This is a genomic window from Vibrio comitans (genome assembly GCA_024346835.1).
GTDB classification, from domain to species: Bacteria; Pseudomonadota; Gammaproteobacteria; order Enterobacterales; family Vibrionaceae; genus Vibrio; species Vibrio comitans.
This window is the reverse complement of the sequence record AP024866.1, coordinates 807401-865071: the sequence shown is the minus strand read 5'-3', so window position 1 is coordinate 865071 and position 57671 is coordinate 807401. Positions and strand designations below refer to the sequence as shown.

The following is a 57671-nucleotide window of genomic DNA, read 5'->3' as shown; positions in this document are numbered from 1 at the left end:
GTCTTCGGCAAGGTCCTCACATTCACCAAGATCGCCACTTTTCGTCGATGAGGACCAAGAGCGAACCTTAACTAATTGCGTCAGCAGTTGTGGGTCAGAATGATGACCATGACTCTCTACAATCTGGCGGCTCAAGCGGTCAAGACACAAGTAATTGGCCCGCCCTTTTAAAAGGGCAATGCGCCCAGTAAAACCCAGCGCCTCTTTCATTAACGGTAGATCACGGTGAAATAGCTGTTCTTGTAGGTTTTTCGAACCCGTTGAGACTATGGTTTTCTTGCCACTTAACAATGCAGGTGCAAGGTAGGCAAAGGTTTTCCCAGTACCTGTTCCCGCTTCAACTACTAATTGAGTTTGCTCTTGAATAGCTTGATAGACACTTTCTGCCATCATAGTTTGCTCATCACGCGGCTGAAAGCCAGAGATCGCTTTACCTAATGCGCCATCGGCAGAAAAAACGGTACTGATATTCACAAAAGGTGCCTTGTTGATTGAGAGTGAAAATAATTATGTCAGCTTTTTCCTGCTGGTGCGACTGTGACCGGAGAAAGCTTAGCTATTTAACCCATCGTTGAATTTGCAAGCAGGTAAAAAATTGGATAATGTCGAAGCAGACCTATTTTCAACATTTTTACTAAAGAGTCATCATGGAAAGAAAGACCCTCCTCACCCATTGTTCTGACGAGCCTGGACTGATCGCGAAGATCACCAATATCTGTTACAAGCATCAGCTGAATATCATCCACAATAACGAATTTGTAGACAACACCAGTGGTCACTTCTTCATGCGTACTGAGCTTGAGGGTAACTTCAACGATTCTGTATTTGTGGAAGACTTAGAATTTGCATTGCCTAAAAACGCTAGCAAGAAACTGGTGGATTCAAGCAAGAAAAAGGTTGTGGTCTTAGTCACCAAAGAATCGCACTGTTTGGGCGATATTTTGATGAAAACCTTTGATGGCAGCCTAAATGTTGAGATCACTGCAGTGGTTAGCAACTATGACATCTTGCAACCACTGGTTGAGAAATTCGATATTCCATTTCGTCACGTTAGCCATGTAGGGCTAAACCGTGAAGAGCATGAAGTGAAGGTGAAAGAAGCGATTGACGGTTTTGATGCTGATTACCTAGTGCTAGCCAAATACATGCGTATTCTGACGCCTGGCTTTGTAGAGCATTACCACAATCGCATCATCAATATCCATCACAGCTTCTTGCCTGCTTTTATTGGCGCTAAGCCATACCAGCAAGCGTATGAGCGTGGTGTAAAGATCATCGGCGCAACGGCGCACTTTGTGACTAACGATTTGGATGAAGGCCCAATCATCAAGCAAGACGTGATCCCTGTGGATCATAACTTCAGCGCTCAAGATATGGCGCAAGCGGGCCGTGATGTTGAGAAAAATGTACTGAGCAAGGCCTTAAACAAAGTGGTGAACGATCACGTGTTTGTATACGGCAATAAGACCGTTATCTTATAACTTGTTTTAACTGAGCCCCGTCTGGGGCTCAATTGTTTATCCTTGTTCTGATTCTACGATTTTCTTTAGCGGATGTGGGTGCAATTTGATGCACACACCGTCTTTCTTAAACGCTATAGTAGGATTGGCTAATCGCTCACCTTCGCCCTTCGGGCTAGATAGTTTCATCTTCATCCCTGTTTCAAGGTTAAAGCTTGGAAACCGCAGTTTGATATCTTGCAGGTAGTCTTGCGCATCAGTTTTATCCGATGGAATCACAAATTCGATATGTTCCCAATCTTGAGAAGGATAGATCTTACCTGGTGCAGGATAAGGCAATTCTAGGCAATCAATAGACCAAGCACCGGCTGTGATAGGTGTATCAAACGCAATCACAACGATAGGTCTGCCGTTAATTTGCGCCTGTGAGATAGTCGCGCCCAGTTCTGACCAAGCTTTGTGAGCGAGTTTGGCTAGGTTTGAGTCATTGATTCTAAGGGCGATATGGTCTGCTTGAAATTGGCTAAGATCTAATCCTAACGCCTGACCTAGCCCTGCTATCTTTTGAGCAAACGCATCCACCCTCTCTAGCATCTGTTTTGGGTGTAGATTTGCTTCTATCAATTGCTCCATATTCCCTGCCCTTTGGTCTTTTACTGCGGTTTGAGCAGAAGTTTACCCATACCGCAGAGTATTGCTACAGATTAATTGATTTGACTTCGTTTCGAGCGCTTTTAGATCAGCGCTTATCTTGTTATCATTACCCCCATTTTTGTGAACTACGGCACGAAAGCACTTATTATTAGCTTTCTTGACACTCCTTGAATTGAAGGAATTGCGTGTGAATATCCAAGCACTTATTAACGACAAAGTATCTCAAGCACTAGAAGCAGCAGGCGCGCCAGCAGGCAGCCCAGCAGCAGTGCGTCAATCTGCAAAACCTCAGTTTGGTGACTACCAAGCGAACGGCGTAATGGGCGTTGCAAAGCGACTAGGTACAAACCCACGCGAATTTGCTCAAAAAGTGCTTGAGCACCTAGACCTTGATGGCATCGCTAGCAAAACTGAAATCGCTGGCCCAGGTTTCATCAACATCTTCCTGAGCGAAGAGTTTCTTGCTAAATCTGCAAAAGCTGCACTAGCGGACTCTCGCCTTGGTGTTGCATCTGAAGCACCGCAAACTATCGTTGCCGATTACTCTGCGCCAAACGTGGCAAAAGAGATGCACGTTGGTCACCTTCGTTCAACCATCATTGGTGATGCTGTAGTTCGTACTCTTGAGTTCTTGGGACACAAAGTCATCCGCGCTAACCATATCGGTGACTGGGGTACTCAGTTCGGTATGCTTATCGCAAACCTTGAGCGTGTTTCAGAGCAAGATGGCGAAGTTTCTATGAAGCTGTCTGATCTTGAAGCCTTCTACCGTGAATCTAAGAAACTGTACGACGAAGACGAAGAGTTTGCGGTTAAAGCTCGTAACTACGTAGTTAAACTACAAAGTGGCGACGCGTTCTGCGTAGACATGTGGAAGAAGTTGGTGGATATCACCATGCAACAGAACCAACTTAACTACGACCGTCTAAATGTATCTCTAACTCGTGACGACGTTATGGGTGAGAGTCAATACAACCATATGCTAAAGGGCATCGTTGCTGACCTTAAAGAAAAAGGCCTAGCGAAAGAAGATGACGGCGCACAGGTTGTATTCCTAGACGAATACAAGAACAAAGATGGCGAGCCTATGGGCGTTATCGTTCAAAAGCGTGACGGCGGCTTCCTATACACCACAACCGATATTGCTTGTGCAAAATACCGTTATGAAGAACTGGGCGCTAACCGCGTACTTTACTTCATTGACTCACGTCAGCATCAGCACCTAATGCAAGCTTGGACAATCGTTCGTAAAGCAGGCTACGTGCCAGAAGATGTCTCTCTTGAGCACCACGCATTCGGCATGATGCTGGGCAAAGATGGTCGTCCATTTAAGACTCGTGCTGGCGGTACAGTTCGCCTAGTTGATCTTCTTGACGAAGCCGAAGAGCGCGCTGGTAAGCTTATCGAATCTAAAAACCCAGAGCTTGCAGAAGACGAGAAGAAAAACATCGCGTCTACTGTTGCTATGGCTGCCGTTAAGTACGCTGACCTTTCTAAGCACCGTACTACTGACTACGTGTTCGATTGGGACAACATGTTGGCATTTGAAGGCAACACAGCGCCTTACATGCAATACGCTTACACTCGTGTAGCATCGGTATTTGCAAAAGCTGGCGTGTCTATGGATGACCTTACTGGCGACATCATCGTTACTGATGAAAAAGAGAAAGCCCTTATCGCTAAGCTAATGCAGTTTGAAGAAGCAGTACAATCTGTTGCTCGCGAAGGTCAGCCTCACATCATGTGTAGCTACCTATTTGAACTTGCTGGCCAATTCTCTAGCTTCTACGAAGCATGCCCAATCCTGGTAGCGGAAGACGAAGCTGTTAAGCAAAGCCGTCTGCAGCTTGCCGCTCTTACAGCGAAGACGATCAAGCAAGGTCTGTCTCTGCTAGGCATAGAAACGTTAGAGCGTATGTAATTCATCGATTTCTAGCGCTCAAGCTTTGAGCTGTGTGAAATACTATGAAGGGTCTGAATATAATATTCAGACCCTTTTTAATACCTGGTCCTGCCAAGTATGCCTGTTTAATCACGCTTTTATTAGGGGATTAAACACCTGCAGGTACACTGCACTAAAAGTGCTAAGTTGAATAATACTCGACAGTTTATAGAGGGTAATAAGAATTGAATAAAACCGAAGAAGCTCGTGTGTTGTGGGCGGATAACTTACGTGCCTTTTCTGTTATCGCAGTCGTTTTACTGCATGTTGCGTCTGAGTTTGTCAGCGACATAGACATTCATAATCCTATCTATGGCTCTACCAGTTGGTGGGCGGGCAATATTTATGCCTCAATAACACTGTGGTGCATTCCGTTTTTTGTCATGATTAGCGGCTATTTCTTACTCAATAAATCTGAATCTAACACTCTATTCCTCAAAAAACGGCTTCGCCGAATCTTAGTCCCGATGGCCTTTTGGTCAGTATTCTATTCCCTATGGATAATGCTAAAACACTCCATAAACGGCGATATCACGACCGCGTATTTTACCGTTGCCAAAGGTTGGGTATTGGGAGAGCCCTACTACCACCTGTGGTATCTATTTATGATTCCATTTTTGTATCTAGTTACCCCAGTGCTACGAGTGATCATTCGCTCCATAACTCAAAGAGAGCTATTTGTTTTAGTCTGTCTCTGCTTTTCTCTCGCTATGCTTTCAGCACTTTCCGAGGTGGTGCTTTTATACTTCGATTTGAATGCAAAAATTAGTCTCTTTACCAACGATTTTCTAAGCTACATCGGCTACTTCTGCCTCGGTGGGTATATTGCGAAATATAATATAAAGGTGAAAATAAACGGGTGCTTGGCGATCTTCATAGCGGCTTTATTATCAACGCTTCTAGGTAGCTACTATCTCACACACCTCTATTTCTATTCCTACTTAAGCATTAACGTCGTTGCAGCCTCAATAGCACTGTTCTTTTTAATTAAGCACTACGCCAATAAAGACTTGAAACTTAGCCACGTAGCCAAACTCAGTTTTGGTATCTACCTAATCCATCCGTTATTTATCAAATCCATTTCGTCTTTTTTTGGCGATTGGCTGCTAATTTGGTTGGATACCTCTTTATATATTCCATTGGTGGCGTTAATTGCTGTTGCGTGCTCTTTTGTCATGGCTTGGGGCATGACTAAAGTGCCATATTTAAATCGATGTATTTAACGCAAAAAAGTAAGCCTCATAGGTGCTAATGAGGCTCGCTGAGGGTTCTGCATCAACTACGGTTATTGTGCAGTGTCATACTAGAGAAGTGTAATTACTTCACTTCTTTGACTAGAGGAAGAAGACGGTAGCCATCCATTACCTTCTTACTTGGAATGTAGTGACGCATTGCAAGGTTGAACTTACCTGTGTTGTTACCTTCTGTCGTCGTAATGTTGTTCGGCGCATCATCACCGCAGCCAAAGCTCAATGTCAAAGTACCATCAGCATTATATTCCGCCGTATCAGTAGATACGTTAGCGTGATCATTGAACATGAAGCCAGCACCGTTATAAACCGTAACAGAGGTAAACGCTAAGTTCTTTGGATCTTCAAAAGTAGCTTGGTAACACTTAGAGTTATCCATGTTCTTAGAGATCTCATAGATGTTATCTTTTAATTGCGCGCCACCCCAACCTACAGCAGAGCCCACCTCGTATTTGTTTTGAACAAACAACTCATCTGATGCATCGCCAGGACTGGTGAACATACCAGAAAGTGCATTTGCGCCATCGCGAGCAATGATGTCAAATACCTGACCTTTTAGGGCCATTTCAGTCGCTTTGAATTCATCATGATCGTATGCAGGGCCGTCATACACATATGGGTTAGCTGAATTCGCATCAACGCGTATCTTATTACGAATCTCCCAAGCTTCTTCAACCGAATAGCGAGCGTCTAAGCGGATAAGAACTTGAACGTGATCGCCAGTATGCGTTTGTAGTGAGTATGTACCCGCACCATATTGCATTGCTTGGATTCGGTGGTCTTCTGTGATGACTTCCATCGACATATACATGCCTTCGTCAATCTCTGGCAGTGTTACAGTCGCGCCCTTGCTCACATCAACAGTAGAAAATGAGTAGTACGTGTCACGGTTCATACGCACCACTTCTTGTTCATCTGTCGGAGTCAAATTGCGTTTGTGATTAAACTTATTTACACCTGCAATGTCTTGTTGCTTTAAGAACTGACGTGCAGTTTCAACCATTGGGTATTGCTCTTGTGAAACAGCAGCACCGCCTTTAGCCCACATTTCATTTTCAGTTGTCGCATCAGCCAGTGCAGTCATAGACATTAGCGAAGTTGAAGCAATACAAGTAGCAAGGATAAGTTTTTTCATGATTCTACCTTTTAAGTTTAAGAACATGCGAATGCATGGATGACGCATTCAGATTCGTTTAAATGGGTTTGTCTTAGCTCTTACAAAAATAATAGCGCCTTACTGATATGCTTTGAAGTTACATCTTTCTATATCAATTATAATTCACATGAATATCACTATTGATTGGTAGATTCAGAATGAAGGGTACTGTCATTGTCTGTATTTGACTTTAGCTGCTTAAAGTCAGATTCGTATATAACAGGAAACCAATAAATCAGGAATATCATATTCATACCTTTGTATTCATGTCCTAGAAAGATGGCTTCTCACATCACAGACTTCTTGGACACTGACCCTCAAATCACTGAAACAAAACAGAAATATCAACGACATATATCTGCAATAAATACAGTTTAGGTTATGAGCCTCTTACGTTAAATTAAGGGAATATTCGTGAAACTCACACCTATCGTCGCAGCTCTATTAATGTCCGTCAGCTCAGCAAGCTATGCTTTTGATCTGCAAACACCCGCTAACAACGAAACCGATAATCTGGTTTGGACTGGTCACTTGAGTCCAGATACCGATACGGTTATGTCGGCAATGCTGGCTGCGCACATCTATGGTGGTACCGCGACTGTTCCCGAGCAAATTAACCCAGAATCGGAATTTGTTCTGAATTACTGCAACGCTGAAGCGCCACGTGTTGAATCAGACTATTCCGCATATCAAGTTGGTTTGGTGGACTTTAACCAAACCACTCAGTTAGCACCCACTATCAATCAAAGCTCTATTGTGGCGGTAATTGACCACCATGCTATTGGCGGTTCACCAATCAATACTCCGCAAATCGTAGCAATGGATATTCGTGGCTGGGGCTCAGCGGCAACTATCTTGGCTGATAATGCTCAGAAGCTTAACGTTACCCTGCCTAAGCACCTTGCTTGTGCCGGCCTAGGCGCAATCTTATCTGACACAGTGGTATTCCAGTCATCAACAACAACGGATTACGATAGAGAATACGCTGAAAAACTAGCAGCTATCGCAGGCATTGAGGACATTGAAGATTTTGGCCAGCAAATGCTGATCGCTAAATCTGATCTAAGCCACCTATCCTCTGAAACCATTTTGACTATGGATTACAAAAACTTCGAGTACGGTGGCAAGAAGGTGGGTATTGGTGTTGCTGAAACGCTAACGGCTCAGCAATTAATAGACCGAAAAGAAGAACTACTATCTGAGATGAAGTCTTATAAAGAAGCGAATGGTCTTGACCATCTTTTCTTCTCCATTACGGATACCAAAGACAAGAAAGCGAATCTGCTATGGGTTGATGCCGACGACTATCAAGTCATCAAAACCGCTTTCAACGCTGAGCCAACATCAGACATGTTGACCTTAGACGGTGTCACTTCTCGTAAGCGCCAGATAGGTCCTGCAATTCAAAAAGCGCTAGAAAGCCTTTAATTAGTACCTATATTTACATTGTATAAAGAGGGGCTGAATTGATTTTCAGCCCCTCTTTTTATTTGCTCGACGAATTGTTCGCTCAACTACTCAGTGCTAATGACTAGAAATGTGATTGCATGAAGATCTCCTTAGCGAGATCCATTTTCGTTTTGGTGTAGTTAGGCTGGCCATGAATGCCGATGATGTATTGTCGTCCGTCTTTCTCAACCAGTGCCATTGTTCCTATTTTCCCGTTGGTAGAAATTGGCACTTGAGCTTGTGTTGCTCCAGCGCCAATAAATTCTTCAGCAACGGGACAAGCCCGGGCGCCAACATTAGGGCTACTCGCCACTACCGTATTTGAGGGATATTCCCATATAAATGTATTGGTTAGTGTTAGGTGAGAGATGAGGAAAGCAGTTATTGATAGTGACATAGAGAGCGACTTTTCTAAGAATACAAAATGTCACTAGACTCTATCAAGGAAATTAAGCGTCGGTATAACCATCTAGTGCCAGAGTAAATATTGTCGGCGATCTAGGTTATGTTGATACTTGCGAAAAGAGTAGTTAGAAGCGCTAGTGAACAGCTATCACCACTAGCGCTGAGCTTCTTATTTTAGAGGATCATTATCAGGCAATACGCTGTGCATCCATAACGCTAGGCGGTGCTTGATATTGGGACCATCCAATTTGTTGTCTGGGAGTGGCGTAATTTGGTTTACCCCAACTAAGAATAAATACACACCTTGAGCCTTCAAAGGGCCTGTCGAGCTTGGTAGGTCAATGCCTTGCATCTTTGCCATCTTCATACCGACGTCTATTGCCTTTTTTACAAGCTTATCTTCGTTATGAATCTTCGCGGTTTTTGACATATTGTGCCCATCCTTTGAGTTGATTTAAGAATGAGTATATCAAACGCCAAAATCCTCACACTTACCCAAATCTCAAGTTGAGAAGTGAGTCTCAGGCAGTTTGCATTAGCACTCGATTACTTGAGCGCCTAGTTTCAAAGATGAGCTGAGCCAGTAACAAGATGCCTGTCACCCCAAGGCCGATACCAATACCACCCCAGATACCAGCTAAACCATAGGCTTTCATTAATAGCCAAGCAGCCGGAAGACCAAACACCCAGTAACCCACTGCTGTCATTATGGTTGGTACCATCACGATCTTCATCCCACGCAAAAGATTGATAGCAAGCAATTGCCAAGCATCCACCACAAAACACAATGCCACAACCCAGATCATTGATGTCAGCAATGCGGTCAGTTCATGACTGCCCTCCGCATCTAATTGAAATAGACTAGCTATGGCTTCAGGCCATGCAATAAATCCAAAGGCAATGACAAAGCTCAGTGCCGTTACGGCAACAAAGCTCTTCTTAGCAATGGTTTTGATGCCATCGTAATTATTTGCGCCATATTCTTTACCCACCAAAATGGCAGAGGCCTGTGCAAAGCCAAAGTTGATGTTCCAAGTAAAAGACAAGCATTGTAGTAAGATTTGGTGCAGTGCTAGGGATGCCACACTAATCATGCCTGCCATCAAGGTGCCGCCATAGATAAGGCCATGTTCTAGCATTCCTGCGAGAGCGATTGGCATACCCATAGATAAAAGCGGTCCCATTAGTCTTACGCTGTACTCGTGCATATTTTGCCAAGGTGCAAAGCGTTGATACTTGCTTTGACGAAACACCCAAGTGCCGTACCCCACAAATACAAACCAAGCAGAGATTGCCGTGCCATAGCCAAGACCAGCAATGCCCCAATCGAGAGTAAAGGCAAGTAAGTAGCTGATAGGCACATTGATGAACACAGTCAGAATAGACATCACCATCACAGAGCGCACATCACCAAAGGTGCTGGTTAGGCCACGAAGCACAAGTAGCAGAAGCGTTGGCAACATTGCCCACTTCAGTGCGTTCAGATACAGCATCGCAATATCAATAACTTCTGGTGATTGCTTAGCTTTTGCTAATAACTGAGGTGCAAATAAAAAGCTAAAGCTCAGTACCAAGCTAAGCAAAACAGAAAGCATCACCGCCCCTTTGACGGCAAAACGGATCTGTTGCTGACCAAAATCAGGACGCGCAATGCTTTGCCCGTAAGCAATCGCAATCAGGTTGGCTACACAGCCAACAATACTGCCAGCAACAAGAAAAACAAACGAATACACAGAGGCACCCAATCCACCAGCGGCAAGATCAGCAACACTGATTTGCGACATCATCCATACATCAGTAAGTACCAATGCCATAGCGATGAGTTGTGATAATGTCAGTGGCAATGCCAGTTTAAGAATGTTTTTCATACAGCCCTCTATAATTTGGGCTCAAAGTACTGCTAATTGAGCTAGGATTCAATTAACATTTATGTCAGCTGGCATTACCTGAGATCATGTGAAATATTATGAAGCCCTATCCTGATATCCCCTACTCCCATAACAGTTTAAAAACCTTTGAGGCCGTTGCGCGTCATCTTAGTTTTACTGAAGCCGCAGATGAGTTAAGCGTCACGCAAAGTGCTGTCAGTCGTCAGGTAAAACAACTCGAAGAGGGAATCGGTGTCGAGTTAATTGTACGAGGGCATCGAAGCATAGACCTAACACCGCAGGGATCAGAGCTATTTGCTGTTCTACAACGAAATTACCAGAGCGTACAAACCTTAATACAGTCTTGGCATCCTAATCAGCAGCAAAGAATCGTGATTAAAGTGGCCTTGAGTTATGCCACTCGATCATTGCTTCCAAAAATACAGCAACTGCAAGAGCGTTATCCTGAACACGAAATCGCGGTAATTCCCACCATTGATGAGGATGAGGCGCTGAAGTCTACAGACTACGACTTACTGATTCTTAACTCGCGTGCTCCCCATCAATACAAAAACCGTACTGATGTGGTGTTTCTCAGAGATGAATATATGGCGCCAGTATGCTCTCAAGAACTGTATTCAAAAGAATCAAATCTACAATCCCTACTAACTATGCCACGACTGCATCCGACCCTTGACCATCATGACTGGAAAACTTGGCTTGCCAGTGTCGGACACAAAGATACCTCAAAGATAAGAAATACTACCTTCTTTACCCTAGATCTCGCCCTTAGTGCTTGCCTATCTGGCCAAGGGGTGACGGTGAGCGACCTTCTGCTTATCTTGCCTGAGCTTGAGCACGGCTACTTGGTTTGCCCTAGTAAGGCTCAAATCCAACCCAGTGTTTGGCAATATTTCTGCCACTGCCGAGGCACTTCTGACATTGTTAAAGAGATCCATCAATGGATTCAAAGAGAAACAGAAAGAGAATTAGAGACATTAGCGAGGTTAAGCCAAGATTTCGGTTGGAACTACGTGAAAAAGTGATAATAGATGTAGTTATATTGAATATAAATGCAATGATAATTGAGGTTTAAGCAAGCGAACAACTAGAGTAAACGAGGTGCTTCGTTCTTCTTGAATAAGAGGATTTAAGACAAGAAATGGCGCTAAAATACGTAAAGTTCTTTGAACGACTCAAGTGAAAACATTTTTCAATCGGGTATCTAAAGGGTCAAACACCTATGGATTGTGCAATAAACTAGCAATTAACTGCAATTATGCGATCAATACCCGATAAATGTACTTTTAAGGGTTTCAACTTTACTCACAAACTGGTTAACTTGCCACTCTTAGAGCGTCACTCAAAACTTATATGGTGTAAACCTTTATTTACACCCATCTTTTTAAGGCGCCGAGTAGTAAAAACACAACATTAAATTTGGAGTAATTGTGGCGACTGGAAATGCATCAGCAGCCCCTCGTGATAACTGGGGTTCAAAACTTGGATTTGTAATGGCAGCAGCTGGTTCAGCTGTTGGCCTTGGTAACATTTGGAAATTTCCGTACACCGCGGGTGAGAACGGTGGTGGTGCATTCGTACTCATCTACCTAGCATTCGTAATCGTTATTGGTTTCAGCGTAATGCTGACTGAGTTTGCAATCGGCCGTCACACTAGCCGCTCTGCTGTAGGCTCATTCAAATCAACAGACAAGCGTTGGAGCTTTGTTGGTGTTATCGGTGTACTAAGTGGTCTATTGATCATGGGCTTCTACCCTGTTGTAGGTGGTTGGGCTCTAGCGTACATCCCTAAAGTGGCTACTGGCCTACTAGACACCCCTGAAGCAATCGGCGACAGCTTTGGTGCTTTCATCTCTAACCCAATCCAGCCACTAATGTGGATGGGCGCATACCTAGTGCTTAACATTGTTATTGTTAGTAAGGGTATCTCTGGCGGTATCGAGAAAGCGGGCAAGATCCTAATGCCTTTGCTGTTCCTTATCCTTATCGTTGTGGCTGTTAAAGGTCTTTCCCTACCTGGCGCAGGTGCGGGTCTTGAATTCCTATTCAAGCCAGACTTCACTCAAGTAGATAGCCACACTGTTCTAGCAGCGTTGGGCCAAGCGTTCTTCTCTCTATCTCTTGGTATGGGTTGTATGATCACTTACGGTAGCTACCTGAAGAAGAAAGAGAACCTAGTTCAAACTACAGGTATGGTTGTAGGTATGGATACTGCGGTAGCTCTACTTGCAGGTATCGCTATGTTCCCAGCAATGTTCGCATTCAACATGGAACCAGCAGCTGGCCCAGGTCTAGTATTCGTTGTTGTTCCTCAGCTATTTGCTGAAATGGGTGGCACAGGTCTTATCTTTGCACTTATCTTCTTCGTTGGTCTAACGGTTGCCGCACTGACTTCTTCTGTATCTCTACTAGAAGTTGTTGTGTCTTACCTAATCGACGAGAAAGGCATGACTCGTGTTAAAGCGGTTCTTTCTGCAAGTGCAGTGATGGCAGTTATGTGTGTGTTTGCTTCTCTATCACTAGGTGGCATCGGTCCTAAGCTGTTCGATACAGGCGTATTCGACATCTTCGACCTACTCACTGACAAAGTATTCCTAGCGGTTGGCGGTATGTTCATCTGTATCTTCGCAGGCTGGCGTTTAAACCGTGTAGACCTTGAGAAAGAAATTACTAACGACGGTAAAGTATCTTTCCCACTATTCGGTCTATGGTACAACCTAGTTAAGTACATCATCCCTGTAGCTGTTGCTGTAGTAGCTATAGCGGGTATCGTTAGCGGCTTTGAAAGTGGTAAGGGTCCAATCATGATTCTTGCAATCGCTATCATTGGTCTAACGGCTGTAGTTTCTAAGAAACTATAACGCTACCCTGATAGCTGGCAGCTATAAACTATAAGAAAGAGATCCTTCGGGGTCTCTTTTTTTATTCCTATCCCTAAATTCAATTTGCTCAGCGTCTAAAGTTTGCTACCTTAAACGGACTTCAGGGCGGGGCGAAATTCCCCACCGGTGGTAAAAGCCTAGCTTGAGCCCACGAGCGCCTTCACTCAGTGAAGGGACAGCAGATCTGGTGTGAATCCAGAGCCGACGGTTACAGTCCGGATGAAAGAAGTGACACAATTGATAGCGTATCAACCACCAAGCGAGCCTTCGTATTGGTGTTAAGTGCGTTTGTCCAAACCACACCCAAGATCCGTCTGTCGTGGTTTGGCGAATCATATTGCCTTACCTCTTAGCTCTGTTCACGTTTTTATAAATCTAATCAGCTAGCTCATCGCTACTGGTGTGAATTTGGAGATCCTCGTGGCAGGTATAGTTTTTGTAATGATCGCGGCTGGTTTATGGGCTGCTGATACCCTATTTCGTTACCCTCTTTTAGAAACAAACAGCACCTTACAGATCGTGTTCTTTGAGCACATAGTGTTAGTGGTGATGATTGCTTTATTGCAAATTGCAGTGCCTAGATGGCGCTTCGCCTATATCAAAGGTTCACTACTGCCCTTTATTTTAATTGGTGTGCTTGGCTCAGCCATTGGCACCCTCGCCTTCACCAAGGCGTTTACCCTAATGAATCCAACCATAGTGATACTGTTGCAAAAGCTTCAGCCTATCGTGGCTATCTCACTGTCGGTTCTCTTGCTAAAAGAGAAATTACAGAAACACTTTGTATTGTGGGCAAGCGTTAGTCTTATGGGCAGTATCGTCATGATCGCGCCGGATATTGTAGAGTTATGGTCAGAAGGCTCTATTTGGCACTATGACCCAAAACTGGTAGCCATCTTGCTTGGATATGGTTCAGCATTGCTGGCCGTCGTAGCGTGGGGAGCTTCGACGGTATATGGGCGTAAGCTGACTATGATGGGTTATAACACTATGCAGATCATGTCTGGCCGCTTTAGTCTTGCCCTCGTCACTCTCACCATTGCGATGCTTTGCTATGGTGAACATTTTTCCCTATCTGAAGGCAGTTTTGATAACCTGTTTTACATGGTGCTGCTGTCTGGTCTATTGGGAATGTTCATCTACTACAAAGGTCTTGAAAGAATACCGGCGCGATACGGCACTATTGCAGAATTGTTCTTTCCGGTTTCGGCGGTTGTCATAAACTGGGTGGCGTTTGATGCTACATTAACTCCACAACAGATAGTCGGTGCCGTGATGCTAGTCGGTGGCGCTCTGATGATGAGCCGAGAACCGAAACCAACACTTGCAGCCGAGCCTGCTACCGCATAACCGCAAAAAAGGGATTATCGATGGAATTTCAACTTCATCCGCAGCTAGCAAACGATACCAGTGTTATTGGTGAGTTTCCGCTGAGCTTAGCGCTTTTGCACAAGGACAACTGTGTACCCTGGGTGATATTAGTGCCCAAGAAGCATGCACTTAAAGAGCTTCATCATCTGCCGATGCAAGAGCAGCAGCAGTTCTTAGTCGAATCACAAACGGTGATGGAGGCAATAGAGTCTTTGTTTTCGCCAGACAAAATGAATCTTGGGGCTCTGGGTAATATGGTGCCGCAACTGCATATTCATCATATCGCGCGCTTTAAAACAGATGACGCATGGCCAGGGCCAGTGTGGGGAAACACTAAGGGTGAGTTCAGGACTGAGCAGGCTCAGGAAAAGCTGCTCAAGCAGCTCAAAAAAAAGCTAGGCAACTGCGAGCAGTTTAAACCTAGCTGATTGGAAAACTTAGGATGTAATACAAGCGTTACATCTGAACGTTTAAGCTAATACCTTGATTGATGGTATAACGCACGCCCTTTTCTTGACCCTTAATAGTATCAAACATGCGGGTAACTTTACCTTTGTTCACCCACACTTGAAGCATTGCGTCTACGCCGTCTTCGGTCAGACCGAAGTGATTAGCAAGCACGGCTCTGTCAGTGGTGCCGTGCTGTTCAAGATACGACTTTAGTTCCTGTAGTATCATAATTGTCTTACGCCGCAGATTCTTGTTCTTGGAATTGCAGTTTGTTGCCTTGATGCTTCAACCCTAAGTAGGTTGCAACCGACACTATCATCACCGCGAGAATCCAAATAGCACTCTTACCAGGGTGCGCAGAGAAGTTCATTACTTGGTTGTAGAGTACAGCGCCAAAGTAACCCAGTCCCATGGTCCACACCGCAATAAAGCGTGCGTATTGGCTACCAAATTCACGAACGTATGCCCCCATCGCCGCTACACACGGAGTGTACAGCAGGATAAACAGCAAGTAAGCAAAGGCGGCATGGCCGTTGGCAAACTTACCCTGCAGGTTAGCAAACACCGATTGATCGACTTCTTGGTCATCTGCGACAGCTTGAGTATCAGTTAGATCGCCTACTTCGATACCTAGCGGGTCACTAAAGCTCAGGCCGCTCAGGTTTTCAGGAATCGACATCACTGCCTCTTCTAGACTCCCCATCAAATCAAACTCAGCTTCTTCATCTGAAGGTGAAGCGTATAGATTGTTCAGCGTACCTACGACGGCTTCTTTTGCGAAAATACCCGTTACGATACCCACCGTTGCTGGCCAGTTATCTTGCTCAATACCCATAGGCTCGAACACTGGAGTGATGACTTGCGCAGCTTTAGATAGCACAGAGTTCTCGCTATCTTCATTACCAAAACTGCCGTCAGTACCGATAGAGTTAAGGAAGCTAAGAATTGTCACTACCACAACAATGGTTTTACCTGCACCAAATACAAAGCGCTTCAGTTTTTGCCATGTCTTGATGATTACGTTACGCAGACGAGGGATTTCGTAATCCGTCATTTCCATAACAAAGCTGTCGTTGCTACCTGGGTAGATAGTGTTTTTCAAGATAAACCCAGTGAATACCGCAGCTAGAATACCAATCACATACAGAGCAAATACGACGTTTTGACCTGCACTTGGGAAGAAAGCAGCGGCAAATAGAGCGTATACCGGAAGACGAGCACCGCAAGACATAAATGGAGCCATAGATGCCGCTAGGCGACGCTCTCGTTCTTGATCAAGGGTACGGCTTGCCATTATCGCAGGTACGTTACAGCCAAAGCCCAGAACCAATGGAACAAAGGCTTTACCCGGCAAGCCCACTTTCTGCATGACTTTATCCAGTACGAACGCCGCACGAGACATGTAACCAGAGCCTTCCAGAAGAGTAAGGAATAGGTAAAGGCCTGCGATAACAGGAATGAAGGTCGCGACCGTTTGGATACCACCACCCACACCATCAGCAAGTAGCGTTACCATCCAGGCGGGCAAAATAGGATCAAGCACAGCATGCGTTCCATCCACCAACACCGCACCAAAGGCGATATCAAAGAAATCGATGAACGCACCACCAATGTTGATAGCAAACATGAACATCAGGTACATCACGCCAAAGAACAGCGGTACGCCAACCCATTTATTCAAGACAACAGCATCGATCTTCTCACTTAAACGACGTGTGATTTTGCCTTCGGTAGCTCTAAATGATTTTGACAGCTCATGCAGAAAGGTAAACTTCACATCCGCAATGTGCAGATCAATATCCATATCAAGAGAGTGGCGTGCTTGAGCGGTAGCATCTTTTACTTCCGCAGGCACTGTGTGCATTACAAGTTGGTCATTCTCTAGGGCACGAATGGCCAGAGCGCGCTTGCTCACCATGTCGTTTTCGAACTGGTCCTCAATATCAGACACAACTTCTTCAAATTGAGTGCCGTAGTCTAGCGCCAGAGGCTCAACCTCAATGCCCGTTGCCAGCATCTTATGCAGATCGGCTTTAAGCTTGTTTACCTCGTTGATTCGAGTCGCTGTTACTGCCATAACAGGACAGCCAAGCGCTTTGGAGAGACCCTTAATATTGATCTTCTGGCCAATACGGGCCAGGGCATCCATTTTATTCAGGATAACGATCATTGGACGGCCTAGTTCACGCAACTGCAGTGTTACGTATAGGCTTCGCTCTAAACACGTAGCGTCAATTACATTGATGATTACGTCAGCAGGAGTCGATAGCACAGCGCGAGAGGCAATAGTCTCATCCAAGCTGTTATTGTCATTGCCGCTGTCTAATGCGTAGATACCAGGAAGGTCGGTCAAGCTGAACTCTTCGCCAGCTAGAGAATAAAGACCGGTTTTCTTCTCGACAGTAACACCAGCCCAGTTACCCACTTTTTGGTTTGCACCAGTAAAGGCGTTAAAAAGCGTCGTTTTACCGCTGTTTGGATTACCAACGGTTAAAATTGAATAGTCCACTATGCAACCTCTACTGAAATTTGTTCTGCTGTAGATTTACGAATCGCAACGCTAACGTCTCGAACTCTCACCTGTAGTGGATCGCCCATGGGTGCTTTGCGCACTAGAGTAACTGGCGTATTAGGAAGGATTCCCATAACCATCAGTTTCTTTCGAGTCGAGCCATCTAATTGTTTCAGAGAAGAAATAGTGGCTTCTTGTCCAATCTTGAGTTCAGCGAGCTTCATAATCTAAATGCCAATCGTTATCATTTACGTAGAATGTAACACAGTTTGTTACAAAGTCATTTGTTTTAAATCAAAAAAAAGCGCCCTATGAAAAAGAGCGCCTTGTGGAAGTTTCAATATTCTTTACTTCAAGCAGGTCTCAAATTGACCAGATAGCTGCTTCAAGAAGACAAAATAAGCGCCTGGCTTTTCTTCGACATCGGTTGCTAATGGATCTAGCTCACCAGAATTCACATCGCTACCTCGCATGACCGTTTCAATCACCGCTGGTGTGTATTGTGGCTCACTGAACACACAATATACGTCGCCTTCCGCTAAGCGAGTTTTGATCTGAATAAGCGTTTTTGCACCCGGTTTTCTCTCGGGACTCACTGTAAAGTGACCTAGGTGATTCAAGCCAAAGAACTCTTCGAAGTAGCCATAGCCATCATGGAAAACAAAGTATCCGTGATCTTGTACTGGCGTCAGGCGTGCGTTGATTTCACTAGTTGTCAGTTGCAACTCATTCATAAACGCTTCGAGATTCTCTTTATAGTAAACCGCATTGTTTGGGTCTAGCTGAATCATTTTGTCGGCGATGGCTTTAGCCACAGTCCCAACCTGCTTTGGACCTAACCAAAAATGCGGGTCGGTATTACCGTGGTTGTGACCATCGTGATCGTGATGACCTTCTTCATAATGGCGCAGATCTAGACCTGGGATCTCGCTAATAGTTAGTACGTTGTCTTGGCTCTGAACAATCGATGACATAAAGCTTTCAAGCTCAGGGCCAAACCAAATCACAAGGTCGGCATCACGCACTTTTTTTACATCGGATGGACGCAACGCGTAGTCATGAGGCGACATATTGGTCCCCAATAGAGCAGACGACGAAGACCCAGTTTTGGTAATTTCTTGAGTAATCAGTTGTATTGGTTTAATGCTACTCAGAACCTCAATTGCTTGGGCGCTAGTAACAAAGCTCAATGAGAGCAGGCATAAAATTAAACGTTTCATCGATGCGATTCCGTTGCGATAGCCAAAATTAAGCGCAGATGTTACTTTATATCATTTCCAATTTGCAAACGATTAGTATGTTTGCACACTATTATTTTACTTTACTCTTTGGGTGAACAAGGGTAATAAACACCAGTTTGTTACCCAACACATATACAGGCCTGAATGCTATGACCCAACTCGTCACCCTAAAAGACGTGACTGTTCAGTTTGAACAAAGAAAGGTATTAGACAAGATTAACCTTTCAATCAATGAGTCAGAAATCACCACCTTAGTCGGTCCAAATGGGGCAGGTAAATCCACCTTAGTGAAAGTGATACTAGGGCTTCAAAAAACGGACTCTGGAAAGGTCATTAAGCACAGTAAACTGCGTATCGGCTACGTTCCGCAAAAGCTGAAACTCAATGAGACCTTGCCCCTTACGGTTGATCGCTTTTTACGTTTAGCTGGAAAATACAGCCAGCAAGAACGTCAAGATGCCCTTGCTCTAGTGGGAGCAGGTCACCTTATCAAAGCAGATATTCATAAACTGTCTGGCGGAGAATCTCAGCGAGTTCTACTTTCCCGAGCTCTACTAATTAGGCCGCAATTACTGGTGCTAGATGAACCTGCTCAAGGGGTCGATGTACAGGGTCAGGTAGATCTTTACAATTTGATCGATACCATTCGTCATCGATTTAATTGCGCCGTATTTATGATCTCTCATGATTTACATCTGGTGATGGCAAAAACTGACAATGTCATTTGCTTACAACATCATATTTGTTGCTCTGGCACACCATCGGCCATCTCCACTCATCCGAGCTACCTACAGATGTTTGGCGATATACCTGATTCTAGCCTTGCGCTTTATCAGCATCATCACAACCATCACCATCATGACCTCTCTGGCGATCCTGTAACCGGAGACGCTACCTCATGTCAGAATCACAAACACGGACATACCCATGATTGAGTTTTTACTGCCTTCACTACTTGCAGGCTTCGGTATCGCTATTATCGCAGGCCCTCTTGGCTCATTCGTGGTATGGCGAAAAATGGCTTACTTTGGTGATACCCTCGCCCACGCCTCACTAATGGGATTAGCTTTGGGCTTCCTGCTAGACATTAACCTCTATTTGGCGCTCGTGGTGTGCTGTATGGCACTAGCAATAATTTTGGTAACGCTACAAAGGCAGCAACTAGTCGCAACCGACACCTTACTTGGTATCCTTGCGCACAGTGCGCTTTCGCTAGGCCTTATTGCGGTCAGCTTTTTGGACAACGTGCGTATCGACTTAATGGGTTATCTGTTTGGCGACCTACTGTCGGTGAATAATCACGATGTTATGTTTATTTATATGGGTGCAACTGTGGTGATGCTGCTGTTAGTAGCATTTTGGCGACCACTACTTTCTAGTACCGTAAACGAAGAGCTAGCCGCCGTTGAAGGCGTGAATATCTCATTGATGCGACTCTTGATCATGCTGATGATTGGTTTGGTTATCGCCGTAGGTATGAAGTTTGTTGGCGCATTGATCATCTCTTCACTACTGATTATTCCTGCAGCAACCGCTAGGCGCTTATGTCGCAGTCCAGAGCAAATGGCAATCATTGCTTCTATTATTGGCATGATCTGCGTGTGTAGCGGATTAAGCATGTCTTGGTTCTATGATACTCCCGCCGGACCTTCGGTTGTGGTAAGTGCCACTGTGCTGTTTTTGTTGGCGCAGTTTAAGAGACAGGCGGGGTAAGAGCGGACAGTTGTTAGCGATCAGTGGTTAGCAATTCGTTATCAACGCAACAAACGGCGTCATGCTGGAAAATATGAAGTATTTATCCAGTATCTTGGTGAGTGTAATACCCAGTTGTGCACTCACTAAGTTCCTGATTTTCATCAGGATGACGGTGCCAATAACAACTTACGGTGCTGCTATCAAGCAACATTTTCTCATTACAAAACAAAAAAACCTCTGATAAATCAGAGGTTTCTGCGTATTTGCATCAAAGAAAAGCTAGATTACCAACCAGTGATCTCGCGTAGTCCTTTACCGATGTCAGCAAGGCTTTTCACTGTTTTCACTCCAGCAGCTTCTAGGGCTTGGAATTTATCTTCAGCAGTACCTTTACCACCAGAGATGATTGCACCAGCGTGACCCATGCGTTTGCCTGGAGGCGCTGTAACACCTGCGATGTAAGACACTACTGGCTTAGAGACGTTGTCTTTAATGAATGCCGCAGCTTCTTCTTCCGCTGTACCGCCGATCTCACCGATCATTACGATAGCTTCCGTTTCAGGGTCTTGTTCAAATAGCTTTAAGATATCAATGAAGTTAGAACCCGGAATTGGGTCACCACCAATACCAACACAAGTAGACTGACCAAAGCCTTCGTCTGTGGTCTGCTTAACGGCTTCATACGTCAGCGTACCAGAGCGAGAAACGATACCCACTTTACCCTTCTTGTGAATGTGTCCTGGCATGATACCAATCTTACACTCATCAGGAGTAATCACGCCTGGACAGTTAGGACCGATCATCACAACGCCAGCTTCGTCTAGACGAACCTTAACATCCAGAAGATCAAGTGTCGGGATGCCTTCAGTGATGGTCACGATAAGCTTGATGCCAGCATCAATAGCTTCAAGAATTGCGTCTTTACAGAACGGAGCGGGTACGTAGATAACGGATGCTGTTGCACCTGTTGTTTCTACAGCGTCACGTACTGTGTTGAATACAGGTAGACCAAGGTGAGTTTGACCGCCCTTGCCTGGTGAAACACCACCGACCATTTGCGTTCCGTATTCAATCGCTTGCTCTGAGTGGAACGTACCTTGACCACCAGTAAAGCCTTGGCAGATAACTTTAGTATCTTTATTAATTAGTACAGACATTATTTGCCCTCCGCTGCAGCTACTACTTTTTCCGCTGCTTCAGTCAGAGAATTTGCAGCAATAATGTTTAGACCACTTTCTGCCAGTTTCTGAGAGCCTAGAGGTGCATTGTTACCCTCCAAACGCACAACAACTGGAACCTTAACGCCGACTTCTTCAACTGCGCCGATGATGCCATCAGCAATCAGGTCACAACGTACGATACCGCCAAAGATGTTCACTAGCACCGCTTTAACATTGCTATCAGATAGAATGATCTTAAACGCTTCAGTAACACGCTCTTTAGTTGCGCCGCCACCAACGTCTAGGAAGTTAGCTGGTTGGCCACCATGTAGGTTTACGATGTCCATCGTACCCATAGCAAGGCCTGCACCGTTGACCATACAACCAATGCTGCCATCTAGCGCAACGTAGTTCAGTTCCCACTGAGCTGCATGTGCTTCACGCTCATCTTCTTGAGATGGATCGTGCATTTCACGAAGCTTAGGCTGGCGATACATAGCATTTGAATCGATGTTGATTTTGCCATCTAGGCAAAGCAGATTACCTTCGCTAGTCACAACCAGCGGGTTAATCTCTAACAGTGCTAGGTCATACTCAGCAAACATGTTGCCAAGACCCATGAAGATCTTCACGAATTGCTTGATCTGATCACCGCTCAAACCTAATTTGAACGCAAGCTCACGACCTTGAAATGCCTGTGGGCCAACCAAAGGGTCAATCGCTGCTTTGTGAATCAACTCAGGCGTCTCTTCAGCAATCTTCTCAATATCCACACCACCTTCTGTTGAAGCCATGAACACGATACGACGTGAAGCACGGTCAACAACGGCACCTAGATATAATTCGTTAGCAATGTTCGATGCTTCCTCAACCAAGATCTTAGAGACAGGCTGACCGTTAGCATCCGTTTGGAAAGTGACTAGATTTTTACCTAACCACTTTTGAGCAAATTCTTTTACACCATCTTTGGTGTCGTGCAATTCAACACCACCGGCTTTACCACGGCCACCAGCGTGCACTTGGCACTTAACCACTTTCTTTGCTGTGCTAATTCGTCCTGCAGCTTCAAACGCTTCTTGTGGCGTATCGCAGGCAAAACCTTCTGGTACAGGCAGCCCAAATTCAGCAAACAGTTGTTTAGCTTGATATTCATGCAAATTCATTAGTATCTTCCATTCCTTTTTTAAACGAGTGCTGAGCGCTCGCCTAAATAATTTCCTCTCGCTAAAGATTGCTCTTTAACAGGTGTAGGGTACTTCTTGAGCTTTGACCCGAAGGTCTAATAAGGGTGCCAAAGAGCACCCCTAATTCTTAATTAAACATCCAATAGCAGACGAGCTGGATCTTCTAGTAGTTCCTTGATGGTCACCAAGAAGCCTACTGATTCACGGCCATCGATTAGGCGGTGATCGTAAGACAGAGCCAGATACATCATTGGTAGGATTTCGACCTTGCCATCTACAGCCATTGGGCGGTCTTGGATTTTATGCATACCCAAGATAGCGGCTTGTGGCGGGTTGATAATTGGTGTCGACATTAGCGAGCCAAATACACCACCGTTAGTGATGGTGAAGTTACCGCCAATCAATTCATCAACCGTTAACTTACCGTCACGACCTTTGATTGCTAACTCTTTAATGCCCTTTTCAATCTCAGCAAAGCTTAGAGTGTCACAGTCTTTTAGAACCGGAGTTACTAGGCCACGTGGCGTCGATACGGCCATGCTGATATCGAAGTAGTTGTGATAAACAATGTCTTCGCCATCGATAGATGCATTCACTTCTGGGTAGCGTTTAAGCGCTTCCGTAACGGCTTTCACATAGAAAGACATGAAGCCAAGACGCGTATCATGACGCTTCTCAAACGAGTCTTTGTACTGTGCACGAAGGTCCATAATTGGCTTCATGTTCACTTCGTTGAACGTGGTCAGCATTGCTGTGCTGTTCTTCGCTTCTAGTAGGCGGTTTGCTACCGTCTTACGCAAGCGAGTCATAGGAACACGTTTCTGTGTGCGAGCTGCAGCAGGTAGCTCAGGCTCTACCGCAGGAGTTGCTGCAGGCGCAGCTTTAGCCGCTTTCGCTGCATTAGCAAGGTACGCATCGACGTCTTCACGAGTAATACGACCGCCAACACCAGTGCCTTTCACATCTGATGGGCTAAGGCTATGTTCAGCTAGAAGACGACGTACGGCTGGGCTCAATGCCTCGTTGCTCTCTTCTGTCAAAGACGCCTTGTGACGCTTATCTGGAGAAGCTTCTGTGTCTTCAGTGCTGTCTTTGGTTGGCTCACCAGCAACTGCGCCAAGTTTGATCTTCGCAAGAAGCTGCTTCGCAAGAACCGTTGCACCTTCTTCTTCTAAAATCTCTTCAAGAACACCGGCTTCAGGAGCGGGTACTTCTAAGACAACTTTATCAGTCTCAATATCAACCAATACGTCATCACGCTCTACTCTATCGCCTGGCTTTTTGTGCCAAGTTGCAACGGTAGCATCTGCAACTGATTCAGGTAAATCAGGAACCAGAATTTCAATTGTCATTTGTTGGGCTTCCTTATTCTTCTAGTTCTTTATCAATTGTAAGAGCGTCATTGATTAACGCTTTCTGTTGTTTCAAGTGAACCGACATGTAACCAACCGCTGGTGACGCAGAGGCAGGACGGCCTGCATAATTAAGGGTTGTATTAAATGGCGTTGCCGCTCGGAAGTTGTGCTGGCTCGAATACCAAGCACCCTGGTTTTGAGGCTCTTCCTGACACCAAACGAAGTCTTTCGCTTCAGGGTAAACAGAAATGACTTCACGAAGGTCCGTTAGCGGGAATGGATACAGCTGCTCAATACGAACAATCGCTACATCTTCAAGCTCGCGCTTGCGTCTCTCTTCTAGCAAGTCAAAGTAAACCTTGCCTGAACAGAATACGACGCGGCGTACCTTAGCGTTATCTAGCTCATCCACCTCAGGAATCACCGACTGGAAGGTTCCTTCCGCTAGGTCTTCTAAAGACGACACACATAGAGGGTGGCGCAGTAGAGACTTAGGTGACATCACAATAAGAGGACGACGCATTGGGCGTACTACCTGACGACGCAACATGTGGTACACCTGCGCAGGGGTAGATGGCACAACAACCTGCATATTCTGCTCAGCACACAACTGTAGGTAGCGCTCTAGACGCGCAGACGAGTGCTCAGGACCTTGCCCTTCATAACCATGAGGGAGTAGCAATGTGATACCACATAGACGGTTCCACTTTTGCTCACCAGAGGAGATGAACTGGTCGATAACAACCTGAGCGCCGTTGGCGAAATCACCAAACTGAGCTTCCCAAATCGTCAGACCGCCCGGCTCTGCCGTGGTATAGCCATACTCGAATGCCAATACCGCTTCTTCAGACAATACAGAATCGAATACTTGGAATGGGCCTTGCTTATCATGGATATTCGCTAGCGGCACGTAAGTGCTGGCATCTTCTTGGTTGTGCAGTACCGCATGACGATGGAAGAAGGTTCCACGCCCTGAGTCCTGACCAGAGATACGGATGCGTTTTCCGTCATCCACCAAGGTGGCATAAGCCAGTGTTTCTGCCATGCCCCAATCGATGGCTTTCTCGCCTTCAACCATTGACTTACGGTCGTTATAAAGCTTGTTTACACGGCTTTGCAGTTTGTGGCTATCTGGGTAATCACAGAGCTTATTGCCCAGCTCTTTAAGGCGAGTCAGTTCATACTTGCTGTCCCACTCCATATCCCATTCATGGCCTATGTAAGGAGACCAATCCACTGAGTGCAATGCCATAGGACGCCACTCCTTCACCACAACTTCGCCGTGGTCGAGGGCATCTCGGTATTCATTCACTAATTGCGTTGCTGTATCGATACCAATCTCATCGCGCTCCATCATCACATCAGCATATAGCTTACGTGGTGTTGGGTGCTTCTTGATTTTTTGGTACATCAACGGCTGAGTTGCATTTGGCTCATCAGCTTCGTTGTGACCATGACGACGGTAACAAACAAGGTCAATGACAACATCGCGCTTAAACGTGTTGCGGTAATCTAGGGCAATGCGCGTAACAAACGCTACTGCTTCTGGATCATCTGCATTCACGTGGAATATTGGTGCCTGTACCATCTTAGCGATATCAGTACAGTACATGGTTGAGCGCGTATCACGAGGGTTAGACGTTGTGAAACCAATTTGGTTATTCACAACAATACGAACCGTACCGCCCACTTGGAAACCACGTGCTTGAGACATATTGAATGTCTCTTGTACTACACCCTGACCTGCGATTGCCGAGTCACCGTGAATAGTAATTGGTAATACCTTTGAGCCATTCTTGTCACCAAGACGATCCTGACGAGCACGTACTGAGCCAATAACTACTGGATTAACGATTTCTAAGTGAGATGGGTTAAACGCCAATGCCAAGTGAACATTGCCACCAGGGGTCGCAAAGTCAGCTGAGAAGCCTTGGTGATACTTAACATCGCCCGTACCCCAAGTTTCATCGTGCTTACCCGCAAACTCATCAAACAGATCTTGAGGCTTTTTACCCAGAACATTGACTAGCATGTTCAAACGACCACGGTGAGCCATGCCCACAACGACTTCGCGCATACCACTGCGACCTGCATGACGAATCAGCTCTTTGGTCATTGGGATAAGTGCGTCACCGCCTTCTAGAGAGAAGCGTTTTGCGCCAGGGAATTTAGCACCAAGATAGCGCTCTAGACCTTCAGCTGCGGTAAGTTCGTCAAGATAGGTGATCTTCTCATCAAGAGTAAATTCAGGTTGAGATTGAACCGATTCAAGGCGTTGCTGAACCCAACGTTTCTGCTCTGTGTTGGTCATGTGCATGTATTCTGCACCGACTGAGCCACAGTAAGTCTTGTTGAGCGCTTTATAGAGGTCTTTCAACTGCATGGTTTCTTGCGCTACCGCAAAAGAACCGACGTTGAAAGTTTCGTTGAGGTCGTCTTCTGTAAGATTGTGGAACGCAGGGTCTAGTTCTGGTTGAACTGGGCGTTCCCATAAACCTAGTGGATCCAGATTGGCCGCTTGGTGGCCCCTAAATCGATAGGCGTTAATAAGTTGAAGTACCCTTACTTGTTTTGCATCGACATCAGGATCACTTACTTGGACATTATAATGCTTAGTCTCTTGTGCAAGTCTGCGAAAGTAGTCACGAACACGCGTATGAGATTGCTCCCCTTGCTCTGATGCCTGCACCGGCAGTTCATCAAAAACGCGTTTCCATTCCTCACTCACCAGATCTGGGTCACTTAGATAAAGTTCGTAGAGTTCTTCTACGTACGTTGCATTGGCGCCTGCCAAGTGTGAAGACTCGAGCCATGCCTTCATCACACCGTTATGCATATATTCCCTTAACCTGTAGATTAATACTTATTGTTTCGGTCTTTGCCGAACTTCTGCCCAAACCCAAATGTTTGGCTATGACGGGCTAAACAGTAAACTCTGAAAAGCCCGTAATTTCAATAATCTATACCGAACGATTGACCAACATCGTCTTAATATGTCCAATCGCTTTGGTAGGGTTCAACCCCTTAGGACATACACTGACACAGTTCATGATGCCATGACAACGGAAAACACTAAATGCGTCGTCTAGATCGCTCAGTCGTTCATCAGTTGCCGTATCTCGGCTATCAATTAACCAGCGATAAGCGGCCAATAGACCCGCAGGACCGATAAACTTGTCAGGATTCCACCAGAAGGACGGACATGATGTGGTACAACACGCACACATGATGCACTCATAAAGTCCATCAAGATGTGCACGCTCTTCTGGAGACTGTTTGTGTTCACGCGATGGTGGTAGTTCGCCGTCCGAAATCAAGAACGGCTTCACCTTAGCGTAATTGTCGTAGAACTGAGTCATATCAACAATCAAGTCACGCACAACAGGCAAGCCTGGTAGCGGACGAATGGTCAAGGTATCGCCTTTCAAGGCAGACAGTGGCGTAATACACGCCAAACCGTTCTTACCATTCATGTTGAGGCCGTCACTGCCACACACACCCTCACGACATGAGCGACGGAAAGAAAGCGATGGGTCTTGTTCTTTCAACAAGATCAACGCGTCCAACACCATCATGTCTGACCCTTCTTCCACGTCCAGCGTGTACTGTTTCATGTAGGGCTTGCTGTCTACGTCTGGGTTATAGCGATAGACAGAAAAATTCAGGTTCATATCTCGCTCCCTTAATAGGTTCTGGCTTTCGGTGGAAACGCTTCACGATGCACAGGTTCCATGTTCACGTCACGCTTAGACATACTCTCTGTTTCCGGATTGTAGATTGAGTGGCATAGCCATTGCGAATCATCACGATCTGGGAAGTCAAAACGAGCGTGGGCACCACGACTCTCTGTACGGTAGTTCGCAGCAACCGCAGTTGCTACAGCCGTTTCCATTAGGTTATCTAGCTCAAGACACTCAATACGCTGTGTATTGAACTCTGTTGACTTGTCGCTAAGGTGCGCATCTTGCAGACGCTCACGAATTGTGCGCAGTTCTTCAAGGCCCGTCGCCATCGCTTCACCTTCACGGAATACCGAGAAGCTGTTTTGCATGCAGCTTTGCATGTCTTTACGAATCTGAGCTGGATCTTCGCCGCTGGTGCTGTTTTCCCAGCGCATGGTACGAGCTAGAGAAGCCTCAATATCCGACTCTGAAACCGGACGAGCTTCTGATTGAGCTGCCAGTGTATCGCCAAGGTGTAGACCTGTAGCTCGGCCAAATACCACTAAATCAAGCAGTGAGTTGCCACCTAGACGGTTGGCACCGTGTACTGATACGGACGCAATTTCACCACAAGCAAACAAACCTTGTACTTCCACGTCTGAACCATTTTCGTCTAGCTTAATCGCCTGACCCGATACCTGTGTTGGTACGCCACCCATCATGTAGTGACAGGTTGGAATAACTGGAATAGGTTCTTTCACAGGATCTACGTGTGCAAAGGTACGTGATAGCTCACAGATACCTGGTAGACGTGACTCGAGTACGTCTTTACCTAAGTGATCCATCTTCAGCTTAATGTGAGGTCCCCAAGGGCCATCACAACCGCGACCTTCACGAATCTCGATCATCATTGAACGAGCCACAACGTCACGACCGGCTAAGTCTTTAGCATTCGGTGCATAACGTTCCATGAAGCGCTCGCCATCTTTGTTAAGAAGGTAACCACCCTCTCCACGACAACCTTCTGTCACAAGTACACCAGCACCAGCGATACCGGTTGGGTGGAATTGCCACATTTCCATGTCTTGCATAGGAACGCCAGCACGCAGTGCCATACCAACACCGTCACCAGTGTTGATGTGAGCGTTAGTGGTAGAAGAGTAAATACGACCTGCACCGCCGGTTGCTAAGATAGTGGCCTTCGACTTGAAGTAGCACATCTCGCCGGTTTCCATGCAGATAGCCGTACAGCCCATGACTACGCCGTCTTGGTTTTTCACCAAATCAAGGGCATACCACTCACTGAAAATAGTGGTTTTGTATTTGATGTTCTGTTGGTACAGGGTATGCAGTAGTGCGTGACCGGTACGGTCAGCTGCCGCAGCAGTACGCGCAGCTTGCTCGCCACCGAACTGTTTTGACTGTCCGCCGAACGGGCGCTGATAAATAGAGCCGTCTTCAAAACGAGAAAATGGCAGACCCATTTTTTCTAATTCTATGACAGATTCAGGACCGTTCTTACACATGTATTCGATAGCGTCTTGGTCACCAATGTAGTCCGACCCTTTAACGGTGTCGTACATGTGCCATTGCCAATTGTCTTCATGAGAGTTACCAAGTGCAACGGTGATACCACCCTGCGCTGATACGGTGTGAGAACGAGTAGGAAATACTTTTGATAACAATGCGCAAGTCAAACCTTGCTCAGAGATTTGTAGTGCTGCACGCATGCCTGCACCACCAGCACCAATGACTACTGCATCAAATTCGCGAACTGGAATCGTCATTTATGCCCCCCAAAGAATAAATAGGCCAGAGAAGAAATAACCGAGTAGCACAGCAATAAGAACTAATTGCAGACTACCGCGCAATAGCGCCGGTTTAATATAGTCGGTTAGTACCTGCCATAAACCAATCCATGCATGAATCAGAATGCAGAACAACGCGATCATGGTGAAAATCTTGGTGAACAGTCCACCGAAGAATTCAGTCCACTCCATGTAACCTATGTCACCTGAAAGTAGGAAAAAACCACATAGGTAGATGGTATAAAGCGTCAGAATGATTGCGGTTGCACGAACCAGCAGGAAATCATGGACACCATTGCGTCCAAATGAAGATACGTGATTTACCATACGATTACCCCCGCGACGAGTGCTAGAACACCGGTAATGATGAAAGAGATTTGCGCGCTTTTAGCACCGCTCTCTAATTCTTCAAAATACCCTAGGTCTTGGCAAAGGTGTCTGATACCGCCCACGATATGGTAGAAAAGCGCAGTTAGTATTCCCCACAAAATAAATTTAACGAAGAAGCCATCAACAAAACTGGCTGCCTCCATAAAACCTTTTGGTGATGACAGAGAAATGGAAAGTAACCAAAGCAGAATTCCAACAGCGACAAAGGTGATAACACCAGATACCCTGTGCAGGATCGAAGCTATGGCAGTGATCGGGAAATGAATCGTCTGGAGGTCCAGATTGACAGGTCTTGTTTTTTTCTTGTCCACGGCGTGCTCACTCAGCTCCTTTGAGCAGTTTTACAAATTGTAAACATTTGGGCTTCTTTAGCAGAAATTTAACAAAAACTTACATAACTACGGGTCGCCCCTAAATGTTTTGTCACTTTGTTAGTCTATAAAATAGAAAACTCTCCCTTAGCAAAGCCGATATCATAGGGAGATTAAACAAAGATATAGCTTTTATTTCAGCGCCACTATACGACCGTTAACAAACCAATACAATTGCATTAACAAATAATGTTACATAGACCCAATTTTTATTAATTCTACGTATAGAAACCTAAACAAGTGCACACAAAAAGGTATATAAATTGACTTCTCGCCCGAAGATCAGTACAAATTTGGTGCACCATTGAATCAAGATGGAAAATAAAATAACAAAGGAGAATGTTATGGCAGATAAGCAAGCGACTCTGACTATTGAGGGTCAAGCGCCTATCGAATTGCCGATTATGAAGGGAACCGATGGCCCAGACGTGATCGATGTTCGTACATTGGGAAGCAAGGGTTACTTTACCTTTGACCCTGGTTTTCTTGCCACTGCATCTTGTGAATCTCAAATCACTTACATTGATGGCACCGCAGGCATTCTATTGCACCGTGGTTTCCCAATCGATGAATTAGCAAACAACGCGGATTATTTAGAAGTTTGCTACATTTTGCTGTACGGAGAAGCCCCAACTCGTGAAAAATACGAGGACTTCAAGAAGATTGTAACGCGCCATACTATGGTGCATGAGCAAATCGCAAGCTTCTTTCACGGCTTCCGTCGCGACGCCCACCCAATGGCGGTAATGTGTGGGGTAGTAGGTGCACTAGCGGCCTTCTACCATGATTCACTAGACATTAATAATGACAAACACCGCGAGATTGCGGCATTCCGACTTCTGTCGAAAATGCCAACACTAGCGGCAATGTGCTACAAGTACAGCATAGGTCAACCATTTATTTACCCAAGAAACGACCTAAGCTATGCAGAAAACTTCCTTCATATGATGTTTGCAAATCCTTGCGAAGAGTATGAAGTAAACCCTGTCGTTGCTCGTGCTATGGACAAAATCTTTACTCTGCACGCAGATCACGAACAGAATGCTTCTACGTCTACCGTTAGACTAGCGGGCTCTTCTGGTGCTAACCCATTTGCGTGTATCGCAGCGGGTATTGCATCTCTATGGGGACCAGCTCACGGCGGTGCAAACGAAGCCTGCCTACACATGCTTGAAGAAATTGGTAGTGTAGACAAGATTGAAGAATATGTAGCTCGTGCGAAAGACAAAGATGACCCATTCCGTTTAATGGGCTTCGGTCACCGCGTTTACAAAAACTACGATCCTCGCGCAACTGTAATGCGTGAAGCGTGCCACGATGTATTGAAAGAGCTGAACATTAAAGATCCTCTGCTTGATGTAGCAATGGAACTTGAGCGTATCGCTTTATCAGACGAGTACTTTGTAGAGAAGAAACTGTACCCGAACGTAGATTTCTACTCAGGTATCATTCTTAAGGCGATTGGTATCCCTGTATCTATGTTTACAGTTATCTTCGCTATCTCTCGTACCGTTGGTTGGATTGCACACTGGAGCGAAATGCACAGTGATCCACACAACCGCATTGGCCGTCCACGTCAGCTATACACAGGTGAAGTGCAGCGTGAGTTTAAGCCTCTTCACGAACGTGAATAGTCTCGCTTAAAACACAACGATCAAAAGCCGTATTTCGATACGGCTTTTTTCGTTTAAAGCGAAGGCCTTTTTTGATTCAATTCTGCTCCCCCACTCTATGACCCAAGAACAAAAAAATCGCCTCATAGAGGCGACGCTAAATAGCATTGTTGTGTCTTACCAATCACAACACATAGCTTGGGCAGATAACTTGATTCCACAAGGCCATAACTCTTCTAGTGAACTATGGCCTTTATTTAGCTATTCATGACTAATACCTCTATCAATCACAAACTTATCTACATCGCCTTTCACTAATCAAAATCAAATAAAATCAGGTTGTTTCAACTGGCATTACCACCAAACGTCTGCCTGAATACCCACAATGAAATCATCTTCTAGCTCAGTAGAGCCATCAGCTTGTTCTTGCTCATTGGTCCAAGACTTAGGAAGATAACTTGCTAGGAAGCGAATCTCAGGGGCGACACCATAAGGGGTTGCCATGATAAACGTTGGTGCAATCGTAAACTTGCTTTGGTTCCAAGATGAACCACCCCAGTTGTTGTACACATAACCAAGCTCACCTTGCAGATAGAAGTACTCACTGATTGGCATCGTTGGACGCACCATTGCAGATACCCAGTAGTTATAATCGGCATCTGTGCGAGCATCCCCCGCAGCCATGTGGTTATACTGACCTTGAATCGATGGGAACAAGCTCAGACCATTATCGAAGGTATAGCGGCCCCAAAGTAATGCTCGACCGGAGGTATCGTCGTCTTCCAAATGAGTAAGCAAGTAGGTCGCATCTCCCGCAGGTCCCCAATCATTATGCTGACCCTGAGCCAGAGAACCTGGCGCATAAGCGTTGTAACCGGTAATCGTACCGCCTAGTAAGTTGCCGGCACCTAAGCCTTTACCACCTTGCAGAATCAATCTTGAATCGCCGTTACCTGGCAAACCGAAAAAGCTATGCATCGTATAGGTAAAGGTTAAATCGAAACCTGTCTCAGCCCACTCATTGCCTTCTCTATCCCAGTTATCTGGCATACCTTTTAGCAATGCAGATAAACGTACATCACCATACGAAACGGCCAGATGTAGCGCATGCATAAGGTTGTTGAGGTTGGTTTCATTGTTACCTGGTTCAGCTGGGCCATCACTCCAACGGTCAGCATCACTATCGGAACGGTCACTGGCGATATAAGCAAAATCCCACTGAGATTCGCCGATTTCATAATCGACAATCCCGGCACCAATGCCCGACATATCGGAATAGAAGAAGTCAGTCATAAAGATATAGTTGTCATCTTTACCGTATTCACGACCACCGCCCCAGACGATACCCGATGAGGACATGCCTTTGAACTCAATAAATCCGTTATCAATACCCGCACTTTTCACTTCAGCACTTGAGCTCAATCCAGCCTCTTCATCCAAAGTGCCAAATCCAAGATTGATCTTGAAACTTTTATTTTCATCCCACGTCCAGGTATTAGCAAATTGTGCACTAAAATTGTTGTCAGCTTCGATACCAAGACGCCCTAATGTTTCTTTCTGTCCTGCAAAATTCGCACGCTTAAAGTCATTTTCGGCGCTCATCAAAACACCAGCTCGGAAATAACCATGAAACTCAAACCCTTCCACTGGATTTGCCAGCGCTGATGGAACTACTGATAGCCCTGTTAATGCTGAAACCAAACCCAAAGCGACCTTTGACATTTTCATATAAACTCCATTTTCTTTTAACCGAGCCTCTAAGCACGGCAATTCATCAATTTGATTGCAAAATGAGAAGGGCAAATCATCTGCCCTTCCCAGTGACTTAGCGCTCGAAACGCACGTTATCCATCATTAGGGTCATCTCACCTTGAGGCTCAATAACCAGTAAGTTTATGATTTTGCTCATATCTACTTTATTTCCTGCCGCGAAGCGGTTGCCTCCATTGGCAAGGTCAGACAGCTTGATTCGCACTTCTTGCCACTGCCCCTGATCAGGTAGTGGCACATCGAGGTCACTCACCTTAGGCCAGCCACTGTCTATCTTCACAAGCAGTTCAGAGTCGTTAGGATTTGATTCAACAAACAGGTCGAATACCAATTCACCACTCCCTAGCCAATCACTCAAATCCACTTCTGGTGTTTTGAAGTAGGAATTACCACTCGCACCTGATTTTTCAATGCGTAGCACCTTGCCTTTACTAGCGTCGTCCACAAAGCTCACATTAATGTTGGCTTCAGGGTCGTAACCACTTAAAACAAGAAGGGGGTTCAGTTGCTCAGAAAAGACTTCCAGCAAGTTTCCTTTTCCGTAATTCGCGTCAGCCACTAGGATTTTTGGCGTTTCATGTCCTTTGGTGATTTCAATTGCTTCGTCAACCGATGCACATCCATGACCTGTCTCTGCATCTTTTGAACATTGATAAACTCGCACATAATCAACCGCTAAGGTTTGTGGGAATGCAGAGGCATCAATGCCACCTTCATTGGTGTTTCCAGACCAAGCACCACCCACTGCAAGGTTAAGCAACAGGTGAAATCGCTCATTAAATGGGGCAGAGTCCGGCGCAGTAACTAGCTGTCCATTCTCTTTATATTGCCCATACCAACCCTCTTGCGTTTGTGTTGCGTAGTGAACACCATCCACATACCAGCGAATTTCGCCTTCTTCCCACTCTATGGCATAGGTATGGAAACCATCTGCAGGACTTGCGTTATTTGGCAGAGTATATTCTGCGCCCGTATGGACATTTTCTGGCCAAGCTCGGCCGTAATGTAATGAGCCATAAATGCGGTTTTCAACCGTGCCTTCAGCCGCACCCTTTTTGTCCGTTGGTGTCTTCAGGTTCACCGCTTCCATGATGTCTATCTCACCGGAAGCTGCCCATGTACCGTACTTCCAGTCACTTGGCAGCATCCAAATTGCAGGCCAGGTTCCTTGACCAGAAGGCATTAGAGCTCGAATTTCAAAGCGACCGTATTTCCAGTCTCCTTTATTTAAAGTTCGAAGGCGTGCAGATGTATACGGTAGGGTTGCCTTAGCACGCATGTCGCCATCAGGATTGTTTGGGCCAGTAAAGCTGCCTTTCTTCGCAACAATATGCAAAACACCACTATCGACAAAGGCGTTCACTTTACGGTCGGTATAGCATTGCTGCTCGTTGTTACCCCCGCCCCAACAGTTTTCTTCAAAGCTCCATTTGGATTTATCAATATCGACACCCGAGAATTCATCATTCCACACCATCTGCCAGCCTGTATCTGGCGTAGTTGTATTATCAACCAACTGCTCTGGAGTAATCTGCACCGGAGCGCTGCTTGAGCTACAACCTGCTAATGCAATGGCAATACAGCTTGCTAAAGAGATTCGATTAAAGGTTTTAGTCACGGATTGATACTCCTTGTTCATCTGCGGATTAGCCTTGGCGCCTAACTTGTAACCGCTTACATGACATGTATTGTGTTGGTTTTGAGTACTCATCTGCGTACCCCTAAAAAATATCGACGGAACACAACAACCAGCGCTAAGAAAATAGCGATAGAACCAGACGTTGCTCCGCCTGAAGAACTATTTGCTGATGTTGAGTCAGGAGATGTGGATTGATCTTGCTCATCAGCAATGTCATCTCCATTTTTAACCTCAAGAGAGTGATGCTGTGTAAGTGAAAAGTCGGCATCATCCAAACTCGTTAAATTTGCAGTAACCGTATAATGGCCGCTGGGTAATGAGCTAGGATCGAATTTGAGTGCGTTGCCTTCTTCAGTCGCACTGGTTAATCGACCACTGTTCCAAGTAAGAATGTAATTGTCTAAGTTAGGCTCAGCCGAAAACGTCGCTCGAACTTCCACTTCACCCATCGAAGTGTCTACCGCTGATGTAGGCACACCATTTTGATAAACAATGAGATTTAGTTGCTCGTTGTGCTCTAATTCGCCATTTGTAGGGGTAGACTCATCACAGCGAGTTGCCTGATTGTCCACCGTAGACTGACAGTGAGCGACAAAATCCACTTCAAGGGTTGCTTGCTGCAAAGTTGGATCGATATAGCCACCGAGATTCCCCCCCATAGCGAGGTTAAGCAGAATGAACATTGGCTCCTTGTACTGAGGGCATCCGCTCACATCTTGGCTAGATACTAGCGTTTCATCGATAAAGAAATCGATACGCTCTGGAGTCCACTCCATGGCATAGTTGTGCCAGTTAAGAACATCTGAAGAGCCATTTGGGTAGGTATAACGCACCTCTTCCGCACAACCTGAGGTATTGAAGAAATTGGTAATATACGTGTCGGGTTGATTTGAAAACCATTCCCAAACATCTATCTCCCCTGCACCAGGATTAGGCCAATTCACATTATCGTTATCACCCTTAATCGGCTGCTCTGAGATTCGATTTTCTAGCATCCAAAATGCAGGCCAAGTTCCTTGTTCCAGATTATGAAATTTGATTCTCGATTCAATTCTTCCATACAAGAACTCGCGCTTGTCCTTAGAGTTCAAACGCCCAGAGGTCCATTCCTTTGTTTGATTACCCAATGTTGGACAGGCGTGTGTTTTCTTGCGAGCAATGATTTTCAACGTGCCGTCAGACACATCGTAGTTTTGTTGTGTTGAGTAATCATCGGCGGTATAGCATTGTACTTCGTTGTTGTAGTTAGCTTCTGTTTGAGCAGACCAGTTATTCCAATTGACTGAGTCTCCATCAAAGCGCTCAATCCATTGCACTTCCCAACCTGCATTTACTCCGGTACTGAGTAAACCAATCAACAATGTGCCTGTTGAGTAGGTTGTGCTTTTATTTAGCTTAGATCCCATTGAGATAGCCCTTTCTTTGAACATTCCTTGTAACCGCTTAAACCCAGCGATCGCGATATTGGGTAGAGGGCGATAACAATCACCCTCCAGTGACTGTCGTTATTTGGAGAATGTAATGTTTCGTACTTCCACTACGCCACCATCAATATCGGCGCTGCCACTAAAGTAAAATGGCGAGGTCACGTCAGAAAAGTCCGGGTTGCCTTGAGACAATTCACTAATATCAATCGAGTGTGCAACCCAATCACTGGTCAACTGTCGTCCACCAGAACCAAACACCACAAAGTTGTTCGTTTGCGGCCTAGTCGCGTTGTCATAGAGGCCGGTTTGAAAACCGATATTAAACGTCGATTGTGTTGTGCCTTTGATTTCAAAGTTGAGTGTTCCGCTCTCAAATCCAGATAAGTTGTCACCCGCTTGGCCAGGGAATACAACGCCAGCTCCCCACCCCCAATCTTTAGCAGTACCGCCATTAGGTGCGGTGGTTAAAACGAGTACATTATTTTCTTCGCCTAAGAAAGCCGTTTCTTCCCAGCCAATCGGTAGCAAGCCTTCTCGTAAACCACTCGAAGAAATAACGGCGTAACTATCATCATCCGTAGGCGCGCCGACCACGGGTGCAAAATTAGGTGCTAGCACCGTATCCATGACATTTTGCTCTACCCCTCCATGGCTCTTCATTATGCTCATTCCACCGCGAGTCAAACCGTCAAATGCGCCTTGATCTACATAGCCCCAAACAACGTATTTCGCATTACCGTCAATATCGATAAGACCAAAGTGCTTTTCAGAATCACCTTCGTTGTCAGGAGCCCCCTTCCATGGTTCATCAAATGCTTGGAAAAAGAACAATGAAGCACCAAACTCTTCTGCCCATGCCGTTAGATTGTCAAAATAAACCTTTTGTTTGTATTCATCGGCTGCCTTTGAACCATCTGCACCATACAGAACATTCGTTTCTGAAGACCAACCTGTCTCACCGATGTGAAGCTGCTTCTCAATGCCTTGCGCTAGCATAAAATCTTGCGCTTTTTTCAGCTGCGCCAGTGCATGTTCTTGCGCACGCTGCATAGCAAGATCAACTTGCTGTTGAACGTCCAAGCCCTGTTCATCTTCAGGCACTAGCCAAAAACTATTGTCATAATGAGTATCGTGGAATGGGTAAACATGCACAGAGATGTAATCAACTGCTTGAATGAGCGTGACTAAGTCTGGATTGTTGTAATCGCCCTCGCCTGCCCACGAAGCAAAGTTGTCTGAGGTCGTAACCCATACGTCTTCGGGTATTTCACCGTCTGCTTTTTTCTGCTGAAATGTATTTACATGCTCAAGAATGATGCTCGGAGCAACGTGGTAAGGTGCCCAATGCACCATGGCTTCGTTGCCGACCGCAATAACCTTAATAATTTCTGGATAGCTACTCACCATTTCCAGTGCCTTAGCAACTTCATCATAGTTAGCTGGATTGTTCTCAGTAGGGACGGTTTCCATATCAGTCCATGAGTTCAAAGCATCTATCCAAACGCCTAGCATCACGTACATTTCAAAACTGCTGTCTTCAGCCATTAACTCATCAATCGCAATCAGCAGATTCGCAGTATCACTGAAGCCTTGGGTGTTATAGGTTCTTAGCACCTTGATCCCCATTGCTTGAAGAATTCGAAGGTCTTCTTTTAATTCAGCGACACTTGGAACAAACTCTTCCGCTCTTTCTGTGCTTCGAAAAGCGCCGTACGAAATAGCTGGATAATCAGAGTTACCTAACAACACATCACCATTACGTGCGGTAGGAAAGTTACCTGTCGGTGCAGGTTGAGGCGACAAGGTCGTCGAACCCTCTGGGGTTGGTGCGGCCTGTGATGCATCACCTGAGATGGCGTCATCTCCACACGCTGCCATCAAAACTGATAGCGAAGCAACGACAACTGATTTGAATAATTTATTCATCATTTTTACTTCCGTTGTAGCGAGTTATTTCTTTAGATAACTGCAGGTGCCTCAAGAACGAGACACCTGAGTCGGTCTATTTACTGTGCTGAATTAAAAGTCACGTTGTCGAAATACATAGTGACGTCTTGAACACGATTAAGTGGAGTACCGCCACCATCTACATTGAAGTCAGGGAAGATCACAACTCCAGTGATTTGGCTAGGTGCGGCATTAAATGCTGGGTTTTGAGTGAAATCGAAAGTCAGCTCTTCCCACTCATTCACTTTGGTGTTCTGAACTCGTTCTTCAATACCCCAGATACCTTCTCCATCAGGAGCTTCGACCTTCACTACCACTGAGCTAATGATGCTCTTGTAGACCATAACTTTAATCACTCCATTTGAGCTATCTAGCGTAAATGGTGTTACTCCCTCTGTTTTGGTACCAGCCCACGGAGCGCCAGCTATCTTGGCAACAATCTTCGCAGCCGTAGAAGAGCCATTGATACCACTATCATCTGGGTTCGCTACGAACTCTAGAGCTGCATTGTCAGCATTTTCAAATACTTCCCAAGTCAGTGACTTACTCTCAAAATCAATGCCTTCGCTAACGAGGACAGTATCACCACCGCCAGGTTGTTCTGGCTCGACTATTTCAGAGTCATTAACGCTACCCACAACTTCTAAATTATCGATAAGGTATTCAGCGCCTGCTCCTGTACCCCAAGCTGGGAATACCATAATCACGTTAGACGCTGATAAATCTAAAGAACCTGAGCTTAAAGCTTCTAGATCAAAGCTGTAGTTTTGCCATTCACCTTGTGCAGGTAGGCTTGGCAAAGATAATTCAACGAAATTCTCTGGACCGGATTCTACTTTTACTTTCCAGTCTGATGAGCCACCATCATTGATGAGCTTCATGTCAAAGCTAATTGCACCCTCTATTGAAAGAGAGTTAGCTTCTGAAGCTCCATGATCTTCACGGCTACTGAAGCCCAGTACTGTTGCATCAATATTTTTTACGAACTTAACAGCATTTCCATAAGCGACATCACCAGAGTCAATCACCTCTGCAGTTGAGCCTCCACAGCAGTCCCAAGCAATCCAATTGAGATTAACCGCATCATCAACAACGACAATCGCATCTTCTTCTACTGGTGGTTCTACTGGCGGCTCTTCAGGTGTTTCTCCCGAACCATCCTCCAGTACCCCTTCAACCATGACGTTGTCGACTAAATAATGAGAGCCTAATCCTGTGCCCCACTCAGGGAAGATAAGAATGGTATCGATAGAGGTAACATCAAGCCCTGCAGCAATCAAATCAGCGACTTCAAAGGTATAGCGTTGCCATGTGCCAACCGGAGGGGCTGAAGGTAAAGGAAGTTCTGCAAATTGTTCTTCAAAGCCCGACTCTATTTTCAATAACCAGTTAGTCGCAGCGCCTTTCCCAAGGTCGTTGAGTAACTTAATATCGAAAGAGATTTTTCCTGACAAGTTGAGGTTCTCTGAACCAGTACCGCCAATATCAACACGGTTAGTTATACCTAATACCGTTGGTGAGACGACTATAAATTCTAGTGCCGAACCGTAAGCCTCATCACCGGAGTCAACAACGGCTGGATTGGTTTCTCCACAACAATCCCAAGTGACCCAGCCAGAAGGAAGAGTGCTAGTAAATAGTGCGGAGCTCGGCGCCGGCTCTTCTGGAGTCACCGGAGCTTCATCTTCTTGACCGTTGCTATCCAACATGAACTGAACATTATCAACACGGAAAACAGCTCCCGCACCCTGTCCCCACTCAGGGAAAATAAGTACGTTATCTATGGCGGAAAGATCTAGTCCCTTGCTTTCCATATCGGGAAGGTCTATTTCTACCCTTTGCCATTGGTTTAAAACTGGAGAATCTAGAGAAAACTCAACTTCCTCACCGATATTGTCACCCGTGTAGAGACCGCCGTTGCTTTCTAGTTTCACAAACCATGGGATATCACCATTCTCAGGCATATCCGTCACTTTCACGTCCAATACAAGCTTGCCTGTTCTTGTCGATAAATCTAACGCCGAACTTGAACGCACAAATCCAAATACTGACTCAGGGGCATCAACAACAAACTCCATCACAGCACCATACTGGTCAGTCTCTACTTGAATCGCTGGCGTGGTTACACCACTGCTATCCCAAGCTGACCATTCCGAGTTCGCGCCATCAGTAAATACAATAAGGTTGGAAGTGATTTGACTATCGTTATCGCCTGAAGGGGGTGCAGGATTAAACGTACCTCCGCCCGGAGACGTATTATTAGTAGACGTTAGGCTGTCTTCACCGCACCCACCTAATGCCAAAGCGATAGCACCTATCAATACTGTATTAGCTAATTTGAATTGTGTTTTCTTGAAACTCATTATTCATATCCCTGTTGTGAGACCCTGTCTCTTCAAAATGTAAACGCTTACTTCAATATGTTTTCTGTCTCGCTATATCAGGATCGTCTTCAACCAATCCTTGCCGTTCTTTTCGTTTATTTACTGTAGAACGATATATTCAAAGAGTTTGTGATCTTCCTCAAAAATGTAAGCGGTTACAAAATAATTTTTAATCAAAACTCAACAAACAAATAACAATAGCTCGAGCGCTTAATTTTAAATCAAATAAAAACAATGGCTTAATAATAATTTGCTCAATTAACTTCACGATATAGTACTTTAGGTGTATATTTTTATTGTAAGCGGTTACATGCAAGTGTGACTGAATTATTAGAAAACAGGTCAGAGATCACCGTTCACAGAGTGCATCGGATCACTATGAGAGTTAAAATACAGACCGAGTAACCTGTATTTCACTCAATATCTGGGCGAATTCATCGTTTGTAACGTAAAAGGAAAGACAGTTGGCTACAATCAAAGAAGTTTCTGAACTGGCAAAAGTCTCCACAGCCACCGTTTCACGGGTGCTGAACGGGCATGCTTATGTCAAAGAGGAAAACAAACGTAGAGTTTTCGAAGCGATGGAAATGTTAAATTTTCAACCAAATGCATCTGCACAAGCCCTCGCATCCAACAAAACGAATAGTATTGGCATGCTTGTGGGTTCATTCGATAGCCCCTTTTACGGTCCATTAATGCATCACGTTGAAGAGCAGGTACGAGAAAAAAACATGCACTTGATCGTAACCAGTGGCCAAGAATCTCTAAAAAAAGAGCAAGACTCTATTGAGTTCCTCCTAGCCAAACAGGTAGATGGATTAGTTCTTCATTCAGACAAACTCTCTGATGACACCTTAATTAGCCTGCTGTTACGTCATCCTAATACTATGATCGTTAATCGATTAGTTCCTGAAATTGCAGAAAGCTGTATTTATATCAATAACGAGCAGGGCGGAATGATTGCCACTCAGTTCTTGATAGAGAATGGTCATACTGAAATTGCCTGTATCAGCGGACAAATGAGCAAAGTCGATAGTAGAGATCGCTTGCAAGGATATCGAAACGCGCTCGGCGTTGCTGGACTTCCTTACAATCCAATGTATGTGATAGAAGGACGATTTGACCATCAGGGGAACCACGATGCAGTGAGGCGCTTACTTGATCGTGCACCACAAATCACTGCAGTCTTCTGTCAGAACGATAATATTGCACTTGCTGTTTACGACGTCTGTGCGGAGCGAGGCATTACTATTGGCAAAGAATTGTCCGTCATCGGCTTTGATAACGATAGCCATAGCCAGCACGTGAGACCAAGACTGACAACGATTGATTACCCTGTACATCGAATCGGTGAAGTTGCTGCGAAAGCCTTACTAGCGCGGATAGAAAACCGTAAGTATTCTCCGTCCAATAGCCTCGTACCTGAGTTGGTTGAACGAGATTCAGTCTGCAAGCTCAGTTAAAGTAGGCAGCCCTAGGTTGATTGGTTACGCCTAGGGGTACCCTTTATTGTTAAACAGGATTATTGATATCCACAAAAGTTACGTCTAGCCCGTGTTCCTTGGCTAGCCATTCACCTAGCGCCTTAATACCATAACGCTCTGTAGCATGATGACCCGCTGAAAAATAGTGAATATCTTGCTCACGAGCCACGAAGGTGGTGCGCTCTGAGATCTCTCCGGAAATAAAGGCATCCAAGCCTTTGTCTGCAGCTAACTGAATGTAATCCTGACCGCCACCAGTGCACCAGCCAACCGTTTCTATCAGTTTATCAGCATTCTCGGGGGCGATATGTAACGGCTCTCTCTCTAGCGCTTTGTCGATACGTTTGGCAAATTCTACGCCGTTTACCGCTTGCTTCAAGCGCCCATACATAGCTACAGATTGAGCATGCCCTTCGAGACCACCTTCAACCTCAATGTCCAACAATTGTGCTAGACGCGCGTTATTACCCAACTCTGGATGAATATCTAATGGCAAATGGTAGCCATACAGATTGATGTCGTTCTTAATCAATGAGCGAATACGGCGACCTTTCATTCCCACTATCGGCTCCGGCTCCCCCTTCCAGAAATAACCATGATGAACAAGAATAGCATCGGCACCTAACTCGATAGCCTTATCGATAAGCCCTTGAGAAGCGGTCACTCCGGTAACAATTTTTCTAATGGTTTTGCTTCCTTCGATTTGAAGTCCATTAGGCGCGTAATCTTTGATAAGTTCAGGAGAGAGTTTGTCATTAAGAATGCGTTGCAGCTGTAAATTATCCATTTTGCTTCCAAAATAATTGAAAATATGTCTTGTACCAATCACAGTAAGTAGGTGTTCAAAAATAGTACTGGATAACAAAGATGATTTTTTGATAAGTAGTTATTCTACAATCAAAAATTCTAACGCCGTTATCGAGTGCTTTAACCAGTTAGGATGACCCGCTATTGACTACGATTGGTATCATATGTAGCAAGTTAAACAAACAAATGTCTGCTCGTCTACCTGATAAGGGCCGTTAACCAATGCCAAATACCTATGTTGATGTCTCTACTTTATCTCAATTCGCTGATTGGATAGCGACAACACCGCCACTACTGCATGGCGATGAGATTATTGTAGAGCAGCTTCCTTTTCAAACTCTTAGCTCTGAACAAATGCAAACCTACACAGGTAACCCCCGGCTTGGGTTTATCTATCAGTATTTATGCGAGCAACTGTTTATGCACCACCCCTCCCTTTCCATCACCACCACGGAGCTGCAGCTCAGTGATAATGGAAGAACCATTGGCGAGCTGGATTTTATTCTGCACAACCACCAGCACGATCGAGCTGAGCATTGGGAAGTTGCCATTAAGTTTTATCTGTTGCATGGGGATAAATGGTATGGGCCAAATGCCATAGACAGGCTTGATAAAAAGCTTAAACACATGTTGGAAAGACAGCTTCAGCATACACAGTCAGACGTTTTTATCCGCCAGTTTCCACAATGGAAAAACCTGTCTCAGCACCTGTTAATGCAAGGACGTTTATACATCAACCCATTTGAGAACCAAGTTGTGCCGACACATTGCGAAGATAAAAGGATAAACAGCGCTCAAATTGCTGGCTATTGGTGTCATCAAAGCCAGGCTAGTTTAATAGAGGAAAAGTTGTATCGCTTAGATAAGCCACTGTGGGCCATTGGTAGAACTCATCACTCGCCATTATTAGAATGTATTCAAGGCAAGATTTTACATTGCCAAGGCGAGTCAGGTCGCTTCTGGTTTATTGTTCCTGATGATTGGCCAAATAATATTTAGTCAAATCCAGAAACAGTGATTCCATATTCAACACAGCAAGAGATGAACAGAAATAAGTCGTTTTAATACAACAAGTTAAATATTAAAACGGAACTCATTGATAAAAATACACAGCATAAGCGCACGGGCTCATATTGAATCAAAATCAGCATAGGCATACAGTCTCGCTGTTCTTGAAACTGTTGAAGAAACTCTTGAAAATTGCCCGGTTCATCTAGGAGTACCCATGACCGTACTGATTGAAGCCATCTCTGTTTTTTTGCTTATGCTCTGTGTACCAATCTTGCTCGTCACCTTTGTTCAGAGAAAGCAGAAGAATAAGCCCGTATAAATACCAATCGTACCAAATAACTGGTCATTCTAGCTTGTTAAAATGCTCGATAACGGCGTTAGAATTTTTGATTGTAGAATAGCTACTTATCGAAAAATTCTGCCTTGTTCTCGAGGGTTTTCCCCGCGCTATTTCTGATCACTTACTTAGTGTGATTGGTATAAGCAACCTATCGCTGTTTTTGTTCCATAAAAAATCCCCACTGCGTACCAACACAATGGGGATTTATTTCTTCAAGTTTAAACTAAGCTGTGAGGCTTAAATTATAAACCTGCTGCCTTGAATACTTGGTTCACAATCTCTTGTGCTTCAGTTTCAATTAGCTTCAGGTGCTCTGCACCCTTGAAGCTTTCACAGTAAATCTTGTAGATTTCTTCAGTGCCTGATGGACGCGCTGCGAACCAGCCGTTAGCTGTTGTCACTTTAAGACCACCAATTGCCGCGCCATTGCCTGGAGCGTGAGTCAAACGAGCTGTGATTGCGTCACCTGCTAGTGTATCTGCAGATACCATTTCCGCAGATAGTTTTTTAAGCACGTCTTTCTGAGGGCCGTTAGCAACTGCTTGAATACGGTTGTAGCTAGACTCGCCATGCTTAGCCGCTAATTCGTTATAGTATTGCTGTGGGTTCTTGCCAGTTACCGCTGTAATCTCTGCTGCAAGTAGACATAGGATGATGCCATCTTTGTCAGTCGCCCAAGGTGTGCCGTCTTTACGCAAGAATGAAGCGCCCGCGCTCTCCTCACCACCAAAGCCAAACTTGCCTTCGTATAAGCCATCTACAAACCATTTAAAGCCAACAGGCACTTCACATAGTTCACGACCAAGGTCAGCAACAACGCGGTCGATGATTGCACTTGATACTAGCGTTTTACCAACCGCTACCTCTGCGCCCCAGCCTTCACGGTGACGATATAAGTAATCGATACATACCGCTAAGAAGTGGTTAGGGTTCATTAGACCAGCTGGAGTCACAATGCCGTGACGGTCGTAATCTGGGTCGTTACCAAATGCCAGTTCATAGTCGTCTTTTAGTGCTAGCAGACCAGCCATTGCATAAGGAGAAGAACAGTCCATACGAACCACGCCGTCTTTATCCAAAGACATAAACTGGAAGCTAGGATCGACAGCTTCACTCACTAGAGTTAGGTCTAGGTTGTAAGCCTTCTGGATTTGGCGCCAGTAATCGATGCCAGAACCACCTAGTGGATCAACACCAATTTTAAGATTTGCTTTTTGGATTGCTTCCATATCAACAACGTTTACTAGATCAGCAACGTAAGGAGCAACCAAATCTTTCTCAAGGAATAGCTCGCTCGCTTTTGCAGCGGCAATGCCTACACGTTTTACATCAACCAAACCTGCTGCGATGATCTCGTTTGCGCGATCTTCGATAGCTTGAGTTAGCTCGCCCTCAGCAGGACCACCGTGAACTGGGTTGTACTTGATGCCGCCATCTTGTGGTGGGTTATGCGACGGAGTAATTACAATGCCATCTGCTTTTGCATCATTAACCAAGTTGTAGGTAAGGATTGCGTGAGAGATACCCGGAGTTGGTGTGTAGCCTTCGTCTTCTTGACAAATAACTTGAACACCGTTTGCCACCAACACGTCGACAACCGTTGCAAATGCTGGCTCTGAAAGCGCGTGAGTATCTTTACCCACAAATAGAGGACCAGTCACACCGTTGCTTGCGCGAACTTCAGCTACTGCTTGAGCGATAGCGAGAATGTGGTTTTCGTTGAACGTAGTCTTATCAGCGCTACCACGGTGTCCAGAGGTACCAAATGCTACCTTCTGATCCGCATTGCCTGCTTCAGGCTGAAGTAGGTAATAGTTAGCTACCAACTGAGGGATGTTGTGTAAATCTTCTTGCTGGGCCTTTTGCCCGGCGCGAGGATGCATAGCCATTGTTGTATTCCTTTTTTATAGTTCTTCAAATATTAAAATGCCCGCAAAAAGGGGGAAGTTCTTTGCAGGCATAATTCCTTGGGATTAAATTGAGCGAGTCACTCGCTCTATTAACTCGGCGGGGAATGACATTCTCACCATCAACTGATCAACCATCTGACGTTTACGGCTGGTGTTGTTATTGGTGATCACCCAAAAAGGTGACCCAGGAATGGCTCTTGGTTTGGTCGTGGTGCCACTTGCCAAGAGCACTGCTTCATTATCTGCGAAGTAAACGCGTTTGCGACCCTTAACTTGAGTCGCTTCAGCGAATCCATCTTTATCAATTCTATGAAGTGCAGATAATACAAACATAAATCTATCAATCGCTTTGTCTAAAGCGGCAAATTCATCAGAGATCAGTTCACTGCGAATCTGCTTGATAGGGTCAATCGATTGCGACGGTTTACCTACGATGATAGGTGTTGCCGCGCCTGTAGGCTCAATATCTGTTTCTGGCTTTGCCTCAACAGACTCTGCTTCTAGCTTGGCTATACCATCCACATCTAGTAAACGTCGTAGAATATCGGATGCACTCTCTCCAATGCGTTGGGTACGGCTCGCGATAAATCTATACAGTTCTTCGTCAACTTCGATGGTTTTCATTCGCTTTTCACAATCTTATTAGTTTAAACTGCGCCAGATTATACCCAGTTATTGAGTAAGTCTCTACGGAAAGCAAAAGGGAATTGGAGAAAATGTCGAGCCAGTTACACTATAAGATCCAAGGTCATGGTAAACCTATACTTTTGATCCACGGTTTGTTTGGAAGTTTGGATAATTTAGGCCTCCTCGCCCGCGATCTCAGTCAAGATCACCAAGTCATTAGCGTAGATCTGCGCAATCATGGTCAATCTTTGCACAGTGATGTACACACTTATACCGCACAGGCCGAGGATATTCGCCAGTTAATCGATGAATTAGCGCTAAATGAGTTAACCGTGGTCGGCCATTCTATGGGCGGTAAAGTGGCAATGAAGTATGCGTCAATCAGTCCAATCAACATCAAACAGTTAATTGTGTTGGACATGGCACCTGTCGCTTACAATGTTGATAGACACAGTAATGTCTTTGCCGGTATTCAAGAAGTCGCCAAACACAAGCCAAAGCTTCGCTCTGAAGCCATGAACCTAATGGCGAAACACATCGAGATGGAAGGTGTGAGGCAATTTTTGAGTAAATCTCTATATAAAGAAGGCGAAACCTTAAATTGGCGCTTTAACCATCGAGCCCTGCAATCGCAATATTCTGAGATCATGACCTGGTCTGCCCTACCAGAGAACTCTTTACCCACCCTCTTTATCAAGGGTGCGGATTCGGATTATATTCAAGGTGAACATCAGCCTGAGATTATGGCCCAGTTCCCGAATGCCAAAGCTCATGTGATTGCAAATACGGGTCACTGGTTGCACGCTGAGAAGCCAGATATGGTATTGCGTGTTATTCGCAAGTTTATTGCACAAAATTAAAGGTCAAGGGTAAACAGGCCCTAGCAGGTTATGATATAGTTCCGCGATTGATAAAGCATAAAGGGATGCCATGCTCTACGATTACATAAATCAGATTGAATCCATTGGGCTTGATTTGTTGTTTGCCTCCGTATTTTTACTTATCGGTCTCGCAATCAAAGACGTTCTAAAGCAGGGTAATGTCCCTCCATTTGGCCGTCGTATCGTATGGCTTGTGTTGTTTTTAGGTTGTGCTGGCTTCGTTATCAAGGGACTGATTCAGCTCTCTTGGGAAGGAGCAGGTATATAACCTTAAGCTCACTTTATAAACGCATCCGATTACATCTAATATAGGTACTGATTCTATGGCAAGTGTAGGTCTCTTCTTCGGCAGTGATACTGGTAACACAGAAGCTGTTGCAAAGATGATTCAAAAGCAACTAGGTAAAAAACTGGTTCACGTTCAAGATATTGCAAAGAGCAGCAAAGAAGACATTGATAACTTCGATCTGCTTCTGATCGGTATTCCAACGTGGTACTACGGTGAAGCTCAATGTGATTGGGATGACTTCTTCCCTGAACTAGAGGGTATCGATTTTAGCACTAAGCTAGTCGCTATCTTTGGTTGTGGTGACCAAGAAGATTATGCTGAGTACTTCTGTGACGCTATGGGTACCGTTCGCGATATCGTAGAAGGCAAAGGTGGCACCATCATGGGTCACTGGCCAACAGAAGGTTACGAGTTTGAAGCATCAAAAGCACTTGTTGATGATGACAACTTCATCGGCCTTTGCATTGATGAAGACCGTCAGCCTGAATTAACTGACGAGCGCGTAACTAAGTGGGTTAACCAAATCCACGCTGAGATGTGTCTTGCTGAACTAGAAGACTAATCTGATACCGACTTTGAAAAAGGGGCCTAGTGCCCCTTTTTTGTATCTGGGCATTTAACGAGTTACAAAATTGTAAAGATTTATCACATACTATTCGTGACATCCTTCCGTTTTATGACCAAAAGAAATAACCATCATAAGTACATGGTTTATTGTTCTGGCTCCTTCCCATATAATGAACATTAGAGTAAGGCTCAGATTTTTATAGGAACATTCATGCCAGATAATAATAAAGCCCTAAAGGAAGCAGGGTTGAAGGTCACTTTACCACGCTTAAAAATTTTAGAGCTACTTCAGCAGCCAGGTTGTCAGCACATTAGTGCAGAAGAGCTGTATAAAAAATTAATAGATATCGGTGAAGAGATTGGTCTTGCTACCGTTTACCGAGTGTTAAACCAATTCGACGATGCGGGTATTGTTACTCGTCACCACTTTGAGGGTGGCAAGTCAGTATTTGAGCTTTCAACTCAGCACCACCATGATCATCTTGTTTGTCTAGATTGTGGTGCAGTAATTGAGTTTAGCGACGAAGTGATCGAAGAGCGTCAGCGTGAAATTGCGAAAAAATACAATATCAATCTGACCAACCACAGTCTTTACCTATATGGCCGTTGCGCCAACGGTGACTGCAAAGCTGATCCTAAGGCGCATACGCCTAAGTAGAGTCAAACAGAATGCCTATCAGTAAAAATGGATTTACGCTGATTGAGTTGATAGTTGTTATCGTGACAATCGCGGTGCTAGCTGTAGTGGCTGCCCCGCGATTTTTAGATCTTAACTCTGATGCTCGCGAGTCGATGCTTCAAGGTGCAGCGGCGGAATTCCAGCAATCGATTAATTTTGCACATCAAAGGTGGGTTGTTGAAGGCAGAGGTAATGAATCGTATGCCAATATGCCTGGATATGCAGAAGGAACAGATGCAACGGAAGGTAGTAATAGCATAGATAGCCATCTGGATATGAATGATGTTGGATACCCACTCGGCGTAGACAAGAATGACCCTATGGGAGCGCCTTTTAATATTGGCAAGGGAAACAAGGCCTGTTACTTGTTATGGGATAGGCTTCTCGACTCCTCACTCACGGCGACCAATATCCTAAACCAAGCTGAAGACTATGATTTTTACGCCATTCGACAAAAAGGCGATGGAGGTCATCAATCCAAGTGTGTATATATCTTCACTAAAGACGGTTTTGATAGCGACCCCACCAATGCAAAACACGTTATCTGGTATGACTCTCGCACTGGCGATGTCTCTTATGTCCTAAATGATTAAGCCCGACCTCTTCATAAAGCAGATATAAAAAATGCCAGCATCTTTGCTGGCATTTTCGTATTTAAAGCAGAAAAGCAAATTAGCTAATCTTTGCCCAAGTATCACGTAGGCCAACCGTACGGTTGAACACTAGGTTCTCAGGGGTGCTGTCTTTGCTATCAGCACAGAAGTAACCTGTACGTTCAAACTGATAGCCCGCTTCTGCTTCAGCGCTAGCCAGGCTTTGTTCAACGAAGCCCTGCTTAACCGTTAATGATTCCGCATTAATGGTTGATTTAAAGTCTTCTGCCGCAGCTGGGTTTGGAACCGTAAACAAGCGATCATATAGACGAATCTCTGCTGGAACACCCTTATCAGCGGATACCCAATGGATAACGCCCTTCACTTTACGACCGTCCGCAGGGTTCTTACCTAGCGTCTCATCATCATAAGTACAGAAGATAGTAGTGATGTTGCCTTGCTCATCTTTCTCGATACGCTCAGCCTTAATCACGTAAGCGCCACGCAAACGAACTTCTTTTCCTAGAACCAGACGCTTGTACTTCTTATTCGCTTCTTCGCGGAAGTCATCAGCTTCGATCCACACTTCACGAGTAAATGGCACTTCACGGCTACCCATTTCAGGCTTGTTCGGGTGATTTGCAACGTTTAGCGTCTCAACCTGACCTTCAGGGTAGTTTTCAATAACAATTTTAACTGGCTCAAGAACGGCCATTGCACGAGGTGCATTTTCATTTAAATCATCACGAATACATGACTCTAGTGAACCAAATTCAATCATGTTCTCTTGCTTAGTAACACCAATACGCTTACAGAATTCACGGATAGACGCAGGAGTGAAACCACGGCGGCGCAAACCAGAGATAGTAGGCATACGTGGATCGTCCCAGCCGTTTACCAAGTTTTCGGTCACTAGCTGACTCAGTTTACGCTTAGACATCACCGTATATTCTAGGTTCAAGCGACTAAACTCGTACTGATGTGGCTGAGTCTCAATGGTAATGTTTTCCAGTACCCAATCGTACAAGCGACGGTTGTCTTGGAACTCAAGAGTACACAAAGAGTGAGTAATTCCCTCTAGAGCATCTGAGATACAGTGAGTAAAGTCGTACATTGGGTAAATGCACCACTTATCAGCAGTTTGATGGTGATGAGCAAAACGCACACGATAGAGAACCGGATCACGCATAACCATGAATGATGAGCTCATATCGATCTTAGCACGCAGACATGCCTCACCTTCTTTAAAGCCACCATCGCGCATTTTTTCAAATAACGCTAAGTTCTCTTCAACGGTGCGGTTACGATACGGGCTTTCTTTACCTGGTGCTTTCAACGTACCACGGTATTCGCGGATTTCATCAGCCGTTAGCTCTTCAACATAAGCTAAGCCCTTGTTGATAAGCTCAACAGCGTACGCATACAGCTGGTCAAAGTAGTTTGACGAGTAACAAATCTCGCCAGACCAGTCGAAACCTAGCCATTGAACATCGTTCTTGATTGAATCAACGTATTCAATGTCTTCTTTTTCAGGGTTGGTGTCATCAAAGCGCAGGTTGCACTGGCCTTGATAGTCTTGAGCAATACCAAAGTTTAGACAGATCGACTTAGCGTGCCCGATATGCAGGTAGCCGTTTGGCTCTGGCGGAAAACGAGTATGCACGCTGCTATGTTTGCCATCCGCGATATCTTTATCGATGATTTGGCGGATAAAATTCGATGGTCGAGCCTCAGCTTCACTCATCTACAACACCTCATGGTTCAATTTTGAAATTCTTCTACGCCCTACATTGTATTCGTCTAAACAACTAAATCTAGATTTTTGTGTTATGAAAGGTAAAAAAAATGCCTCCCGAGGGAGGCATTTGGACAATAATCTAGGAGTTATTGATTAAGATGGTAGTTCTACCGTTGTTAGGTCAGCATCTGCAGGGATTTGTTTCATCTCACCCGCTACGATTTCTGCTAGTGGGCCTAGGATAACTTGAACGTTATTTGAACCTAGTTTAACCACACCCATTGCACCCAAGTCTTTCAGTACTTTCTCGTTAATCACGCTAGTGTCGTTTAGAGTCAGACGTAGACGAGTGATACACGCATCGATAGTAGAGATGTTGCTGTGACCACCTAGTGCTTTAAGATACTGCTTCGCAAGCTCTGAAGAGTTTGAAGAACCCGTTGTAGTTGAAGCGCCGTCTTCGTCATCTTCACGTCCAGGAGTCTTAAGACCGAATTTAACGATTACTGTGCGGAACACTGCGTAGTAGATACCGAAGAATACTAGGCCTTGAACGATTAGCATGTACCAGTTAACAGCTAGTGGGTTGCGGCTAGATAGAACCATATCCACAAGACCTGCTGAGAAGCCGAAGCCTGCAATCCACTCCATTGATGCCGCGATGTATACAGAGATACCCGTCATCACAGCGTGCAGAACATAGAGTGCTGGAGCTAGGAACATGAATGAGAATTCTAGTGGCTCAGTTACACCAGTGAAGAAAGAAGCGAAACCTGCAGCAATCATGATTGACGCTACTTTTTCTTTGTTCTTAGATTTTGAAGTGTGGTAGATAGCCAGAGCTGCGCCCGGTAGACCAAACATCATGATTGGGAAGAAGCCCGCTTGGTACATACCAGTAACACCTACTGTTGCAGTACCTTCTGCGATAGACTTAGCGCCGCCTAGGAAGTTCGGGATATCGTTAATACCTGCAACGTCGAACCAGAATACTGAGTTCAGTGCGTGGTGAAGACCAACAGGGATAAGTAGACGGTTAAAGAATGCGTAGATACCAGCACCTACAGATCCCATGCCTTGGATAGACTCACCGAAGTGTACTAGGCCATCGTAGATTGCAGGCCATACGTACATAAGTACGAATGCCATCACGATACCAGCAAAAGAAGTCAAGATAGGAACAAGACGTTTACCAGAGAAGAATGCTAGTGCTTTGTGCAGTTCAACAGTAGAGAAGCGGTTGTAGATCTCAGCAGAGATAATACCCACTAGGATACCGACGAATTGGTTTTGAATCTTACCAAATGCTGCAGGAACCGCGTCACCGCTGATACCCTGAATCTGCGCTACTGCACCAGGAGATAGAAGAGTAGTAACAACGTACATCATTACAAGGCCAGCCAGTGCTGCTGCACCGTCTTTATCTTTAGACATACCGTAAGCAACACCTACCGCGAATAGCCAAGACATGTTGTCAATGATTGCCGCGCCCGCTTTAATAAGGAAGCCAGCTAGTGCACTGTTGCCACCCCAACCGGTTGGGTCAATCCAATAACCGATACCCATGAGTATCGCTGCTGCTGGTAGCGTAGCAACCGGCACCATTAGCGCCTTACCTACCTTCTGAAAATATCCAAGAATGTTCACGTTACTTCTCCCCCTGAGGAATCTGAAAATAAGCTTAAAACTTTTTTTAGCTGATTAATTTAGTCCTCTTCATCTTAATGGCTTAAATTTGCGTCGCAAATTAAAACCCTATAAAACGTGAGCTATGTCATAGCAAGCTGCGTAGATAGCCTGTTTTTGTTAGGTGGATCATAAAACTTATTTCACTATTAAAAATAACGATCATTTTGAGTATACTAAAGGCAATTAAATAAAATCTTAAATCTTGGCGAGGTATCCACCGTGAGGCTCATCCCACTAGAAACAAGCGCAGACGTCGGTCGTTGGTCTGCTCGACATATTGTCAATACTATAAATAAGTTTAGCCCAACAGCTGACAAACCTTTTGTGCTTGGCCTACCTACCGGTGGTACACCGCTCAATACCTACAAGTACTTAATTGAAATGTACAATGCAGGAGAAGTGAGCTTTAAGAATGTAGTGACCTTCAATATGGATGAATACGTTGGCCTGCCTAGCGATCATCCAGAGTCATACCGCACTTTCATGTACGAAAACTTCTTTAACCATGTAGACATTCAAGAGCAAAACATAAACTTGCTTAATGGCAACACTGAAGACCATGATGCCGTATGCCGAGCTTATGAAGCCAAGATTAAATCTTATGGCCGTATTAACCTATTCATGGGTGGCGTGGGTCACGATGGTCATATCGCATTTAATGAACCTGCATCATCTCTTTCGTCACGTACACGCATTAAAACGCTGACCGAAAAAACGCGTATCGCTAACTCTCGCTTCTTTGATGGTGACATTAGCCAAGTACCCAAGTATGCACTGACTATCGGTGTGGCAACTCTGCTTGATGCAGAGGAAGTTATGGTGTTGATTACTGGCCACAACAAAGCGCAAGCACTGCAAGCAGCAGTAGAGGGCTCGGTGAATCATCTATGGACAGTAAGCGCAATGCAGATGCATTCAAAAGCCGTTATCGTCGCGGACTCACCGGCTTCTCAAGAATTGAAAGTCAAAACCCTTAAATACTTCCGTGAGTTAGAAGCGGAAAACATCAAAGATCTTTAATTAGGAGCAGCAAGTATGTATGCATTAACGAACTGCACCGTGTTCACGGGTAGCGACATTTTATACAAGCACGCGGTTGTTGTTGAAAACGATCGTATCAAGGCTGTATGCCTTGAAGAAACATTAGATACAGGCATTGAACGTATCGATCTAGAGGGTGCAAACTTAAGCCCAGGCTTCATCGATCTTCAACTCAATGGCTGTGGCGGTGTGATGCTCAACGATGACATCTCACCTGAAACCATGCAGATTATGCACGAAGCAAACCTGAAATCTGGCTGTACAAGCTTTTTGCCAACGCTGATTACCTCTTCTGATGAAAGTATGCGCAGCGCTATCGAAGCTCAACGCAAATATCAGGAGCAAAACAAGCATCAGTCACTCGGCCTGCACCTTGAAGGACCTTATCTAAACCTTGCAAGAAAGGGCATTCATACTGAATCATACATTCGTCAATCAGACGATGAGATGATCAGCTTTATCTGCCAGCACTCAGATCTAGTGGCCAAGGTAACTCTAGCCCCTGAGCAAAACAGACCGGAGCACATTGCGCAACTCAAAGAAGCCGGCATTGTTGTCTCTATTGGTCACACGGCCGCAACATATCAACAAGCGCGTGATAGTTTTGAGCAAGGCATTACCTTTGCCACTCACCTATTTAACGCAATGACTCCAATGACAGGTCGTGAGCCTGGTGTAGTTGGCGCTATATTCGACACTCCAGACGTGTACGCTGGCATTATCGTTGATGGGCATCATGTCGATTATGCTAACATCCGCATCGCTCACAAACTTAAGGGTGAAAAGCTGGTTCTAGTAACAGATGCAACCGCTCCGGCAGGTGCAAAGATGGACCAGTTCAATTTTGTCGGCAAAACCGTATACGTTCGTGATGGAATGTGTGTGGGTGAAGACGGTACATTGGGCGGTTCTGCACTGACCATGATTGAAGCGGTAGAAAACTGCGTTAAGCATGTGGGTTTATCTCTCGATGAAACATTACGCATGGCAACACTGTATCCAGCGAAAGCAATTGGTATGGAGCATAAACTTGGTCGCATAAAACCTGATATGATTGCAAACCTTACCATTTTCAACAACGACTTTAACGTTAAAGCGACCGTAGTTAACGGTCAATTTATACAGGGATAATTATGACTGGCGGACAAATTGGCAACGTAGACCTCGTAAAACAGTTGAACAGCGCAGCTGTCTATCGACTGATTGATCAACAAGGGCCTATTTCACGCATTCAGATTGCTGAATTGAGCCATTTGGCGCCAGCAAGTGTCACTAAGATCACTCGTCAGCTATTGGAATGTAATTTGGTACAAGAGGTTGCACAGCAAGCCTCTACTGGTGGCCGACGTGCGATATCCCTAACCACACAAGTGACTCAGTTTCACTCTATCGCTGTGCGTGTCGGGCGAGATTATATTCAATTGTCTCTACATGACCTTAGCGGTGAAATCCTAGCGCGAAGTGAATCGGCAATTCAGTACAGCGACCAAGAACAACTGGTTGGACAAATCTTTGATAAAATTAAACTTTTCAAAGCCAGTAATGAAGGCATTTCTCACAACCTAATTGCTATAGGTGTGATTTTGCCTGGTTTGGTGAATCCTGATGTGGGTGTTGTGCAATACATGCCTAACACTAAGATTGATAATCTGCCTTTAGCTCAGATCCTAAAAGATGAGTTCAAGACCGAGTGTTTCGTAGGAAATGATATTCGCGGTATGGCTCTCGCGGAACATTATTTTGGCGCAACGCGCGATTGTAAGGATTCAATCCTTATCAGTGTACACCGTGGAACCGGTTCCGGCATTATGGCTGGAGGTCAGGTTTTCTTAGGCTCAAACCGAAACGTAGGCGAGATAGGCCACATTCAAGTCGACCCTCTTGGAGAGCAGTGCCAGTGCGGCAACTTTGGTTGCCTAGAGACTATCGCTGCTAACCCTGCAATTATTAAAGGTGTAAAAGCTCGCTTGGCGCAAGGCTATAATTCTACGCTCGCCGATGAGCCTCAAATCACTATAAGTGCTATTTGCAAACACGCACTTAATGGTGATGCGCTAGCAACACAAAGCATTGTGCGCGTGGGCGATCAGCTCGGTAAGGCCGCCGCGATTGTGATTAACTTGTTTAACCCGCAAAAGATAGTCATTGCAGGTGATATTACCAAAGCAAAAGAGGTATTATTCCCAGCGATTCAAAGGAACGTAAATAGTCAATCGCTAACTGCGTTTCATAAGGACCTACCTATTGTCTCCTCTGAACTAGAGCAGTATCCGACAATGGGAGCGTTTGCTATTGTTAAACGAGCCATGTTAAATGGCATATTGTTACAAAAATTGATGGATTCTACGCAATAAGTTCAATCATCTCAGACTCGTTTGTGGTTGAATATGCGCCAATTTCTCAACCACTTTCGAGACTGCATAAATGGATATAATGCTCATTTTCGGCGCTTTTGTTGCCGGCTTTGTTGCACAGCGCTGTAACCTCCCTCCCCTTGTCGGTTTTTTACTGGCTGGTTTCACCCTTAATGCCTTTGGATTCGAAAGTAATGATGCAATCAGTCAACTTGCTGATCTTGGCGTCACCTTATTATTATTCACTATCGGCCTAAAGCTCGATATTAAGGTACTACTATCCAAAGAGATTTGGGCTGGTGCGACTCTGCACAATCTTGCCTCTACGGCCTTTTTTACCTTTTGCTTAGTCGCCCTGCAGGTTATCGGTGTCAGCCTTTTCGCTGATATGTCCTTTGCTCAGCTGGTTATCTTAGGCTTTGCTCTCTCTTTTTCTAGTACCGTATTTGCGATTAAGGCGTTGCAAGATAACGGCGAATTAAACTCAGTCTATGGCACCATAGCCATTGGTATCTTGGTCATGCAGGATATCTTTGCGGTGGCTTTTCTTACCGTATCTACAGGCAAAATCCCAGAATGGTATGCCATTGTCCTG

The 57671-nt window shown here is 45.1% G+C and carries 50 protein-coding genes and 1 riboswitch (2 of these 51 running past the window's edge); of the genes, 22 read left to right on the top strand and 28 right to left on the bottom strand.

The window, feature by feature from the left end; genetic code table 11:
• Positions 1–474, bottom strand: partial view of a DNA repair helicase YoaA gene (locus OCU46_RS04075; RefSeq protein WP_141270983.1) — the 5' portion only. It extends 1464 nt beyond the left edge of the window; 474 of the gene's 1938 nt are visible here — the first part of the coding sequence; the start codon lies at positions 472–474; its stop codon lies off the left edge, out of view.
• A gap of 173 nt (positions 475–647) precedes the next feature.
• Here OCU46_RS04075 and purU point away from each other — a divergent pair, with 173 nt between their 5' ends.
• Positions 648–1481, top strand: a complete 834-nt coding sequence (purU, locus tag OCU46_RS04070) for a formyltetrahydrofolate deformylase (protein ID WP_141270982.1) — start codon at positions 648–650, stop codon at positions 1479–1481.
• A 36-nt stretch (positions 1482–1517) separates the two neighbouring features.
• On the opposite strand, the gene OCU46_RS04065 is transcribed toward purU, so the two are convergent.
• The gene (locus tag OCU46_RS04065) at positions 1518–2093 is read right to left on the bottom strand and encodes a VOC family protein (protein WP_141270981.1); all 576 of its coding nucleotides are present in this window, start codon (positions 2091–2093) and stop codon (positions 1518–1520) included.
• Positions 2094–2301: 208 nt separating this feature from the next.
• Between OCU46_RS04065 and argS the strand changes: the two genes are divergently transcribed.
• Together argS and OCU46_RS04055 are read left to right on the top strand one after the other, a co-directional pair.
• Complete coding sequence (gene argS, locus OCU46_RS04060) at positions 2302–4035, top strand: arginine--tRNA ligase (protein ID WP_141270980.1); 1734 nt, start codon at positions 2302–2304, stop codon at positions 4033–4035.
• A gap of 206 nt (positions 4036–4241) precedes the next feature.
• Positions 4242–5279 (top strand): acyltransferase, encoded by a 1038-nt coding sequence (locus OCU46_RS04055; RefSeq protein ID WP_141270979.1) that lies wholly within the window; start codon positions 4242–4244, stop codon positions 5277–5279.
• Positions 5280–5373: 94 nt separating this feature from the next.
• Here the strand turns inward: OCU46_RS04055 and OCU46_RS04050 are convergent, their stop codons facing one another.
• Positions 5374–6441 carry a DUF1254 domain-containing protein gene (locus OCU46_RS04050; protein WP_141270978.1) on the bottom strand — a complete coding sequence of 356 codons (1068 nt, stop codon included), beginning with the start codon at positions 6439–6441 and terminating at the stop codon, positions 5374–5376.
• Between the two features lie 435 nt (positions 6442–6876).
• Here OCU46_RS04050 and OCU46_RS04045 point away from each other — a divergent pair, with 435 nt between their 5' ends.
• Positions 6877–7890: a manganese-dependent inorganic pyrophosphatase gene (locus tag OCU46_RS04045; protein WP_141270977.1), complete on the top strand. Its 1014-nt coding sequence runs from the start codon at positions 6877–6879 to the stop codon at positions 7888–7890.
• A gap of 103 nt (positions 7891–7993) precedes the next feature.
• On the opposite strand, the gene OCU46_RS04040 is transcribed toward OCU46_RS04045, so the two are convergent.
• The 3 genes from OCU46_RS04040 to OCU46_RS04030 all read right to left on the bottom strand — a co-directional run bounded on the left by OCU46_RS04040 (position 7994) and on the right by OCU46_RS04030 (position 10184).
• Entirely contained in the window at positions 7994–8308 is a 315-nt protein-coding gene (locus OCU46_RS04040) for a hypothetical protein (RefSeq protein ID WP_141270976.1), read from the bottom strand.
• A 177-nt stretch (positions 8309–8485) separates the two neighbouring features.
• Positions 8486–8746: a DUF5062 family protein gene (locus OCU46_RS04035; protein ID WP_141270975.1), complete on the bottom strand. Its 261-nt coding sequence runs from the start codon at positions 8744–8746 to the stop codon at positions 8486–8488.
• Positions 8747–8837: 91 nt separating this feature from the next.
• The gene (locus OCU46_RS04030; RefSeq protein ID WP_141270974.1) at positions 8838–10184 is read right to left on the bottom strand and encodes an MATE family efflux transporter; all 1347 of its coding nucleotides are present in this window, start codon (positions 10182–10184) and stop codon (positions 8838–8840) included.
• 98 nt (positions 10185–10282) lie between these two features.
• Here OCU46_RS04030 and OCU46_RS04025 point away from each other — a divergent pair, with 98 nt between their 5' ends.
• From OCU46_RS04025 to OCU46_RS04010, 4 genes are all read left to right on the top strand, one after another.
• Positions 10283–11230: a LysR family transcriptional regulator gene (locus OCU46_RS04025; protein ID WP_141270973.1), complete on the top strand. Its 948-nt coding sequence runs from the start codon at positions 10283–10285 to the stop codon at positions 11228–11230.
• A gap of 405 nt (positions 11231–11635) precedes the next feature.
• Positions 11636–13066, top strand: coding sequence for a sodium-dependent transporter (locus OCU46_RS04020; RefSeq protein WP_141270972.1), 1431 nt, complete (start codon positions 11636–11638; stop codon positions 13064–13066).
• A gap of 113 nt (positions 13067–13179) precedes the next feature.
• A riboswitch (FMN riboswitch) is annotated at positions 13180–13322 on the top strand.
• 185 nt (positions 13323–13507) lie between these two features.
• Positions 13508–14437 (top strand): DMT family transporter, encoded by a 930-nt coding sequence (locus tag OCU46_RS04015; protein ID WP_141270971.1) that lies wholly within the window; start codon positions 13508–13510, stop codon positions 14435–14437.
• 20 nt (positions 14438–14457) lie between these two features.
• Positions 14458–14886, top strand: a complete 429-nt coding sequence (locus OCU46_RS04010) for an HIT family protein (protein ID WP_141270970.1) — start codon at positions 14458–14460, stop codon at positions 14884–14886.
• Positions 14887–14914: 28 nt separating this feature from the next.
• Here the strand turns inward: OCU46_RS04010 and OCU46_RS04005 are convergent, their stop codons facing one another.
• From OCU46_RS04005 to znuA, 4 genes are all read right to left on the bottom strand, one after another.
• Positions 14915–15136 (bottom strand): FeoC-like transcriptional regulator, encoded by a 222-nt coding sequence (locus tag OCU46_RS04005; RefSeq protein WP_141270969.1) that lies wholly within the window; start codon positions 15134–15136, stop codon positions 14915–14917.
• A gap of 7 nt (positions 15137–15143) precedes the next feature.
• Positions 15144–17417 carry a Fe(2+) transporter permease subunit FeoB gene (gene feoB, locus OCU46_RS04000; protein WP_141270968.1) on the bottom strand — a complete coding sequence of 758 codons (2274 nt, stop codon included), beginning with the start codon at positions 17415–17417 and terminating at the stop codon, positions 15144–15146.
• Positions 17417–17644 (bottom strand): FeoA family protein, encoded by a 228-nt coding sequence (locus OCU46_RS03995; RefSeq protein WP_141270967.1) that lies wholly within the window; start codon positions 17642–17644, stop codon positions 17417–17419. Before OCU46_RS03995 ends, feoB begins: the two co-directional genes overlap by 1 nt.
• Before the next feature lie 123 nt (positions 17645–17767).
• Positions 17768–18640, bottom strand: a complete 873-nt coding sequence (znuA, locus tag OCU46_RS03990; RefSeq protein WP_141270966.1) for a zinc ABC transporter substrate-binding protein ZnuA — start codon at positions 18638–18640, stop codon at positions 17768–17770.
• Between the two features lie 170 nt (positions 18641–18810).
• On the opposite strand from znuA, the gene znuC reads away from it, so the two are divergent.
• Complete coding sequence (gene znuC, locus OCU46_RS03985) at positions 18811–19596, top strand: zinc ABC transporter ATP-binding protein ZnuC (RefSeq protein WP_141270965.1); 786 nt, start codon at positions 18811–18813, stop codon at positions 19594–19596.
• Positions 19589–20374 carry a zinc ABC transporter permease subunit ZnuB gene (gene znuB / locus OCU46_RS03980; protein ID WP_141270964.1) on the top strand — a complete coding sequence of 262 codons (786 nt, stop codon included), beginning with the start codon at positions 19589–19591 and terminating at the stop codon, positions 20372–20374. Before znuC ends, znuB begins: the two co-directional genes overlap by 8 nt.
• A 266-nt stretch (positions 20375–20640) precedes the next feature.
• Here znuB and sucD read toward each other — a convergent pair whose 3' ends face one another.
• The 8 genes from sucD to sdhC all read right to left on the bottom strand — a co-directional run bounded on the left by sucD (position 20641) and on the right by sdhC (position 30226).
• Positions 20641–21513, bottom strand: coding sequence for a succinate--CoA ligase subunit alpha (gene sucD / locus OCU46_RS03975; RefSeq protein WP_141270963.1), 873 nt, complete (start codon positions 21511–21513; stop codon positions 20641–20643).
• Positions 21513–22679 carry an ADP-forming succinate--CoA ligase subunit beta gene (gene sucC / locus OCU46_RS03970; protein WP_141270962.1) on the bottom strand — a complete coding sequence of 389 codons (1167 nt, stop codon included), beginning with the start codon at positions 22677–22679 and terminating at the stop codon, positions 21513–21515. The genes sucD and sucC overlap by 1 nt, the downstream gene beginning before the upstream one ends.
• A gap of 152 nt (positions 22680–22831) precedes the next feature.
• Positions 22832–24052 carry a 2-oxoglutarate dehydrogenase complex dihydrolipoyllysine-residue succinyltransferase gene (gene odhB, locus OCU46_RS03965; RefSeq protein ID WP_141270961.1) on the bottom strand — a complete coding sequence of 407 codons (1221 nt, stop codon included), beginning with the start codon at positions 24050–24052 and terminating at the stop codon, positions 22832–22834.
• 13 nt (positions 24053–24065) lie between these two features.
• A complete protein-coding gene (sucA, locus tag OCU46_RS03960; protein ID WP_141270960.1) occupies positions 24066–26891 on the bottom strand; it encodes a 2-oxoglutarate dehydrogenase E1 component in 2826 nt (941 codons plus the stop codon).
• 124 nt (positions 26892–27015) lie between these two features.
• A complete protein-coding gene (locus OCU46_RS03955) occupies positions 27016–27726 on the bottom strand; it encodes a succinate dehydrogenase iron-sulfur subunit (protein WP_017026744.1) in 711 nt (236 codons plus the stop codon).
• Between the two features lie 11 nt (positions 27727–27737).
• Positions 27738–29504, bottom strand: a complete 1767-nt coding sequence (gene sdhA / locus OCU46_RS03950) for a succinate dehydrogenase flavoprotein subunit (protein ID WP_141270959.1) — start codon at positions 29502–29504, stop codon at positions 27738–27740.
• The gene (gene sdhD, locus OCU46_RS03945) at positions 29505–29852 is read right to left on the bottom strand and encodes a succinate dehydrogenase, hydrophobic membrane anchor protein (protein WP_141270958.1); all 348 of its coding nucleotides are present in this window, start codon (positions 29850–29852) and stop codon (positions 29505–29507) included.
• Positions 29846–30226, bottom strand: a complete 381-nt coding sequence (gene sdhC / locus OCU46_RS03940) for a succinate dehydrogenase cytochrome b556 subunit (protein ID WP_141270957.1) — start codon at positions 30224–30226, stop codon at positions 29846–29848. The genes sdhD and sdhC overlap by 7 nt, the downstream gene beginning before the upstream one ends.
• Positions 30227–30630: 404 nt before the next feature.
• On the opposite strand from sdhC, the gene OCU46_RS03935 reads away from it, so the two are divergent.
• On the top strand, positions 30631–31920 hold the full coding sequence (locus OCU46_RS03935) for a citrate synthase (RefSeq protein WP_141270956.1): 1290 nt from the start codon (positions 30631–30633) through the stop codon (positions 31918–31920).
• A 333-nt stretch (positions 31921–32253) separates the two neighbouring features.
• Here the strand turns inward: OCU46_RS03935 and OCU46_RS03930 are convergent, their stop codons facing one another.
• From OCU46_RS03930 to OCU46_RS03910, 5 genes are all read right to left on the bottom strand, one after another.
• On the bottom strand, positions 32254–33627 hold the full coding sequence (locus OCU46_RS03930) for a carbohydrate porin (RefSeq protein WP_141270955.1): 1374 nt from the start codon (positions 33625–33627) through the stop codon (positions 32254–32256).
• 97 nt (positions 33628–33724) lie between these two features.
• Positions 33725–35308, bottom strand: a complete 1584-nt coding sequence (locus OCU46_RS03925) for a glycoside hydrolase family 16 protein (protein WP_141271095.1) — start codon at positions 35306–35308, stop codon at positions 33725–33727.
• A 68-nt stretch (positions 35309–35376) separates the two neighbouring features.
• A complete protein-coding gene (locus tag OCU46_RS03920; protein WP_141270954.1) occupies positions 35377–36714 on the bottom strand; it encodes a family 16 glycosylhydrolase in 1338 nt (445 codons plus the stop codon).
• Between the two features lie 99 nt (positions 36715–36813).
• Entirely contained in the window at positions 36814–38664 is a 1851-nt protein-coding gene (locus OCU46_RS03915) for a glycoside hydrolase family 17 protein (protein WP_141270953.1), read from the bottom strand.
• A 77-nt stretch (positions 38665–38741) separates the two neighbouring features.
• Positions 38742–41045, bottom strand: a complete 2304-nt coding sequence (locus OCU46_RS03910) for a hypothetical protein (protein ID WP_141270952.1) — start codon at positions 41043–41045, stop codon at positions 38742–38744.
• Between the two features lie 485 nt (positions 41046–41530).
• Between OCU46_RS03910 and OCU46_RS03905 the strand changes: the two genes are divergently transcribed.
• Positions 41531–42529 (top strand): LacI family DNA-binding transcriptional regulator, encoded by a 999-nt coding sequence (locus tag OCU46_RS03905; protein ID WP_141270951.1) that lies wholly within the window; start codon positions 41531–41533, stop codon positions 42527–42529.
• 49 nt (positions 42530–42578) lie between these two features.
• Here the strand turns inward: OCU46_RS03905 and OCU46_RS03900 are convergent, their stop codons facing one another.
• Positions 42579–43337, bottom strand: coding sequence for a Nif3-like dinuclear metal center hexameric protein (locus tag OCU46_RS03900; RefSeq protein ID WP_141270950.1), 759 nt, complete (start codon positions 43335–43337; stop codon positions 42579–42581).
• A gap of 242 nt (positions 43338–43579) precedes the next feature.
• Between OCU46_RS03900 and OCU46_RS03895 the strand changes: the two genes are divergently transcribed.
• Complete coding sequence (locus OCU46_RS03895; RefSeq protein ID WP_141270949.1) at positions 43580–44356, top strand: DUF1853 family protein; 777 nt, start codon at positions 43580–43582, stop codon at positions 44354–44356.
• A gap of 594 nt (positions 44357–44950) precedes the next feature.
• Here OCU46_RS03895 and pgm read toward each other — a convergent pair.
• The gene (gene pgm, locus OCU46_RS03890; RefSeq protein ID WP_141270948.1) at positions 44951–46597 is read right to left on the bottom strand and encodes a phosphoglucomutase (alpha-D-glucose-1,6-bisphosphate-dependent); all 1647 of its coding nucleotides are present in this window, start codon (positions 46595–46597) and stop codon (positions 44951–44953) included.
• Positions 46598–46681: 84 nt separating this feature from the next.
• Positions 46682–47242 (bottom strand): replication initiation negative regulator SeqA, encoded by a 561-nt coding sequence (gene seqA / locus OCU46_RS03885; protein WP_141270947.1) that lies wholly within the window; start codon positions 47240–47242, stop codon positions 46682–46684.
• A 92-nt stretch (positions 47243–47334) separates the two neighbouring features.
• On the opposite strand from seqA, the gene OCU46_RS03880 reads away from it, so the two are divergent.
• The 5 genes from OCU46_RS03880 (at position 47335) to OCU46_RS03860 (ending at position 50254) form a co-directional block, all read left to right on the top strand.
• Complete coding sequence (locus OCU46_RS03880) at positions 47335–48105, top strand: alpha/beta fold hydrolase (RefSeq protein ID WP_141270946.1); 771 nt, start codon at positions 47335–47337, stop codon at positions 48103–48105.
• Positions 48106–48175: 70 nt separating this feature from the next.
• Complete coding sequence (locus OCU46_RS03875) at positions 48176–48394, top strand: DUF2788 domain-containing protein (RefSeq protein ID WP_141270945.1); 219 nt, start codon at positions 48176–48178, stop codon at positions 48392–48394.
• Positions 48395–48449: 55 nt separating this feature from the next.
• Complete coding sequence (fldA, locus tag OCU46_RS03870; protein WP_017032610.1) at positions 48450–48977, top strand: flavodoxin FldA; 528 nt, start codon at positions 48450–48452, stop codon at positions 48975–48977.
• Positions 48978–49193: 216 nt separating this feature from the next.
• Entirely contained in the window at positions 49194–49640 is a 447-nt protein-coding gene (fur, locus tag OCU46_RS03865) for a ferric iron uptake transcriptional regulator (protein WP_141270944.1), read from the top strand.
• An 11-nt stretch (positions 49641–49651) separates the two neighbouring features.
• Positions 49652–50254 carry a type II secretion system protein gene (locus OCU46_RS03860; protein ID WP_141270943.1) on the top strand — a complete coding sequence of 201 codons (603 nt, stop codon included), beginning with the start codon at positions 49652–49654 and terminating at the stop codon, positions 50252–50254.
• A 79-nt stretch (positions 50255–50333) separates the two neighbouring features.
• Here OCU46_RS03860 and glnS read toward each other — a convergent pair whose 3' ends face one another.
• Together glnS and nagE are read right to left on the bottom strand one after the other, a co-directional pair.
• Positions 50334–51998 (bottom strand): glutamine--tRNA ligase, encoded by a 1665-nt coding sequence (glnS, locus tag OCU46_RS03855; RefSeq protein WP_141270942.1) that lies wholly within the window; start codon positions 51996–51998, stop codon positions 50334–50336.
• Between the two features lie 147 nt (positions 51999–52145).
• Positions 52146–53639: an N-acetylglucosamine-specific PTS transporter subunit IIBC gene (nagE, locus tag OCU46_RS03850; protein ID WP_141270941.1), complete on the bottom strand. Its 1494-nt coding sequence runs from the start codon at positions 53637–53639 to the stop codon at positions 52146–52148.
• 261 nt (positions 53640–53900) lie between these two features.
• On the opposite strand from nagE, the gene nagB reads away from it, so the two are divergent.
• From nagB to OCU46_RS03830, 4 genes are all read left to right on the top strand, one after another.
• Positions 53901–54701 (top strand): glucosamine-6-phosphate deaminase, encoded by an 801-nt coding sequence (gene nagB, locus OCU46_RS03845; protein ID WP_141270940.1) that lies wholly within the window; start codon positions 53901–53903, stop codon positions 54699–54701.
• A 15-nt stretch (positions 54702–54716) separates the two neighbouring features.
• Positions 54717–55853, top strand: a complete 1137-nt coding sequence (gene nagA, locus OCU46_RS03840) for an N-acetylglucosamine-6-phosphate deacetylase (RefSeq protein ID WP_141270939.1) — start codon at positions 54717–54719, stop codon at positions 55851–55853.
• Positions 55854–55855: 2 nt separating this feature from the next.
• Positions 55856–57076: a DNA-binding transcriptional regulator NagC gene (gene nagC / locus OCU46_RS03835; RefSeq protein ID WP_141270938.1), complete on the top strand. Its 1221-nt coding sequence runs from the start codon at positions 55856–55858 to the stop codon at positions 57074–57076.
• 70 nt (positions 57077–57146) lie between these two features.
• Positions 57147–57671, top strand: the 5' end (the start) of a protein-coding gene (locus OCU46_RS03830) for a cation:proton antiporter family protein (protein ID WP_167495356.1). 1065 nt of this gene lie beyond the right edge of the window; the window shows 525 of its 1590 coding nt (coding positions 1–525); it begins with the start codon at positions 57147–57149; its stop codon lies beyond the right edge, outside the window.

Excerpts from the sequence above, each read along its gene's own strand:
- purU (WP_141270982.1), top strand. The coding sequence starts at position 648 with ATGGAAAGAAAGACCCTCCTCACCCATTGTTCTGACGAGCCTGGACTG.
- OCU46_RS04065 (WP_141270981.1), bottom strand. The coding sequence starts at position 2,093 with ATGGAGCAATTGATAGAAGCAAATCTACACCCAAAACAGATGCTAGAG.
- OCU46_RS04050 (WP_141270978.1), bottom strand. The coding sequence starts at position 6,441 with ATGAAAAAACTTATCCTTGCTACTTGTATTGCTTCAACTTCGCTAATG.
- OCU46_RS04040 (WP_141270976.1), bottom strand. The coding sequence starts at position 8,308 with ATGTCACTATCAATAACTGCTTTCCTCATCTCTCACCTAACACTAACC.
- OCU46_RS04035 (WP_141270975.1), bottom strand. The coding sequence starts at position 8,746 with ATGTCAAAAACCGCGAAGATTCATAACGAAGATAAGCTTGTAAAAAAG.
- OCU46_RS04030 (WP_141270974.1), bottom strand. The coding sequence starts at position 10,184 with ATGAAAAACATTCTTAAACTGGCATTGCCACTGACATTATCACAACTC.
- OCU46_RS04025 (WP_141270973.1), top strand. The coding sequence starts at position 10,283 with ATGAAGCCCTATCCTGATATCCCCTACTCCCATAACAGTTTAAAAACC.
- OCU46_RS04010 (WP_141270970.1), top strand. The coding sequence starts at position 14,458 with ATGGAATTTCAACTTCATCCGCAGCTAGCAAACGATACCAGTGTTATT.
- OCU46_RS04005 (WP_141270969.1), bottom strand. The coding sequence starts at position 15,136 with ATGATACTACAGGAACTAAAGTCGTATCTTGAACAGCACGGCACCACT.
- OCU46_RS03995 (WP_141270967.1), bottom strand. The coding sequence starts at position 17,644 with ATGAAGCTCGCTGAACTCAAGATTGGACAAGAAGCCACTATTTCTTCT.
- znuA (WP_141270966.1), bottom strand. The coding sequence starts at position 18,640 with ATGAAACGTTTAATTTTATGCCTGCTCTCATTGAGCTTTGTTACTAGC.
- znuC (WP_141270965.1), top strand. The coding sequence starts at position 18,811 with ATGACCCAACTCGTCACCCTAAAAGACGTGACTGTTCAGTTTGAACAA.
- znuB (WP_141270964.1), top strand. The coding sequence starts at position 19,589 with ATGATTGAGTTTTTACTGCCTTCACTACTTGCAGGCTTCGGTATCGCT.
- sucD (WP_141270963.1), bottom strand. The coding sequence starts at position 21,513 with ATGTCTGTACTAATTAATAAAGATACTAAAGTTATCTGCCAAGGCTTT.
- sucC (WP_141270962.1), bottom strand. The coding sequence starts at position 22,679 with ATGAATTTGCATGAATATCAAGCTAAACAACTGTTTGCTGAATTTGGG.
- odhB (WP_141270961.1), bottom strand. The coding sequence starts at position 24,052 with ATGACAATTGAAATTCTGGTTCCTGATTTACCTGAATCAGTTGCAGAT.
- sucA (WP_141270960.1), bottom strand. The coding sequence starts at position 26,891 with ATGCATAACGGTGTGATGAAGGCATGGCTCGAGTCTTCACACTTGGCA.
- OCU46_RS03955 (WP_017026744.1), bottom strand. The coding sequence starts at position 27,726 with ATGAACCTGAATTTTTCTGTCTATCGCTATAACCCAGACGTAGACAGC.
- sdhA (WP_141270959.1), bottom strand. The coding sequence starts at position 29,504 with ATGACGATTCCAGTTCGCGAATTTGATGCAGTAGTCATTGGTGCTGGT.
- sdhD (WP_141270958.1), bottom strand. The coding sequence starts at position 29,852 with ATGGTAAATCACGTATCTTCATTTGGACGCAATGGTGTCCATGATTTC.
- OCU46_RS03935 (WP_141270956.1), top strand. The coding sequence starts at position 30,631 with ATGGCAGATAAGCAAGCGACTCTGACTATTGAGGGTCAAGCGCCTATC.
- OCU46_RS03930 (WP_141270955.1), bottom strand. The coding sequence starts at position 33,627 with ATGAAAATGTCAAAGGTCGCTTTGGGTTTGGTTTCAGCATTAACAGGG.
- OCU46_RS03925 (WP_141271095.1), bottom strand. The coding sequence starts at position 35,308 with ATGAACAAGGAGTATCAATCCGTGACTAAAACCTTTAATCGAATCTCT.
- OCU46_RS03920 (WP_141270954.1), bottom strand. The coding sequence starts at position 36,714 with ATGGGATCTAAGCTAAATAAAAGCACAACCTACTCAACAGGCACATTG.
- OCU46_RS03915 (WP_141270953.1), bottom strand. The coding sequence starts at position 38,664 with ATGATGAATAAATTATTCAAATCAGTTGTCGTTGCTTCGCTATCAGTT.
- OCU46_RS03910 (WP_141270952.1), bottom strand. The coding sequence starts at position 41,045 with ATGAGTTTCAAGAAAACACAATTCAAATTAGCTAATACAGTATTGATA.
- OCU46_RS03900 (WP_141270950.1), bottom strand. The coding sequence starts at position 43,337 with ATGGATAATTTACAGCTGCAACGCATTCTTAATGACAAACTCTCTCCT.
- OCU46_RS03895 (WP_141270949.1), top strand. The coding sequence starts at position 43,580 with ATGCCAAATACCTATGTTGATGTCTCTACTTTATCTCAATTCGCTGAT.
- pgm (WP_141270948.1), bottom strand. The coding sequence starts at position 46,597 with ATGGCTATGCATCCTCGCGCCGGGCAAAAGGCCCAGCAAGAAGATTTA.
- seqA (WP_141270947.1), bottom strand. The coding sequence starts at position 47,242 with ATGAAAACCATCGAAGTTGACGAAGAACTGTATAGATTTATCGCGAGC.
- OCU46_RS03880 (WP_141270946.1), top strand. The coding sequence starts at position 47,335 with ATGTCGAGCCAGTTACACTATAAGATCCAAGGTCATGGTAAACCTATA.
- OCU46_RS03875 (WP_141270945.1), top strand. The coding sequence starts at position 48,176 with ATGCTCTACGATTACATAAATCAGATTGAATCCATTGGGCTTGATTTG.
- fldA (WP_017032610.1), top strand. The coding sequence starts at position 48,450 with ATGGCAAGTGTAGGTCTCTTCTTCGGCAGTGATACTGGTAACACAGAA.
- fur (WP_141270944.1), top strand. The coding sequence starts at position 49,194 with ATGCCAGATAATAATAAAGCCCTAAAGGAAGCAGGGTTGAAGGTCACT.
- OCU46_RS03860 (WP_141270943.1), top strand. The coding sequence starts at position 49,652 with ATGCCTATCAGTAAAAATGGATTTACGCTGATTGAGTTGATAGTTGTT.
- glnS (WP_141270942.1), bottom strand. The coding sequence starts at position 51,998 with ATGAGTGAAGCTGAGGCTCGACCATCGAATTTTATCCGCCAAATCATC.
- nagA (WP_141270939.1), top strand. The coding sequence starts at position 54,717 with ATGTATGCATTAACGAACTGCACCGTGTTCACGGGTAGCGACATTTTA.
- nagC (WP_141270938.1), top strand. The coding sequence starts at position 55,856 with ATGACTGGCGGACAAATTGGCAACGTAGACCTCGTAAAACAGTTGAAC.